This is a genomic window from Aureispira sp. CCB-E, assembly GCF_031326345.1.
Classification (GTDB): Bacteria; Bacteroidota; Bacteroidia; order Chitinophagales; family Saprospiraceae; genus Aureispira.
Genome location: NZ_CP133671.1, coordinates 1903156 through 1960826, shown reverse-complemented (window position 1 = coordinate 1960826; position 57671 = coordinate 1903156). Strand labels below are relative to the sequence as shown.

Sequence of the window (57671 nt, the reverse complement as noted above, 5' to 3'; positions counted from 1 at the left end):
GGGGATATTACTGCTGTTAATGCTGGTGCAGGGATTGTTGGAGGTGGAACGACAGGAACAGTTACTCTAACTGCTGCTGCTGACAACGGTCTTTATGTTAATGCTGGTGCCGATCGAATTCGCTTGGGAGGTACATTAGTTGAAAACACAACCATTACTAATCCTAATAGTCAATTCGTATTTAATTTATCCAATACTGGAGATTTTCACATTCAAGACAATGGCATCAATCACTTTTCTGCTTTTGATGATGGAAACACAGCATTCGGTGGAGATGTTTACTGGCGAGACGAAAATACAGGAGGTACTATCCTTGCTCAACTAATTGACGATGGCAATGATGGTCGTTTTATCATTCGAGAAAACGGGGTAACTTCTGTAGATTTAGATGCTAACAGCCAATTCATCTTCAATGAGCAAGGGCTAGATAGAAATTTCCGTATAGAATCGGATGGCAATGCCAACATGTTCTTTGTAGATGCAGGCATGAACAGAGTATCTGTTGGAACAGCAACCTCTGCTGGTACATTTAATGTTTTAGGCAACTCATACCACTCTGATGACATCTATCTAAGAGATGGCGCTGTAAACGGTGGCGATATACTTGTTCGTATTTTTGACTCTGCTGATGATGGAATCATTGATGTTTACGAAAACAATGCTATGAATCACCGCATTCATGGTAATGGTACTTCTGTATTTAATGAGCAAGGCAATAACAACGCTGATGTTCGTATGGAGTCCGACACAAGAACAAATATGTTTTGGTTAGATGCTGATGAGAACTTAGTTCGATTTGGTACGGCTTCTACTTTTTCTGATAATGGCAATGGAACTACAGTAGGTGGAACAACTGTTGATTATGTTGCTGACTTTGATCGTGGTATTGGTGCTACAGGAACCGCGATTGGGATAGGTTCGGTAGAGTATTTGTTGGATAACTCCTCAGAAACAACTATTAACAATGCCTTCTCTCCGACTACACACATCAATAGAGATTTAGGTTTTTCTACAACTGTACGTGGATGGGACGATGTTTATGCTGATAATTTTGTTAATATTTCTGATTTAAGAGAAAAGGAAGACATCAAAGAGTTAAGCTATGGCTTAGAAGAAGTACTAAAAATGCGTCCTGTCTCTTATGTATTAAAACAAGATCCTTTTGGAGATAGAAAATTAGGGTTGATTGCTCAAGAAGCATTGGTTTTGGTTCCTGAAGCAGTCAAAACGCACGACAACAAAATTTTGGATGAAGCAAAACCAGAAGAATACACAAGAATAGAATTGGAACGTATGGGTATGACTTACCAACAGTTAATCCCTGTTTTAATCAAAGCAACTCAAGAACAACAAGCTCAAATTGAAGCACTAAAAGCAGAAATTGAGGCACTTAAGTAATCCTTCAAAAAAAATAATTGTTCACTAATCCAACCATGATTAGCAAAAAATAGCCAACTATTAACATTAATAAGGTATTGAAAACATGAGTCATCCCGAATTTTCTAAAGCACATTGACAAAATAAAAATGTTAAGATAAAATGGATGGCTTTTCTAAGTCTGTAAATCGGCATCGAAGTCTTTCGGTGCCGATTTCCTGTTCTAGGACACCAAATATTAATGATAGTAGTCATAGTTGCTCTAAAGTTCCTCAACATCCGAAACAAAAAATCCATTACCAAAGTAACTAACATCAACATTTTAAGACGATTTTCAAAGAACCAAAGCCTAGGAGACTCCATACCCAACTCTGATTTTCCATATCTAAAAACCTGTTCAATATCCCATCGTTTCATATAAGAATAGAACATTTCCCATGCTTTGCCACAAGTGTCAATTACTTCATTGGTTAGCAAGTACATAGGAGAAGTGCCTTTGCGTTTATCACGAACAATAACGAGGTATAAATCTGTTTGGGGAAACCATGGATGAGCTACTTTTCGGTAGAGTATTTTGACGCTTCTCGTTTCTTTCCGAATATTATCCCATATTAGGCGATGATCCTTAGCTTTTTGTCCCAGAGAAAGACGATAGGTATTTTTCTTCACTCCATTTTCATCAATCAAATTATTAAGCTTTTTCCAACGAACTAGAAACTTTGCTTTAAAGTTGAGCATACGTTCTACAAAAACACCATTGGCATAACCTCTATCAAAGACATGAAGCACATCCGCTTGTGTAGATGCTACACGTTTATTTAGAGCATTAAACATCCGATAAAATATCTCCGAACTTTCCTCTTTATGTTTACCTCTTGTGGCAAACCAACGCATTTTAGATATTTGAGGAACTTCCTTCGCATGCAAGGAGGTTAAAACTGCACCCGACCACTCAAATCCAGGAACACAAATACGTTTATGCTTATCATAATAACCTGGTTTTATTCGTGTTAACCGTTGACTCTTCTTACTGTGTACTGGGCTTAGCCCTTCACTAAACCAACTTTCGGGCTTTTCTAGTACACTATCATCCCAGAGCATCAACCAACTTTTTCCTAATTCTTGCTTATCTTCCAATCTAGCAACAAACTCTTCTTCTAAATGTTGATCTATTATTTGGTAATCCCATTTCTTACTGCGAAATAAATTACTCACACGTTTTACTCCTGCTTTAGCTTTTTTAGGACCAAGAACTAAGGCGCCTAACTCGGTCAATAGCAAGGCATCTGAACGATTTCTTGACATTAAAACTGCTATAAATACATTATAAAATGTACGCACCAAACGTTTATCTAAATCTTCATCTAGTTTTAAGAGTAATTTAGACAAGTATTGATGTGAGCGATGTAAAATTGTCCATCCTGCTCCATTCTCTTTATTGATATTTTCTGTATCTTGTAGTTTATTATAATACATAGGAATCTCTAATTTTTTGTGGTAATTAAATCTAGTAGATTCCTATCTTTTTTCCAAAAAAAAAGTCATCGCCGAAAAATTCGGGATGACTCATGTTTTTTTATACTAGCTTTACAACATTACAACTAAGTCCCCTGCATTTTTATTTTCTCAATTATTATCAAGGATTCATAAATTTCAAATTATGGAAAAACACTATTTAGAAACTACTAAAAATGTCTATAAACAGGCGGCAGAAACACCTGATGTAGGGCTTTGTTGTACGACAACACCTATTTGGCAATTGCCTGGATTAGAAATTCCTTCAATTATGTTGGAAATGAACTATGGTTGTGGCAGTACCGTCAACCCAAGGGATTTGGTTAATAATCCCAAAGTTTTATATGTTGGTGTTGGTGGCGGGATGGAATTACTCCAATTTGCCTACTTTAACCGTCAACCTTCTGGTGTTATTGGCGTGGATGTAGTAGATGAAATGCTAACAGCCTCCCGTCAAAACTTCAAAGAAGCTGAAACGCTAAATCCGTGGTTCAAATCCGAATTCATTGATTTAAAAAAAGGAGATGCACTAAATCTGCCCGTAGAAGATGCTTCTATTGATGTTGCTGCTCAAAATTGCCTGTTCAACATCTTCAAACTAGATGACCTTAAGAAGGCTTTAGAAGAAATCTATCGTACATTGAAGCCTCATGGACGTTTAGTCATGTCAGATCCAATCTGCGAGCAGCATATGCCAGAAGAATTACGCCACGATGATCGACTACGTGCACTGTGTCTAAGTGGGTCAATTCCTTTACAATCTTATATTGATATGATTACCAGTGTGGGATTTGGAACCGTCGAAATACGCGCCAAGCGCCCCTATCGAATCTTAGACCCCAAGCACTATGCAACAGATCAATTGATCTACATCGAGAGTGTAGAGGTTTGTGCGATAAAAGACCCTATGCCCGCTGACGGTCCTTGTGTATTTACAGGGAAAACCGCCATTTATTACGGCAACGAAGCCTTTTTTGACGATCAAAAAGGGCATACCTTATTACAAAATCAACCCATTGCTATTTGTGACAAAACGGCTAAAGCCTTGTTAGATTTGGAGCGTGATGATATTTTCATTTCCGAATCTACTTACTTCTATGATGGAGGAGGTTGTTGTTAGTTTAGTTATTCTACATCCGTTAAGTAAGGCACTCCAATAGAAGTAGTGCCTTATTTTTCTATCGACTATACCGTAGGAATTACTTTTCCTTTCAGCTTATATCCCCCTACCCCCAAAAGTAAAATACTCAACATTATCCACAATCGCTGAAGCGTATCGCTTGTTTCTTTCAGAACTGAATTAATTCGCCCTGGTGTTCCCTGAACATTAACAGAGCAATTCCAATTGGCTGCTAGTGCATTGTCTGCTGTTGTATAAACCAGTTCCAAAGAGGTACATTCTTGGGTATTATCATTCCAATACGTCACATAATGCACACTATCAACCAATTCACCAAAAGCATTGTACAACATCAATCGCTCTCCTTTGTTAGACAGCTTCCCTTGATAACTACCATTGGCTTCAAACCCGTACTCTGATTTAAACAATTTTGAATTATTCGTCAACACACAATATTCTCCTCCCTTAATGAGGGCGGTATCAGAAAATTTAAAATGAATACCTGCCTTAAATTCAAACTGAGCCAAATGAATTGTTGTTGTACTAGGATTATGAATTTCTATAAACTCCAAACCATCTTTAGATTGCCACAATAATTCGTTAATAACTAAGGCTGTTCCATAGTTATCTGGCATTTTTTGAGGTATAAATTCGATGGGCTCCGACCAATGACTACAATACCCTATTGTATCTTGCACCCGAACTCGAATTCTATATCGATGCTTAGGCTGAACTGCTCCCAATGGAAGTGAAAGTAAAGTCTCAAAAGGTGTTCTATACTTCCCCTCCCATTTAGTCACAATTTCATAGATTTTAGGATCTGTTTCCGAATGTAATTTTTGATCTTTCTTATTAACTTCTGCAATACGCCATTCTACGGCTTGTATTGTTTCTCTATCAATGTTCCCTATCTTAAATTTCAAGGCATCAACCTCATATTGTGAACTACCATGGTAAGTAATGGTAGGTGTATCAGGAATACTATCGTGAAGTATCTCTTGAAGTATGAATTTACGTCTTCGCTGAACAAAACGCTTAAGTTGACCGATCTGGTTCTCAAAGCTCCCTTCATATTCATGCCCCCATCGCAACTTATCCAAATCAACAAACGAATAGTTCAAACTAGGTTGATAAATAAAAGCCGCTTGTTCATCAATTAGTTGGAACATTTGTTCTTCATTAAACAACAAATCCAAGACAGAACGCAATTCATTTTCATAAGCAATTTCTAGTGCTTGATGCTCAAATGCAGCCTTAAAAATTCCAGAAGAAATAGTGCTCTTAATTCTAGAACTAGTCCATGTTTTGTCAACGTCCCAAGGAAAAAATTGCCAACCTTTTTCTGGATGTCGATATTCTGTCCACCAATGCTGTTTCCGATAACCAGACTCTTTATTAGCAATAAGCTCATTTCCAATCAAAAACCCCAAATAGTTTTCCCAATCCAAGTTTTCTTTCCACCATTCTATCGAATGCTGTTGATAACAACTGCTATCCCAATCCACATATTTTTTTTGCTGCAATCCAATCTTCTGATTAGACTTATGTCTTACCTTAAAGGGCTTATAAGAATAAATATTGGCGTTGGGCAAGTCATGTGTTTTTAAAAAATCACCATCGTAATTTTCTAACATCAGATACAATCCCCAAAAATCACCTTCTACACTATCTTGTTCTTCTTGATGTTGCACAACTCTCAGGTGCAAATAATCGGCATGGCTAGCACTAGTTCCTTGCAAACGAAATAATCGATACAAAACCGATTCAGACAAACCATGTGTATTAGGATTATCCAACAACCAACCACCAGACAATACCAATTTATTCCGCCGAGTAGCGTAAGCTTTTCCTTGATTGTTAACAACTTCTATTTTAGCATTATTATGGAAATTAAACTTTAAATTCCGCTTTCTTCGACTATGCCGATTGTTATAACCTCGACTTCGATACCCTACATGATCATAGACGACTCCATTATAAACAACCGTTCCTGTTGCTTTATAAGTTCGAGCTTCGTGTTCATAAATCAAATATTGAACATCATTGGACTTGGCAATCAAGTGACAAACAGGTAATGTCCTTAAAGAGTCAAAACTATATCCACAAAAAGTAGGTACTTTATCATAGACAAAATAGGCAAAATTAGGTTGAGGGTGGCTTTGTCGTGGTGCAATACTGATACTATCTCCTTTTGCAATAATTTTATACCGAATCAAATGGCGATGTCGTTGCAAACTGGGTGGCATTTTGAGGGTATAGATTCGATCATTAGCTTCCCAATCCCCTTCCTTGCCATTATCTAACATAGTTAACATCATCCAATTGGTTTGATACGTAGAATCCTCCAATGCGATATACGATCCAGGGGCAACAACTTGATACCACAATTGTACTTCTTTGGCATTCCTAACATTGGCAACAATTGTTACTGCTTCGTTGGATTTTGGCACTTGAGGATACTGATCCACATGCTTAATAATTGGTAACAAATGGGGAGTAAACACAGGAGTGTTCGGCCGTGTAGGGCTAGGCGTAGCTACTTCCCAATACTGACCAATCCGATTATCAAATGCTGGGTTTATTAATTGTAATGAACAAGCTACTTTTTTCTTGCAATACGGCCATGTTGCTTTGTCTTTATAATTAACTCGATCTACTTCCTCTCCCAAATGGTTTTTCAAAACAAGACACTCTCCCTCTCCTTTCAAACGTCCCTTAAAAGGGCCTAAAACTTGCTGACGCTCTCCCAATTCGTATTCATCAAGCATTACTTTCACACGTTTAGCAACTACCAAATAAGCTCCACCTTCTAAAATTGTTCCTTCTGGAAAAGTGTACTCAATTCCTTTTGTGAATTTCCACTTAGAAAGGGTAACAGCAGATTGACTTTTATTGTGTAGTTCTAAAAATTCTCCTCCCAATATGTTGGGGCTGTGATGGATTTCTGTAATAACAATGGGATTGGCTACTATGGGGCTTGCTCCCAATAGTACCAGTAGTAGGTAAATTAAATTAGGCATAGTCTCGTTCTATAGGTGTTAATGTGTGCGACGAAACTACACGAAAAACCATATAAATAAAACAGCCTTAACGCTGCTTTATTATTTGGATTTCACTCTGATTATTTGGAAGTTATACATTATCTTAATCTTGAGTATTCGGTTATTTCCATGAGAATATGGAACAGCCTAATTTTTCTCCATAGAGAGTACTTCCGTTTGACCATCTATGGTTATCAAAAAATAATACGTTCCGACTGCTAAATTCAACCAATCAAAGGTATAATACTTTCCTTCTACCTCTAAATCTATCAACATCGTTTTTCCTTTTCCATCTATAACTTTTAAATGTATCGAAGAAAATTCTTTTTCAATAAAGAGGGTCACTTTTTGCTTGGTTGGATTCGGATAAGCAATGATTGCTGTTTGTGAGGCGGCTACTTTTGTATGATTGTTCCATACAGTTTGAATTGGTTTGGTCACTTCTAAAACTGCTTCGCTCTGTTGGTTATCAGAATAAGCAAAAGGCAATTGATCTTGTGCCCAAATCGTACTATAACTTAAAAAACAAAGTGTGAGTATATACATTTTCATAGCGTAGTTGACTTATTAACTGAATAAGCTCTAAACTAAATGTTCCACCTGATGATCGCAAGTACAAAATTCTAAGTTTCTCAAAATAATTATAGCCATTTCTCAAAAAAAATCAAGCATAGGCTAATAATTTCTCTTAACAATAAACATGGAAATGAGCGTTTCTTCTTCCTTAAAAAAATCACCTACTCAAGTCATCTAAGATAAACTTTCCTCAAATAATTTTCAATTATCCCTATAATAAAAATGGTGCATGACCTTTCAATCATGCACCATTTACAAACTAAATTTATTGTGATTAAAATCGAATGTTATCTTCTAGTAGATCAAAATCATAAGTTAAGTTTTCTTCAATATCGTTGACAGGAATATGGTCGCCAATAAAATCGCCATAATGTGCTGTTTCAATTACTTTAGCTTGGCTAATGACAAAATCCGCAGGAATAATAGGAGCTTGAACCTCTCTAAGTCCTCCATAATTGTTGTCATTTTCTTTGTACAAATCCTGTCCCTTCTTCATTGCTTCCAATGCCTTTTTTTCTTTCAAGGTACGCTTGTATTTTGCCACTGAGCGCTCTACTCCATACAATTTATACAATTCCTCATCAGGGTCCGCAATTACTGTAAATGGAATATTCATATCCTTTACATAGCCTTGCAGTTCTTCCTCAGAAGAAGGATAAATAGCAATAACCTCGATTCCCTTTTCTTTCATTTCTTGATAAGAATTAATCAATTCATGTGTGCGTGCATTGCAAATTGGACACCATGCTGGGCGCAAAAATGTAATCAGAACATTTTTATCTTTTAAAACCTTGTTCAATTTGATTTGATTTCCTAAAACATCTTTGGTCACAAAATTAGGAGCTTTGCTTCCTTCTTGCAAAAAGACATGCTTATCAGGAGTTGTATTGGCTATTTTTGTTGGAGTAGTAAACGAGCATAAAACAATAATTGATGTTATAATTAAGGTTGCTTGAAGTAATTTTTTCATGATTATAATGTGTGTATTTTATTTCGAAGAATTTTATACTATTGTAACATTTCGAGTCACAAATTGTTTATAAAAACACAAAAAACAAAGAATACTCAAAAACAAAACACCCCACAAACAAAACACTATCAACAACTTAACATATTTAAAAAATAACAAAATAAAAAAGCTACCTGTTTTCCACAGATAGCTCAATGCTTTATTTCCTTATATTTCTTTTAAGCTTTTGCCTTATTACTAGCATACTTTTGGTATTCTCCAGAAACAAATTTTTGTACTGCTTCTTCATCTTCAAATCGGTCAAAAAGTGCCTTTAACTGGTCATGGCGTTTCATTGTCGGCAACACAAAACTTTCAACATCTGCACGAGTAATTTTTTGTTCGCTAAGAATAATTAAACGCTCAATTACATTTCTTAATTCTCTAATATTTCCAGTCCAATCTACTTCTTGCAACAATTGAATTGCGCCAGCTTCAACTTCTTTTTTCGGGCGACCATACTCATTGCAAACAGACTCAATAAAATGATCCACCAACAAAGGGATGTCAGCTTTTCTATCATTCAAAGAAGGAACTTGAATAATAATCACCGCCAAACGATGGTATAAATCTTCTCTAAAACGTTTGGCTTCAATTTCCTTGCGCAAATCTTTGTTCGTTGCAGCAATAACTCGCACATCTACTTTTATGTCCTTGTCACCACCTACACGAGTAATTCTTCCCTCTTGCAAGGCGCGTAATACCTTAGCTTGGGCAGAAAGACTCATATCCCCAATTTCGTCTAGAAAAAGCGTTCCACCGTGCGCTTGCTCAAACTTTCCTATACGCTGTTTATGAGCAGAAGTAAACGAGCCTTTTTCATGACCAAACAACTCACTTTCAATCAATTCAGCAGGAATAGCAGCACAATTCACCTCAACAATTTGGTTTTGGGCACGCTCACTTTTTTCATGAATCCAACGAGCGACCAGTTCTTTCCCCGTTCCGTTGGGTCCTGTCACCAAAACACGGGCATCGGTAGGAGCTACACGATCTATAGTTGCTTTAATTTTATCAATTCCTTCCGACTCTCCAATAATCGTTTGTACTCCTCCGCTTTTCTTAATTTTTTTCTTCAAGACCTTCGTTTCTTGCACCAACGATGATTTATCGAGCGCATTTCGAATGGTAATCAATAAACGATTTAAATCTGGTGGTTTCGAGATATAATCAAAGGCACCTTTTTTAACGGCCTCTACAGCTGTTTCTATATTGCCATGTCCTGAAATCATAATAACAGGCGTGTCAGGACTTAGAATATTGATGCGTTCCAATAACTCCATCCCATCCATTTTTGGCATTTTGATATCACAAATTGCTGCATCAAACTTGGTTTTCTTTACCTTTGACAAAGCATCAATACCATCTTTCGCCTCTTCTACTTCATAATTTTCCATTTCCAAAATATCTCTCAAGACACTTCGGATACTTGGTTCATCATCTATAATTAGTATTTTTGCCATAATATTTATTATTTTTTCTATAGGTTTTTAATGCAGAATATCCATTTTGATCTCCTGACAATGAAGTTTTAAAAATAGTGTTTTTTTATGAATTTTCTAATTCAACCTATAAGTTTATCACTTCTATAAATTACGATTTTTTAGCTTTTGTAATTATCAATAGAAAGCAAAACCAAAGTGCAAGCTACCTCTATTGTAGTTTCTGGTAATTCTTGTCTCAAAAGACCGTACAATTCTGTGTTTTCTGTTCCTGGATTAAAAATGACTCGCTTAGGCTTTAGTTGTAGAATATAATCATAATATTCTTTTTGTACTGTTGGATTTAAGTAGAGTGTAATTGTGTGTACATCTTCTATGATTGGTCGATCATTCTGAATAGGTATCCCAGCAGTTTCTCCTTTGCGAATTCCAACAGGAATTACCTCTATATTATTGTCCAACAGTCGTTGTGTTGCAAGATAAGCATAACGGGTAGGATTCGTTGTTGCGCCTAAAACAAGCGTTTTGTAATCGCTCATAGTTGTGGTTTAAGTTTAATTTATGGATAATAATTATTCATACCAAACAATTATTCTCTATTAATACTATTCTATTGATTTTTTATGTTTTTACTTCATGTATCTTTGAGTTTTATAAAAACTAAAAAGGCAACAGAGTATTATACTAATAAAGACCAACTTTAATAGGAGATGTAATTGTTCAGAATTTAGTTCTAACAAATTATAAATTACAAATGTTCGCTCAAATCAAAATCATTGTCATGACTAGTTACTATTTTTAAGGGTTGCGGCGGTGCTTGCTTTTGTGTTAATCTAGAAACAAGGATGATACTCAACAAGCCCGATAACATAGCCAAGGTTCGAAAAGGAAATAAGACAGAAGTACGTATCCCATCCACAATTTCTACCGAAGCATCAGTAATAGGATAAGGTATAAAGGTAGGAATACCTAATGTTTCATCTCCCCCTCCAAATCGCAAGATGGAAGCAACAATTAGCCCCGCTAAAGCACCGTATTTATTTGCCTTTGGATCGAACAAAGCACAAACCAAAGCAGGAAATAGCAAACAGTATACAAAGTCACTACACAAATACCACAAATCATAAATACTCTCGACCCTTAACGCTATCAGCGTTGCTGCAATTCCAACAATCCAAATACAAGACTGAATAACTTTCGCTAACTTTTCGGAAGTTACTTCTGGATTTAAAATGGGACGATATACGTTCCAACTTGCCATAGAAGAAGAAGACAAAATAGAAGAATCGGCAGAAGACATAACCGCTGCCGCAACAGCCCCTAATCCAATTGTTGCCACCAAAGAAGGGGTCATGGCCTTCATCACACTAGGCAAAATTTGCAAGCTATCTTCGGGTACTCCTCCCAAGCTTGACCAGTCTGCAACATTGCCTACCACACCTATCATAATAGGCGGAATAGCAGCAATTAAGCAAACGACTCCAGCCAAAACAGACAAACTTCTTGCTGTATTCTCATCTTTTGCAGACAATACTCTTTGAAAATATACTTGCCAAGGTATTCCTCCAAACATCAACAACAGTGCATAATCCCACCAATTCCAGTAATATGCCCCCAAAGCCTCGTGCGATGGCAGCAAAGAAGCAGCTGCCCCAAATTTAACTTGATAAGCGGCCCAAGCTGTGTCCCATCCCCCTACATAATCTAGTGCGTAAGGAATGGTTATAAACAAACCAAGCAACAACAAAACCATCTGAATTACGTCTGTCAGCGCAACCGCCCAAAGCCCTCCTAAAGCAGTATAGGCAATGGCGATCATTGCAGAAAGTATAATAGAACTTTCAAGATCCAGTCCCAAAACAACTCCAAAAGTAGAGCCTAAAGCGGATAAAATGGCTGCTGTCCAAAAAATTTCTCCACTCAAAGCAGGTAAAAAGAAAAATGCAGCCGTTTTTTCGCCAAATCGTTGCGCCAAAGGATCTAGCATTGTCTTAAATTGATATCGACGCATTTTTTTAGCAAAAAACAGTCCACCAATAATCAAACTTAACGCATACCCCCAAGGAGCTTGTACCCAAACCAAACCACTCCCATAAGTCGCCTCTGCTGTTCCATTGATGTAACCTCCTCCTACCCATGTAGCACTCATGGTAAAAATGGCAATCCACAAAGGAATCGAACGCCCCGCCAACATTACTTCTTCCTCATTGCTATTGTCTCCTTTTTGCGAAGCAATATAGCTTCCCATAAAAAAAACTAAGCCATAAAAAAAAAGCATAGAAATAAATCCTCCCCAAAAAACTTCTTTATCTGTAAAAAAGTAAATATACAGCCCAACAAGTGACATAAAACCTGTCATGACTAAAGTGGGAACAAACGCTTTAACTGGAATTTTCATTGGTTTTTAATTTTAATTCATTGGGTTGTCAATGAATTGGTATTGATGTAGGATGTCTTATATTTAGGCAACGATCAACTAATTCTATAAAAGTAACAAAAAAATGTAATTCTAGATTTCTAATTCGCATTTTGCCAAATATTTGTATTTTACTCGCCTAAAACAATTAATACCAATGGAACAACAAACAGGTTATACTTGGGGGCAAAAAGCTGCCGCTTGGGGCGTTCACGCATTTACTGCATCGGGAATCGTTGCAGGTTTTTGGGGCATTGTCTCTGTTGCAAATGGCGACTTTTTTATGGCTTTTGCCATGCTTTTTGCAACGGTTATTATTGATGGTGTCGACGGTACCTTCGCAAGAATTTTTAAAGTAACAGAAGTTTTACCTGATGTATCGGGCAAGACAATGGACTATGTAATTGATTTTGCCACCTATGCCATCATCCCTGCCTTTATTATTTATGAAGCTACCCAAAAAGGCGTTCCAGTAGAGGAAGGAGGTGTTTATATGATTCCCGATGCTTTGAGAATTTGGGCTGCTGCCATTATTCTAATTATTTCTTCTCTTTATTATGGCAAGGAGGGCATGGTCTCTAGAGATATGTATTTCGTTGGGTTTCCTGTGTTGTGGAATTTAGTAGCATTTTATCTTTATTATGTAACTAATCTTCCTCCTATTGGTAATTTTATCATGGTACTGATCTTTGCTATCTTACACTTTGTACCAATAAAGTACCTCTACCCTAGTCGAACCAAAAAATTCATGAAGCTCAATATTTTAAATACAGTTGTATTCTTAATAAGCAATTTTGCATTGCTGGTTTTGATAGAATGGAATTACAATTTACCAACAGCACTTATCATTGCAAGAGTTGGGTCCGTTGCTTCTCTATTATACTTCGGAGTTTTGAGTGTCTACCACACTTGGTTTGATCCAGATACTAAAGATATTTAGTTCGGTTATCAAAAAAAACATTACTCCATTACACACACAGTAGTATCAACTAGTAGTTTCCGACGGTGCTACTTCTAAATTTCAACGAACTATTTGATCAACCAAATATAAAAAAGATATTACCACAAACAATCTGACTATCCAATGGCACAGGGTTGACCTTGGGTATCGTTTCGTTCGCAATAATATCTAAACTAAAAACAAATATTTTTTTTACGGACACATTAGAGCTTTACAAAAGCCCTAATATATCCAACACATCTTTCTCTTGGCTTCTACTTCTCATTACTTTCGGGATTTTCGTTAAAAAATGATTAGAACGCTACAACGTCTACACCCTTTAGTAGTTTGATAGAACCAATTCCCCTAAAATTCAAGATTTTTTTTCTAAAAATCTTTATTCAAAAAAAAGTAGCCCCAACAAAAGTTAAGGCTACTCAAACTCTGTTAATCAATTATTTCCCATATAGCGGGAATTAATCATCCACTAAAAACAGTAGATTGTCTAATGGAGTCATTTAGACCTTATTTTACAATAGGGTTTGTTAAATAAATAGCTCCATATTTAGATTCTCCCACAGTTGCCGTTAGGGTTACTTCGGTATCTTTTGCTATACTTTTAGCCTCTTCCTCTTTATCAGCAGGAAAAACAGCGACTACTTTTGCCTGTTTCATACCAGTCAAAGGTTCATCTCCCAAATTTAGATATATATCCCCTGTTGCCGTATTGCTTGTTCCCCAGCTAATGGCTTTAATAGTAATTTCCTTGCCTTCTTTTTCTTCATATTGACTGGTTAAATCACTACAAGACAATGCTTCTACTTTAGGAGTCGTCGTTGTATTGGCATCTCCGCCATCTGTAGAACTACCACAAGCAAATAAGGTTAAGCATAAAAACAGGCTAAATAGTAAGGTTGTTGATTTCATTGTTCTTTTTTTTGCGTTTTGTTTAAAGTTGTGCTTGAAAGATTAAAAAATAATTGCATAAACAATCATTTTCTCTCCTCCAAAGCATTTTCATTCATTATTCGATTACAAAGTTAACATTTAACGAATACAATAAAAGTCATTTTTTCGACTAAAATAATATATCCAAAAACAAAATAACAACATAAACACCTAATTAACAACTCCTAAAACTTAAAAAAACATATACTTTCAGCACAAAAATAGCATTAATTATTTTTTTGATTACAAATCACCAATAAAGTTACAATACTAATACTAATGAATTCCATATCTTTCATTAGTTGTTGAAAGATTGTAGTACTTTTATTGAATAGTTCGTTGATTAGCTTCGTGAGCGCTTTGCTTTTAGTTAGCAGTACAGCTAACTATTTTTTATTCAAATTGAAATATTTACCAAGCTACACAAAAGTCCATTATTTCAGTCTTTAACCAAACTTTTGAGAAGAAACAAACAAGCATTGGTAGATATGTTTTATATTTGTTTTCTTGAAGTTCAAAATAAAGTATTAGCCAACTACTTTTAAGAACACGTTATCAATCATGGTTTGTCCATTTCTATCTCAGAGAAGCGCAAACAATTAGACACATAATTATGAATTACCTAACCGTAGAGGGAGTTTCCAAATCTTTTGGAGAGCGAGTTTTATTTGAGGATATTACATTTTATATCAATCAAGGTGACCGAGTGGCGTTTATTGCCAAAAACGGAACAGGAAAAACATCTTTGATGGATATTATTATGAAAAAAGAGGAAGCTAGCTCTGGAAAGGTATGGCTGCATCATAAAATATCTATTGGCTATTTGAGTCAAGATCCTAATCTAGACTTAGAAGCAACTGTTTTTCAAGCTGTTTACAATTCTCCTAACCCCATCATGAAAGCTATTCTTGCTTATGAAAAAAGCCTCCTGAATCCCAGCGATATTGAGGCAATGCAAGAAGCTATGTCCGCTATGGATAGAATGCAAGCTTGGGATTACGAGTTTAAAATCAAGCAAATTCTATCCAAACTAAAGGTAGATTACATGGATCGTAAGATCAAAATGCTTTCTGGGGGACAAAAAAAACGTGTTGCTCTTGCAAAAGTATTAATTGATGCTCCTGAGTTCTTAATTTTAGATGAGCCGACCAACCACTTGGATTTAGATATGATTGAATGGCTAGAAGAGTATCTAAAACAAGGTAAACACACTATATTTATGGTGACGCATGATCGGTATTTTTTGGATAGTGTGTGCAATCAAATTTTAGAATTAGATCAACAACAAATCTTCAAATACACGGGAGACTATTCCTATTATCTAGAAAAAAAAGCAGACCGTGAAAGTAATTTTGCGGCTACTACCGAAAAAGCAAAAAACCTATACAGAAAGGAGCTCGACTGGATGCGCCGTCAGCCTAAGGCTAGAGGCACAAAGGCAAAGGCAAGAATTGATAAGTTTTTTGAGGTTGAAAAGAAAGCCAAACGCTCTTTGGATAATGAAGAAGTTATTTTGGACATCAAAATGACTCGTCTGGGTAGCAAAATCATAGAGCTCCACAACATCCATAAAAGTTATGGAGAGCACGTCATTCTCAAAGGATTTGATTATAAGTTCAAAAAAGGAGATCGTGTTGGCATTGTGGGTAAAAACGGTGCAGGAAAAACAACTTTGCTCAATATGATTGTTGGCAAAGAAAAAGTTGATGCTGGGAAAATTGTCATTGGAGATACGATTGTTATTGGCTATTACACTCAAAGCGGGATGAACTTAAAAGAAGATCATCGAGTTATTGATGTCATCCGCAATATTGCAGAATTCATTCCCATGCACAAAGGGCAAAAGTTGACTGCGGTGCAACTTTGTGAACGTTTTTTGTTTGATTCTAAAAAACAACAAACATATGTCTCTAAATTAAGTGGTGGTGAACGCAGACGGCTTTATTTGTTAACGATTATCATGCAAAATCCCAACTTCTTGATTTTGGATGAGCCGACCAATGATTTAGATATTATTACGCTACAAGTACTAGAAGAATTTTTACAAAGCTTTCCTGGTTGTATTGTAATTGTATCGCATGATCGTCACTTTATGGACAAAATTGTTGAACATACCTTTGTATTAGAAGGAGATGGTTTGGTTCGTGATTTTCCTGGTAATTATTCTGCTTATCGAGCAGTAGCTAAACAAGAAGCCATTGAAGCCAAAGCGGAAGAAAAAGAACTGGCATCAGAACAACCTACGGTCAAAACAGCTAGCAAAATTTCGCAAGAAGAACGTAAGGAAATCAAACGCCTAGAGCGCCAAATAAGCAAACTGGAAGAACAAAAAGCGAACATTACAGCGCAATTTAACGATACTAATTTGACTCCTGAAAAAATTACTGAATTGTCGAAAGAACTGAATGAATTGAACGAAAATTTGGAAGAAAAAGAGTTGCGTTGGATGGAACTAGTGGACGAACTCGGCTAGTTCTTTCTAAGGCAAAATGATCTGTTATTCCAATAAAAAAGACTAAAAAGTGCTCCAAAGGCACAATTTAGTCTCATTTTACAAAACGCTAATTTTAAACTAAAAAGGGTGGCTTTATCATAGATACAATCGCTTATACATCTATTTTAAAGCAGCTATAATCTTCAAATCTGTCGGAAGAGTTTCTCCTTCATCATTGTAATGTGTGTTCTCTATCTTAAAACAAACCCCATCTTTGCCTTTGAAGCTAAACGTATAAGCACCACTTTCTTCCACAAATTTATTCTTCCCATCTACTTCTGTCGTAAATTCATTTTTATAAACAACTCCATAAGCACCATTAGGATACTTCAACGTCTCTACAGGCGTTAATTTGTCAGGTGTTCTTCCTTTTCCTGCTGGAATATTTTTAGAATCAATATTGCTATTTTCTTTTTTCATATAGTCGGCAAATTCATCTACAGAAGTTTCTGTAAAGCAATCTGTTTCTGACTTTTCGATGCGAATACGATCTTTTTTCCCTTTGATAATGTAACCACGAAACTCATCTTCGTAATTAAGATCTTCTTCTAACTTCCAATCTCCAGGAATTTTAGCCGTTAAATTAAATTTTTCAAGAGAAACGTCTTGGGTCAATTCTAAATCTTTAGGGGCTGTATCCCCTCCACAAGAGATTAATAGAGATGAAAAGAATAGGCTCAATAACGCATTGGTTAATCTCATAATAAGTAATATTTTTAAGTTTATAATTGTTGGTAAAAACATTGAAAAAGCACACCTTTTAAATTTATGAATGCTTATCCATTTAGGGATTTGATAATTTTAGAGTTTTTGATTACCACAAAAATATTTCATTTCTTTGGCACTTAAAAAACACTTTTTACCCCATTTAAAGATTTTCACGACAAAAACCAAGTCATAAAAAACTAACAATCAACACAATACCATCAATACATATATATATCTAACTACAAAGAAGGGTTCTAATTTTATTTTCGGATAAAAAAAACATTTTGTCTCTTTGTATAAAAAAGCCGCCATGCGATCACTAGGCTCTATCAAACAATAAGCCCCTAAAACAATCAAGTTATTTTAGGGGCTTATTAATGTTAGTAGCAGCGTAGCTAACTATTGAATGTAAAATCACTTCTTTTGCCTACTCTTGCTCTTTTACAGCTTGGTATATGTGCTCTACTTCTTCTTTGCTAAAAGGCTGACGTCGCCCAGTTGTAGTACTAAAACTAAACGACTTGTTTCCTTTCACTGCAAAATAGTTAAAGTTAAAACACTTGGTACTATCTCCAGGTATTTGTACTTCATATATAAAGCCACAATCCTCTTCCAAAATAGTCTTTTGAAAAGTGGGGTTTGTTTTTTTTATGTCATCCAAAGCCTCCGTTGCCATAGCTGTACATTGAGGAGAACTTGCCCCTTGACTGTATATCTGCACATAGTAATCGGTTCCCTCAATAACAACATCCTGCATAAAATTATCAGAACGGTTGGTTACTTTAGCATCTTCAGGAGCCTGAATTTTGATTGGAATACCATGTTGTAATAAATCCAACTGTTTCGGAAAAACATCTTTGATTGTAGGTTCTTTTGGCGTTTCACAAGCCATTAGCCCCATTGCAATAAAAATACATACAATTAATACATTACTTAACTTCATTTCTATATCTATTTTTTTTATGATTTTAGTACACTATCAAATGTTAGTATCTAATTAACTAGCATTACTCCATTAAAAAATCGTATCAACTTGATTACTAAAAGGATACAACTCCATCTATTTTGAATCTAAAAAACTGATAATCAACGATGAAGCTCTCGAAAAGTGAACTACTATTAGATACTTTTTTAGTTTTTCATAGAAAAACGTAAAAAAGCAACGGAGTATTATAACTAGAATAAGCACAATATTTTTCACAAAGGTAAAAAACTTATTAAATTTGTGTTTTCATCAATCGTATAATTGATAAAAGAATAATGATATTTAATAAAAATTTTAATAAAAAAATTTAATCATGACCTTGCCAACGCAGTACAACGCAAAAGACGTAGAGTCGAAATGGTATCAGTATTGGATGGACAAAGGCTATTTTCGATCTACACCAGATGACCGAGAGCCTTATACCATCGTTATCCCTCCACCTAATGTAACGGGTGTCTTGCACATGGGACATATGCTTAATAATACCGTCCAAGACGTCTTGATTCGCAAAGCTCGATTAGAAGGCAAAAACGCTTGCTGGGTTCCTGGAACGGACCATGCATCTATTGCTACAGAGGCAAAGGTAGTTAAGTTATTGCGTGAAAAAGGCATTAAAAAAAGTGATATTTCTAGAGAAGAATTTCTAAAATATGCCTTTGAATGGAAAGATAAATACGGTGGGCTTATCCTTGAACAACTCAAAATGTTGGGTGCTTCTTGTGACTGGGAGCGCACACGTTTTACCATGGAACAAAAACTATCCAATGCTGTCATCAAAGCATTTGTTGATTTATATAAAAAAGGCTTGTTGTATCGTGGTTTGAGAATGACCAACTGGGACCCTTCCGCTCAAACCGTATTGTCTAACGAGGAAGTTATTCATAGTCAAGAGAATTCTAAACTATATCACGTTCGTTACAAAGTCGAAGGAACAGATGATGAATGGCTCACCATTGCAACTACTCGTCCAGAAACAATTTTGGCAGATGCTGCAGTAGCTATCCACCCTGACGATGAGCGTTACACACATTTAAAAGGGAAAAAAGTAATTATCCCTATGGTCAATCGTGTTGTTCCAATCATTTTTGACAAATATGTAAAAATGGATTTTGGAACAGGTGCTTTGAAAGTAACTCCAGCGCATGACATGAACGATTACGAAATCGGTCAACGTCATAATTTGGAAGTGATTGATATGTTGCATGACAATGGTCGCCTAAAAGGTCCTTTTTATGTAGGAATGGATCGAGAAGATGCCCGCAAACAAATTGCGAAAGATTTAAAAGCTCAAGGATACCTTGTAAAAACCGAAAATTACTCGAATAGTGTTGGACGATCAGAACGTACCAATGCAGTTGTTGAGCCTAAGTTAACTAAGCAATGGTTCTTAAAAATGGAGGGACTCTCTGCTACGGCATTGGATGCGGTAGAAAATGGTCCTGTCGATTTTTTACCAGAACATATGCTCAATACATACCGCAACTGGCTAAAACCAGAAAACGTTAGAGATTGGTGTATTTCTCGCCAATTGTGGTGGGGGCAACAAATTCCTGCTTGGTATTTAAAAGAAGATAAAGAGCAGTTCTTTGTTGCAGAAACAGCGGAAGAAGCTTTAAAACAAGCTCAAGAGAGCTTAGGTAACCAAAATCTTACTTTGGAGGATTTAGAACGCGAAGAGGATGTTGTTGATACGTGGTTTTCTTCTTGGCTATGGCCCTTATCTGTTTTTGATGCCTTTGAAGATCCTAAAGAATTGCAATACTACTACCCTACCAATGTTTTGGTAACAGGGTGGGATATTATGTATTTGTGGGTAGCTCGTATGATTATGGCTGGCTACGAATGGTCACCTGAGTTATTGGGTGAAGAATTGGCAGCAAAAAAAGGAGTACATCCATTTAAGCACGTTTACTTTACAGGAATGGTACGTGATAAATTGGGTCGCAAAATGAGTAAATCATTGGGCAACTCTCCTGATTCTTTGGAATTAATCAGAAAATATGGTGCTGATGGTGTTCGCTATGGTATTTTATCTGCTGCCGCTGCTGGAGGGGATGTTATTTTTGATGCTCCATTTGTAGATAAAACTAAGACATCTATTCACAACGAATCTGAACTATGTAGCACAGGTAGTAAATTTTCCAATAAACTCTGGAATGCCTTGCGAATGGTGAAAGGATTGGAAGTAGTAGACCAACCTGCCAACGATGAAATTGCTAAAATCAATGCTTTTGCCATCAAGTGGTTGGAAAACGAATACAATAGAACCTTAGAAAGTGTGGAGAAGAGTTTTGAAAGCTTGCGTTTGTCTGAAGCTGTTAAAACGCTTTATAACTTTATTTGGGGAGATTTCTGCTCTTGGTATTTAGAAATGATCAAACCGGATTATCAACAGCCAATTGATAAAGCGACACTTGAAACAACGATTGATTTCTTTGAAAAAATTATGACGTTGTTGCATCCATTCATGCCTTTTGTTACGGAAGAAATTTGGGCACACTTACGTGATAATCGTGCCGAAGGCGATGATTGTACGGTAAGTACTTGGCCTAAGGCTGGCGAATTTGATGCTGATTTTCTATATAAAATGAGCATTACAAAAGATTTAGTAAGCTCTATTCGAAATGCTCGTGACAAAGGTCAATTAGCTAAGAAAGAGTTATTAGAGCTATTGGTAAAAGATAGCGATACAGCACACCAATTTTTGGAAGAAGCGGGTATGAAAGAAACGATTGAAAAAATCGCTTACTTAAAAAGCTTTGAATTTACGAATGAAGACAAGCATGAAGGCGCCTCTTTTATTGCGGGTACCGAACAATATTACCTTTTGTTTGAGCAAAAAATTGATGTGGAAGCTGAACGCAAAAAGCTAGAAGCAGAACTCAAACAAAAACAAGGTTTTGTTAAAGGCATTGAGAAAAAATTAAGCAATGAAGGCTTTGTCAAAGGAGCTCCTGCTCAAGTTATTGAAAAAGAACGCAAGAAACTTGCAGATGGTAAAGCGAAGATTCAATTGCTGTTGGATAGCTTGGATAAGCTAAACTAATCTTTAGTAATTTTTAAAATAAAAAAGCACTTTCCCAAATAATCTGGAAAGTGCTTTTTATTTTGATGCTGTGTTCAATGCTTTACAACTTGTCGTCAATAAAGCAGATTATTGATTAGAAATTTTATATTTTTTATTGGGTTCTATGACTTCTAATTTTAAGCCAGATGCTAATGTCAAGGACTCCAATAAATCGTTTACATCCATCACAGGAAATTCTCCAGATGGCGTTCCTTCAGTTCCCTCTGCCACTTCAATTTCTACATCATAAAACGTTTGCAACAACAATGCAATTTTCTGTATAGAAGTCGCTTCAAATTTAAATGTACCTGTTTTCCAAGCTAAAAAATTTGGAGAAAACTCCTTGATTCGTTTAATACTTCCTTTGCTAGAAACAATCGCTTGTTCGCCTGCATTCACTTCAATTTCTATATTACTTCCAGGAGCAATCACTTCGACAACACCTTCTACAACGCGTATAATGGTTTCTTTCTTTTTGTTCGTTACTGTAAATTGTGTTCCAACCACTGCAACTTTGGCACTATGTGTATGGACAAAGAAAGAAGGGGCTTCGTTTCCTTTAGAATCTACATCAAAAAAAGCTTCTCCTTTGCGAACTTTAACAGCATATTGACCATCTTTTTCGCCCATATCCTCCACTACTGCACCTTTATTCAACCAAATTTTATCCCCATTTTTAAGAGTAGTTTCTACGACACTTGCTTCTGCCGTTAACTGCACTCCCCTCAAACCATTGTCAAACTCAGCATTAATATTGGCAAACAAATCGGTTTCTTCTGCCTGGCGATTGTTAAACTGATTGATTCCAAAAATAGAAACAAGAACAAATACAGCTGCCACTGCGATTTTTTTCCACATAGCAATTCCGATCACTTTGGTTTCAGGTTTTGCCGTAGAGGAAGCCGAATCATTCAACAAAGGCTGTAATTCGTTCCAAGATGCCTTAGAATCAAATTCAATATATTCTACATTTTTTGTTAAAGACCAAATGGCTTTATGTTCTTTAAATTCAGCTGGATGCTCTTTTCTCCAACGTTCTACAAGCGCATTTTCTTCAGCCGTAGATTGCTTGTTGAAGTATTTAGGTAATATTGCGTAAATATGTTCCATTTAATTTTCGATTTATATGTCTTTAAGATTTCTAGTAGAAATCTTCTTTTTCACGGTTAACAGATCATAGAATTTGTCAATTACTACATTTTTAGATATTTCTTTCAATGAAGAGTCGTTTCTAAAAAACATTCCCCCTAAAGATTTATAAGAAATTTAAAAAAAATATCAAAATCATTAGATCTGATAACTTTTGACGCAACAGTTTTAAGGCACGAGAAATTTGGTTTTCTACTGTTTTGGCAGAAATATCCATTTCTTCTGCAATTTCTTTGTAGGTATAACCGTTCACTCGGCTCAATAAAAAAACTTGTCGACACTTGGCTGGCAGTTGAGCAATAGCATATGACAACTGCTTTTTGCGATCCTCATTGCGCTCGTCTCCATCATCTGACTCGGTCTGTGGCACTCCAGAAGGTGTCATATTAGCAACATATTGTTGTTTGGTTTTATCCTTGCGAATAAAATCAATCGATTTAAATTTGACAGCCCGAATCAAATAAGCTTCCAAAGAAGTTTTGATAGATAGTGTTTCTCGTTTATTCCAAAGATCCAAGAAGACATCTTGAACCACATCTTTGGCCGCATCCTTATCTTTTAGAACCGAATAGGCATAGTTGGCCAAACCATTAAAATGTCGATGGTAAATCTCTTGGAATTCGCGTTGACTATTAATTTGTACAAGTTGACTCACGTTGATAGTATAAAGTGTGGTAAAAGAGGCACAAGGTACACCCTTAATGTCAGGTGTACCTTGTGCTAAAAAATGAAACAGGTTACTTTATTCTCTTTATTGATTAGAAATAAAAATCCAATACATTAAAGCCAAAACTAAACCAATTCCAATGACAGAGTAAAGTACTAAGTTCTTGATTTGCACTTCTTCTTCTTCTGTAACAACAACTTCCTCTTTTGGTAGTTGTGCACGTTGTTCTTTGGCTAGGCGTTGGCGCTCTTTTTTAGTAATTTTTTTCTCATGCGTACTACCTGCAACCTTAAATTGTTTTCTAGACATGCTATAAAGAGTATTTTATTCGAGTTTATCTAAAGATTGTAGTTTGTTGATTACCTCATGAGTGCTTTGCTTTTAGTTAGCTTCATTGCGACTGTGTGGTTCCAACAAACTATTGTAAAGATAAACTCTCAACTAATAGATAATTCAAAAATACATTTGAAAGTTTGTTCCAATAAGGCTTTCAAAATATTGTTTGATTCTGTTTCATGAGCAACAACTAGTTAAGTAATCGTTCAGAAAAAACTATATAAAAAACAACTTTCTTTTTGCGCTACTCTTCATCGAAACATCTTGCTTTAGCCCGCTAAAGCTGCACTGTTCCCCTTCGATTAGCACTAAAAACAAGCCTATTTTTAGCTATATTTTTTTCTGCCACTTACTTATTAATAAAAAAGTATAAAGAATTACTTCTTGTTCTATACTACTTTGCCTTTGAATAACTCACCTTCTACATTGGCAAATTTATTTTTATTAGTTGTTTAATTTGTAGATACAAAACATTTACAACCACACTCATTTAGACAGAATTACTTACAAATATAATCGTTTACCCATACAATGAAGAAGATTTTTGTCAATTTCTCTTTTATAAAAAACAGTTCTCAATAAAATTTTATTTCGATCCAATATTTTTTATTTAAATTGTAGTGTTATATATATTTAATGGGTACGGTGCAAAAAATACTGATTCTGTTGACATAAAATCCTTGTTGCTTATTCGGTTAACGATGAGAAGAGTTGATGTTTTTTTTGAATTCAATTCTTTTTCCTTGCTCAACACAGTATTGCCCCTCTTTTAACCAAACCTATTCACTAAAGTAAATATTACTTTTTAAAAGTATATTGTGAACCTCCTATCCTATCCAATAAGCCACTTTCTGCGAGGGTGCTTACTCTTGATTTTGATATTTTCATCCAATTCCTCTTATGGGCAAAACCAAGCTATATCTAACTTGTATCAACACTTAAAAAATCCCACTATTAGCATTGACAGCACCGCACAGATTTATCGACAGTTAACACGATTGCAAGCCAAACAACACAATTACACTGCTGCTTTAGATGCCGCACAAAAAGAAGCCAATATTCAGAGAAGAACTCAGAATCAAAAAAAGCTAGCTGAAGTATATTTTAATATTGCCAGTTTGCACAGAACACTAGCCGCCTATTCCAAGGCATTGATATGGGGAAAAAAGGCGTTGGATATTTGCCTCAAGGTATTTGGTAAAAACCATACAGAAAGCCTTAGCATTTATCGCTTTTTGGCACAAACCTACTATTTGCAAGAAGATTATGTTGCGGCAACAACACTTGCACTTAACACCATTAAAGCTTATCAAAGTGCACCCAAGCGACAAATTGATGCAGAGATTAATTTGCACATTTTATTGGGCAGTATTTATGTTCAACTAGGACAATACAAAGAAGCTCAACACAAATTTTTATTGACCCAACAACTTTATCATCAATTTGAGTCGAAAATTGACAAAGAATTGTTGGCTCGAATATATAATAATTTAGCTGCCTTAAAATTTCAACAACATGCCATTCTTGAGTCATTAGCCTATTATCAAAAAATTGCCGTTCTTCGACAAAAAATGCATTCCCAGCAACACCTGTCTTTGCATACTACATATACCAATATTGGCAACTGTTACTATCAATTAGGGAATTATCAAAAGGCATTAAGTTATCATTATAAAACCCTTCATATTTTACAAAAAACGTATCCCAAACTCCACCCTCTTATCGCTTCATCTCACAACTATATTGGGGGAACATTTCAGCGTTTGGAACAAACGGATTCTGCGTTTGCTCATTTGCATCAATCGGCTACTATTTACCAACATCTCTTTGGGACAGAACACCCTAAAAATATCGCGCCTCTTTGGCGACTAGCTAAATTATATCGTCAGCAAGAATCTTATCAAGAATCGGAACGAATTCTAAAAAAAATTACAACATTACAAGAAAAGCATTTTGGAACCAAGCATCCTGACTTAGCCAAAATGTACCTAGACATGGCTTATCTTTTTCAAGCTCAAAAAATGTTGGTTAAGGCTAATTATTATACCCAAAAAGCCTATCAATGTAATCTCTTGAAAGAGCACCCTTTGGATCGATTACTTTTATTAGGCATCATTGAAAATCAATTGCATATTAGTCTTGATTTAGCCCCCAAAGAGCAGCAAAATGCTTTTTTGCTCCTAGACAAAATTCCGCACATCATTGCTTTAACTCAGAGTAATGTTCGTTACTTAACTGATAAACAAAACCTAATTCAGCAACTTAGAAAAGTTTGCGAAAGGGGAATTGAGCTCTGTTATCAGTTGTACCAACGGCAACCAAATGCTGCTTATTTGAACAAAGCTTTTGAATTGATGGAATACAATAAAGCTGTCTTATTATCCATACAGATTAAGCAGAATTACTGGCAAAACAATCATACCAACAGTAATTATCAACAGCAAGAGCAGGCATTGGCACAAATTCATCTTTTGGAGCAAAAATGGAAAAAGGCAGAACAAGATCAAAACACATCATTAGCCATCCAACTCCAAGAACAATTATTTAAAGCGCACAGAACGTATGAACAGATCAGTAATCAACAAGAGCAGCAATTTCAACACCATCGCCCAATTCAATTAAGTTTGCTACAAGCAAAACTTTCGGACAATCAAACCGTGATCAATTATTTCTACGGCGAACACTACATTTATATTTTAAATATCCAATCACGGCAAGTTCAATTACAGCAAGTTGATCTAGATCTCAAAAAAGACATTGATCAATTTTCTAAATATTTACTTGCCCTAGAAGAAAGCAAACTAAAACTAGCTCATTCTTGCCAACAATTTGATCAAGCAGCTTTTATGCTTTATCAAACGCTAATTCCTCCCCTCTGTACCAAAGAGTTGCTAATTATTCCCGATGGGCAATTAAATTATATTCCTTTTGAAACCTTAACGACTCGCTTTTCTCCTAATGCCAATGGTTACCATCAATTAAAGTATGCATTGCATCAACACATCATTAGTTACGCCTACTCTGCTACTTCTTACTATTATCAACAATACAAACATACCAATCAGAAAAATTGTCAAGTGCTTGGTTTCGCCCCAAGTTACAACCGTCATTTTAAATTGGCTTCCCTTAAAGCGAATGTTCAAGAAGTCGAATTTTTGGAACAGCAATTCTTAGGCACCTATTATTATCATCAAAATGCCTCTAAAAAAAACTTTCAAAAACAAAGCAATCGTTTTGGTGTTTTACATCTAGCCTCTCATGCTTATGCTGATAACCACGAGTTGCAACAAGCAAAATTGTTTTTTGCAGCAACAACAGCGGATAGCAACGCTATGGCACTGTATCCTCATGAAATCATGCAATTGCCCTTGCATGCAGATTTTGTAGTTTTATCAGCTTGTCAAACAGCTATTGGGTATTGGCAAGAGGGAGAAGGCATTATGAGCTTGGCTAGGGATTTCATGTATGCAGGGGTGCCTAGTATTTTAACTACGCTTTGGCAGATTAACGATCAATCCAGTAGCCAAGTCATTCAAAAATTTTATCAAAACTTGCAAACCATGCCTAAAAATCAAGCATTGCAATATGCCAAGCAAACTTATCTAACACAAGCGTCTGCTTTTGGTGCTCATCCTTACTTTTGGTCAGGGTATATTTTGATTGGAAACACCAATAGATTGGATATAGGTCGCCCATTTTATCGAAAAATATGGTACATTTGCGGCTTGACTTTATCTTTGTTGATAATTTCCCTACTATTTTTAAGAAGAAAGTAATCTTAGAGATATTTTATAAGATAAACAAGCCGCTCAACAGGTAATGGATATAAGTATGTTGTATCTCTTCATGTTGTTTACTATATAATACTCCGTTGGTTACTAATTTAAATAAAACTAATTATGAATTTTAATCTAGATAGAGACTTAGTCTTTTTCGATATAGAAGCTACAGGTGCAGATGTAGTGAGAGACAGAATCATGCAAATTGCAATGATTAAGTATCCCAAAGATGGTGGCACACCAATTGAAAAAAACATCTTAATGAACCCTCAGTATCCTATCAAACCTGACGCATTTAAAGTGCATGGAATTACGATTGATATGGTTCGCAACAAACCTACGTTCAAAGAATATGCAGTCGAACTAATGGAATTCTTAGAACATGCGGATTTGGCTGGATACAATTCCAAACGTTTTGATATCCCAATGCTGATAGAAGAATTTGGTCGTGTTGGAATGGAGTTTTCTATGAAAGGTCGCCGTCTAATTGACGCCATGCAGATTTTTTATAAAATGGAACCAAGAACGCTAAAAGCTGCTCTTAAGTTTTATTGTGGCAAAGAATTAGAAGATGCTCACGATGCAATGGCAGATACCAAAGCAACAGCAGATGTTTTTTGGGGACAAATTCAACGCTATGAAGGTGTCGATTATGTAGATAATGATGATAATGTTATTGCTGCGCCTATTAAAAATGACATGCAAGCCATTCACGATTTTATTTCAGATAACAGAAACGTAGATTTTACAGGTCGTTTTAGTAGAAATTCCGAAGGCATTATTATTTTTAACTTTGGAACCAACAAAGGGCAAGAAGCTTATAAAAATCCCCAAACTCTAAAGTGGATTATTAGCAAGGATTTTCCTGCTCAAGTAAAAAATATTGCTAAAGCCATTTTGAATGGTACGATGAAATAAATTGATAACAAACCTAGTTTACTAACAATCAAAGTAAGTAATACTGTTAAACATTATTCTTTTGAGCGACTCTCCATGAGGCGTTCAAAAACTATTTTATTTAGATACTAACATGACAGATCAGATACACAAATCCGTTCCCGCTCTTTGGTTTTCTTTTGTAGCCGACAATATAGAAGAGCACAGCCACACCACTATGCCTGATTCTTTTTATTTAGGAATTAATAAAGAGCATGCAGATACTTGTGCTATGTTGATTAAAGCGGGTCTTAAAACAGCTTCTTCTGGAGCTTTAGCTTCTTACTTGCATTATCAAGTGCCGGTACCATCAGAGGGGGATTTGGCTATTATTACCAATTGGGACGGAGAAGCGCAATGCATTATTCGTACAACAGAGGTCAATATTGTCCCTTTTGATGAGATTACCGAAGACTATGCTGTCAAAGAAGGAGAAGGCGATCAAAGCTTGTCTTATTGGAAAAAAACACACTGGGATTTCTTTAGCAAAGATTTAGCTTCTTTTGGAGAAATTCCAGAAGAGGATATGATGGTTATTTGTGAAGAATTTGAAGTAATTTACCAATTGTAGTGATTCGTGGATTTTTTAGTTTTTGACAAATAACTAAAAAATCCACGAAGTTTGTTACTTCTTGCCTCCTCTACGCTTAGAATTGTATTTTTCCTGTTTTCGTGCAAAGCGTTTTTCTTGAGCACGGTTTACTTTGGTATTTTTAAGTTTTTTCTCGTGAAAAGCACCTTGAGATTGCTCTAAGATATTTGTTTCTGGAGCAGCATTTTTTTGTTTATAGGTCAAAATCTCGTCATCGATCAACTCTTCGGAAACGTCTACCTCATCAGGAAAAGGTAGGCATTCGATCTCTTGTCCCATTAAACTCTCAATCGCTTTTAAATAATCAGGTTCTTGAGTTAATTCAATTTTATTTACAAAGGTAATCGCCATTCCTTCTGCGTTTCCTCTAGCTGTCCGTCCTACTCGATGGATGTAATTTTCGGCTTCGTCTGGTGTGTCAAAGTTAATCACATGACTAATTTCTTGGAAATCGAGTCCACGAGCAATCAAATCAGTTGCAATTAGAATTCGGTGGGTGCCATTATCAAATTTTTCTACTGTTCGAAGACGGTAATTTTGAGACTTATTGGAATGAATGACGCCTATTTGCTCTGGAAAATCAACATCCAAGATATCAAACAAAGCATCCGCTACTTTCTTTGTCGGGGCAAAAAGAAGTACCTTAACCCAAGATTTTTCTGTTGCCAACAAATGCTTTAATAAGTTCGTTTTAGTATTAAAATTCGGAACCCAATACATCTTTTGGACAATACCATCAGCCGAAGTTCCCGAAGCCGCAATTTCGATCTTCTGTGGATTTTCAAAAGCTGATTGAATCAACTTCTCCACCTCTTGAGTCAAAGTCGCTGAAAACAAAATATTTTGACGACGCTCTGGCAACAAATCCAAGATATCGTTCAATTGCTTTCTAAACCCCAAATTTAACATCTCATCGACCTCATCAATCACCAATTGTTTGATTGTTTTAAGTTTAACGGCTCGACTCAGCGCCAAATCGACCAAACGACCAGGAGTTGCCACTAAAATATCCATTCCTGTTGCCAATTCATCCTTCTGCGTGTTCATATTCACTCCTCCATAGGCACCTTTCGTACGCACAGACATGTATTGGGTTAACTTTTCAATTTCACCAACTACCTGCACCACCAACTCTCTAGTTGGCACAACAATCAATACCCTTGGATGTTTTTGCTTTGAAAATTTTAGCTGCCTAAGAATTGGCAATAAATAAGCAAATGTTTTTCCTGTTCCTGTTTGGGCAATTCCAACAACATCCCTTCCAGACATAACAACTGGTAAAGCTTCCACTTGAATAGGCGTTGGTTCTACCAATTTTAGGTCCTCCAATGCATTGCGAAGTGGCGTATTTAGATTTAAATCATTAAAAGTCATCTTATTGTTTTGTTGAGTTACTTTCTGCAAAGATACAGTTCGAGAAGGCTATTAACAACCTAATGGCATAAAAAAGGAAATAATTTTCCATTCTCCTTTTATTTTTGCAACTGTCAACTCTCGACTCTCTATATTAGAACCATATTTTGCGGCAATATAACCAACCTTGCCATTTTTAAGTTTTATTTCCATCCATCCAATCCCATCAACCTCTTGGTAGGTTGTTTTTTTATGGGTATTACTATTACAATCACAAGCAAATACCTCGTAAGAAGCTTGACGGATGACCTTTGCATTAAGGCTAGGTTCCTCTCGGATATTCACTCGCTCTCCCAAAACAATCAGTTCGTTTTCTTCATCAATCTTTGTTTTAAAGGAGGGTGCTTGAAACCTTGGGATTCCATTTTTAATAATTCTGCTATCTATATGCCTGCTTTTGGTCATTCGTTTAAAACCAAACCGAAGTATCCATCGCAGTGCATTCCATGATTCAGCTGCATTGGCATCGTTCTCGAAATAAGATTTCATTACTTCTTCTTTGGAGCAACTTGAGGCATCATTATCACAAGCATATCCCCTAATATAATATTATCCGCTAAGCATTTTTTGAAAGCTTCTTTATCTTCGGTCAAAATAGAAGCTTCTAACTTGTTTTTAAATATCCAGAAACTTTCATCCAAATAAGATTCGTCCTGAATAAGTTGTGCTTGAATTGAAAAGCTCCCAAAAAATAAGTATAGAAATAAGACTCTCATGTGATTATTCATTATCTAATATAACTAATCCTACTTACTTACCTTCTATTCTTTATAGATGTCAACTAGGATGTACCAACACCTTAAAATCTAACTTGGCGCATACAACGATTGATAAATAAGCAATTATAAAAAATGGTTCTTCTCAAAGATATTAAGAAGAACCATTTTTAAGTAATTATTATAAACTACTATCTAATTTTTTATAAGTTTATTTAGGCTGCTTTATCTCCAAAAAATATTCGTTTAATACCAACAAACATTCCGACAATCCCCAAAGCAATAAATTTCCAAAACTTAACCAACAATGCAAAGAAGCCAGCTTTTGCCAGTACTTTTCCAGCAATTAAACCACCTACTCCATAAGCCGCCACCTTATCTATGCTCGGATTAAAATCTGCATAAGTTTGTCCTTTTATAAAATTAACACTTGCTAAAATTTGATCTACATCGTTCTGAACAATTGGCAACACATCCATATCACCAATTACATTTAAATTTAAAAAGCCACCTCTACCCAAAATTCGAATGTTATAATTCAACGTGTTGATACCGCCTTCTTCCCTTCCAAATTTCAGTTCTTTTGCCCAGTGCAATTTTTTATTTTGTGCATCATAAAATGGCTCAGCAGCCCAGCCAACTAACTCAATTGCTTCATAGCCACGATTAACGCGACTTTGGCTTGCGATTCTTGTATCTTTTTGCATTTCCACCAACAAATCGTCATAATCTAAGTTTTTGGCTTCAGAATCCTCAATATACCCTTCGTCCGAATAGTCGATTTCAACACCGTAAGTCAAATTTAAACTCACGGGAGACATTGAGTCAGGAAACAGCATTCCCATATTGGGTTCTCCTGTAGATGGGTTCCCCCACAATTCTGTCAAAACATATTCTGTCTGCTCAGGATCCAAATACTTGTATCCATCAGGTACGTTTAAGACGGCTAAGTCTACTCCATTTTTAGATAAGGCAATTGTACCATATTGGTAAGTAAATGTTTGTGCAATGCTATCCATCATTTCAAGATAGGCTAAAATTTCTGCTTCTGTTACTTCATCCGAAGTCGTGGTATCATTGGTTTGTGCAATACCTGTGTTTAGGCATAGAGCTGCCCAAAAGAAAAGAATTAACTTTTTCATGGTTGTTGTTTTAAGGTTGGTTGAATTAATGGTTGTTATTCTAATATAGTAGCAACGCAGCTAACTATTGCTAATATTGATCGCAACATTTGTTATTGATGCTTTGCAATTCATCCAATATACGCAAATTAAAACGTTAAAGTTCCTTTTTAAAGCAACTTGTTCAACAATTCATTCAAAAGATAAAAGATAGAAAATAAAATTATGACGAATAAAAGACAAAAAAGATAAACCTTTGTACGTTAATAGCATTATAATAACTAAATAAAGAATTAGCGTTTTTTATAGTGCAAAGCATAATCATTCTGTTGGTTATGCTTTTTTTTGAGCGTTTTTTTTCATATTCGCCAGAACATTCAACATTTCTTTTATTTTAATACTAGGTATTCATTTTTTTGATAAAACTATCTCCAACTAATTACCATCCATAAAATACAACACAATCACAGTGTACCAAGCTGTGTGAGCTTACGTAATACAGCAAGTAACAAAGGAAGTAACCTAACTAACTACCAAATTATTATACGATGCTTAGTAAAGACTATTGGCAAAATCGCTACCAAGAAGACCGTACAGGCTGGGACGCTGGTCAAATCACCACACCGATTAAAGAATATTTTGACAACGTAGACCATAAGCAACTCAAGCTGTTGATTCCTGGGTGTGGCAATGCTCACGAAGCAGCTTATTTGTTTCAGCAAGGTTTTAAAAATATATATTTATGTGACTGGGCACAGGCTCCACTCGATTCCTTTGCAGCAGAACATCCAAACTTTCCCAAAGAACAATTGATTTGCGCCAATTTTTTTGATTTAGAATTAGGTGCGTTTGATGTTATAATAGAACAAACGTTTTTTTGTGCTATTGATCCTTCCTTACGTTCTAATTATGCCAAAAAAGCAGCCAGTTTGCTCAAGGATAGTGGCATTCTAGTTGGACTACTTTTTGGTAAAGAATTGGATTTGGAAGGACCACCCTTTGGAGGAACAAAAGCAGAGTACCTCACTTATTTTACACCTTACTTCTCCTCCATCCAAATGGAACCTTGTACAAATTCTATCCGCCCTCGTTTGGGTTCTGAACTATTTATTGAGTTGCGAAAGTAAACGTTTTTTTATCTATGGGTAATTATACCAATGTCCTAAAAAAATTTTGGAATCAAATACATCCCTTAAATAAGGAAGAAGAGCTGGCTTTTTTGACGGCTTGGAAAGAAGTACACTTTAAACGCAAGGAAATTATTACACAAGCAGGAGGAATAGAACGCTATGTCTATTTTGTGGTAAAAGGAGTGCAACACGCTTATTTTCTAAAAGATGGGAAAGCACACACCACCGCCTTTACTTATGCGCCTTCCTTTTCTGGAGTAGTTGATTCATTTTTAGCCCAACGACCAGCCAAAGTTAGCTTGGAATGTATTACGGATAGTGTGCTGCTTCGTATTCCTCATTACAAAGTGCAAGAATTGGTCGAAAAACACCGAGGTATCGAGACATTTTTCCGCAAAGGAACAGAAGGGCTTTTGATCGGTTTGATGGAACGGCATTATGAATTACTAGCCTTGGATATTGAAGAGCGTTTTAGAGTTTTTGTGCAGCGCAGCCCACATTTATTAAATATGATTCCACAAAAATACTTGGCATCTTATTTAAATATTCATCCCACTAATTTTAGCAAATTGATGGGGCGGATTAAGATATAAGATGCTCTAATCCTCCATCCAACTGCACCAATTCAGCCAACGCATCATCTGGCAAATCCCCCAACCATTGTTCCCCAAAATAAACCGAACGATCTGCCAATGCTTTTTTACTCTGAATCATAGCATCAATTTTTTCTTCCAATGTTCCTTTGGTAATAAAACGATATACCTGTACATTTTTTTTCTGACCAATGCGATAAGCTCGATCGGTTGCTTGTGCTTCTACCGCAGGATTCCACCACAAATCGTAATGAATTACATGATTTGCAGCGGTCAAATTTAAGCCTGTCCCTGCCGCCTTCAAGGACAAGACAAAAATAGTTTGTTGTTTGTCCTGTTGAAATGCCTCCACCATTTGATCTCGCTGTGTCCGAGAACATCCCCCATGCAAATACATTGGCTCTTTCCCAAAACGCTCTTTTATCCATTTCAACATCAAGTTCCCCATTTTCCGATACTGTGTAAAAATAAGTGTCTTTTCTTGTTGGTATTGGATTCTAGACAACAAGTCCATTAAAACTTGCCCTTTGCCCGACTGTTCAGGACCACTCCCCCCTGTATTCATATATTGATAGGGGTGGTTGCACACCTGTTTTAAGCCCCCCATTAATTTTAAAATCAATCCTTGACGCTTCTTTTTATCGTCTTTAAACTTAGCTAAATCTCGTAACGTATCTTGAACAATTTTTTGATAAATTTCCGCTTGGATCCCTTGTAATTTTGCTTCATAATTTTGTTCCACTTTATCTGGCAAATCTTGAATAATAGACTGATCAGATTTGAGTCGACGCAAAATAAATGGAGCTGTTATTTTCCGAAAAGCATCCAAACGGTTTTGGTCGTTGTCTTTTTCGATTGGATCACTATAAGCAGTTGTAAATTCAGCAATAGAGCCTAAATAATTGGGATTTACAAAATCCATAATCGACCAATATTCTGACAAGCGGTTCTCTACAGGAGTTCCACTCATGGCAATATTCAAATCTGCTTCAATCGATTTAACCGCCTCCGTTTGTGCTGTGTTGACATTCTTGATATTTTGTGCTTCATCAATAACTGTACAATACAAATTCAACTGATTGAACAGGGACAAATCTATTCGAGCGACACCATAAGTTGTAATAATAACATCTGCCTCTAAAGTCAGCCTTCGTTTTGCGCCATGGTAGGTTACTGCATTTAACAAGGGCGCAAATTTTTGAATTTCCTTCATCCAATTGGTCAACAAGGACGTTGGAACGATAACCAATGCCTGCTTTTCATTCAAATACCCTTCCTCTTTAAATTTTAACAACAAAGTAATCACTTGCAACGTCTTGCCCAAGCCCATATCATCGGCAATCAAAGAGCCTAAATTTAGTTGTGCATTTTTATACATCCACGAATAGCCAACTTGCTGATAAGGGCGTAAGGTTGCTTGCAAGGTTTTAGGAGGTTCAATAATAGGATTATCTCGCAACACTTCAAACAAAGCACGCACCTCATCACTAACCTTGACAGGGTACTCTTGCATAGATTGGCTTAAAACAGCTTGTACAATTTGATTGGCTGTAGCAACTGGAGGCAGTTCTAGTTGCTTTAAAATTTTTTGAAGTTCCTCCTTGTTTAAATGAATGTACTGTTCTTTGTGTTTGACCAAGCCCTCTTTTCCCTTCATTTTGTTGAGAAACTCCAAAGCATCCATCATTTCATCCCCTATGATAACTTTCCACTCTATTTCTAGCAATGTTTTAACATTCATAAAAGATTTCCCCTTTGTTTTTTTCCCCCCTTGCTTTCCGATATGAATGCCCAATCTAGGACGTGTCAACTGTTGCAATGCTTTGGGTAAAATCACGGCAATATTTAGCATTTTTAAAATCGGCAGAACATCGAAAAAGATTCCTGTAAACTCAGCAGTAGTATAGCTATCGGTACGGGTCTTTTGTTGTGATAACACCTGTTCTAAATCAGGATAATATGTCGCCAAGCGTTGCAATGATTTCAAAACCACAAAATGATATTCCTTAAACTTCTTGTGTTTTAAGAAATGCTCTAAATTGAATGCAGGAGCTGTCTTATCACCACGATTTTCGACTTGCAATTGAATATAAAAACTCCGTTCCTCTGCCTCTTGGTGCTCAAATACCTTCAAGACAGGCGCATACTGTTCTTGTCCTAAATAAAATGGCTGCAACCAATTTTGGATACTGGAAGGAATATTCTGTTCATTGGCAGCTTGAAAAGCTACGGGCATTCCACTAAAAAAGCAATACTCAATTTTTTTATCCAAAGAAGAAAATTCTGGAATCACTTCTGTAGCCGTCTGGATAAAATGAGATAAAAACAAGTGGCAAAGACTCAATATTTGACTCGTTGGTTTTAATGTTTTTAATTCGCCTTTTTCGACCAACAACAAATCAGATGGGCAAAGCTGTACTAACTGTTGTACTAAATTATAAATAGGCTTATTAATCGTATAAGCAGGAATCCATTGCACAAAACATCCTGATGCACAAGCTCTAAGCCTAGGAATAAAATTTTGCTCTTTTAATAATTTTAAACAAAAGCGATACACACTATGCAAGGCAATAAACGTATCCGCATACAAGGGCAATTCTGACAACGCTACTGTTTCTAAAACCCCAATACATTGCTCTAGTGCCTTATCTTGCACAAACAAAGGTTTATTCCCCTTGTCTTGCATCGCAAATAAGTTTATCAGTTGATGATTTTCATCAACAATTAATGCCAAGTCTTTTGTTTGCTTTAATTCTTGATGCCATCCCTCAAAGTCCTCCTTTTGATATTGTTTCTTTTTATAAGAACGATATGCCTTTTTCGTGCTATGACTTAATTTTTTCTTCCAATCATCTTGATAAAATAAAACTTGAGTGGGCAATAATTGGAGGTATTGTTTCCATTGGTGCTGAATGATAGAAAAATCAATAGACTCTACAACTTCCAAATTTGTTGTTTTAGATTTGTTTGTTGTGCTACAAGTCTTTGTCCAATCCTCTATTAAGGTAGGGTTTAGTCCTTTTTCTTGAAATGCTTGGGTCAAATCTAGACCTTGTAATTCAAACAGCAATAAAGGGTTTTGCTCTATCCTTCCTTTTAATCCCCATAATACCGCCAACAAATGCTTACAAGGTACTTTATCAGCAGTACAAGAACAAGCCATATTTACTTTTTTCAAGTCCTTGGGTAGAAAAGCAATTGGAGCCATTTCATCAAACTCAATTAGTTCTATTGGAAGTTGTTGATTTAGCAAGGAGGTTAAGACATGAATATTCGACTCGAAATAATCCAACCAAGCTTTTTTTTGAGTAGAAGAGAATGAAATAAATTGAATTTGTTGGTCATAATTTTTGGTCCCAAAACCTTCTACTGTCGCCTCGACAATCCCTTTGGAATTAAGATCTAAAGAGCGTAGACCTCCATTTTCGGCATAAGCTATTCCCTGCTGTAAGAGCTTAGTATCAACCGCTTTTAATAGTTCTTTTAACCAAGTATTACTCCATTCCGTATTACCATATTCTATATCATTCATCATAAAACAAATATAGTGTATTTCTCCTTATTTTGCTATTGCTACAAAGTAGACAACATATAAATCTTGGTATAGACCAATTATTACCATTTCAACATCAGCGACCTTTGAATTATCAATATTAATTCATTTCATTTAGAATAAGTCTAAGGCGCACATTCACCACACTCAGCCTTAGTCAATTTCTATCAAAACTAATACTATGTCTATTGCCAATCAAATAAAAAAAGAAACCTGGTTTGATTCTAAAGCCTATCCTTTTAAAAGTCATTACCTAACTGTTAATGGACGAGCGATGCACTATGTTGACGAAGGACAAGGCCCCGTTCTTTTGATGGTACATGGTACACCCGTTTGGTCTTTTTTGTACCGCAAAATGATTCAACATTTTTCTAAAACACATCGCTGTATTGTTCCCGATCATTTAGGCTTTGGCTTGTCCGAAAAATCAGAAGCTATTGATGGCAGTGCTCCTCAATTAGCGCAAAATTTAGTTGAATTTATCCAGCAATTGAAACTAAAAAACATTACGTTGGTAGTGCATGATTTTGGTGGTCCAATTGGGTTGTCTTATGCAATAAAGCACCCCGAAAATGTTCAAAATATAGTCTTGATGAATACTTGGTTTTGGAAAACCAAAGATCAAGAAGCGGCTCAAAAAGTAGACAAAATACTACATAGTAGGCTTGGAAAGTTTTTGTATTTGAGACTCAATTTTTCGCCCAAGTTTTTAATTCCAAAATCCTTTTTTGATAAAACCAAACTATCCAAAGCAACACACCGACATTACACGCATTTATTTCGCAATAAAGCTGAACGTTGGGGCTTGCTAAAAATTGGCTATTCTCTTGTCGGAGCTTCGGATTGGTATGAAGCTCAATGGCAACAAATTGACCGCATCAAAGACAAACCATTCTTAGTGCTTTGGGGAACAAAAGATGCGTTCATTAGCACTCAATATTTAGATATTTGGAAAAAAACGCTCACCAATGCAACGGTAAAAACCTATGCCTGTGGTCATTTTTTGCAGGAAGAAAAGCCTCAAGAACTCATACAAGAGATGGAGCATTTTTTGGAGTAAAAAACGATAAAGAGCGGGTTAGTACGCACTCGCTCTTATTTTTCACTAAAGCTATTGGTATTAAAGGGCTTTGATGTCAAATTTTTCTGAAAGCAAATACTATTCTTTATCCCCATATACTGCCCGTAATTAGGTGTAACTTGATATTCATTTTTTAAATAAAACTGAACCGCCTCTAGTTGTCGTTTCCCTGTTTCCAATACACAAGTGGGGTAATTGAGCTCTTGCGCCCATTTTTCCAACTCTTCAAGCACTTGGCTAGCAATTCCTTTTCCTCTCTGTGCCTTTTTGGTAAACATTCGTTTAATCTCCATTCGATCTTTATCAATCTCTTTCAAAGCACCGCAAGCTACCGGCTCTTTGTCAAGATAAGCAACGACTACTTGTCGTAGTGCATCTATTGTATTAAACTGTGCATAAAATGAATGTTCCTTCCCATCTTTTTCGGCTAAATATTCATCCAATAAATACACCAAATCTATAAAATCTTGGTTATCCGATTTTGTCCGTATCAGTTGAATCATCCTCTTCTGTTTTCTTAAAATTTTTTGTATTTATTGTTTCAACAGGTTTGTTTTTATTGTTGTATTGAATTAAGAAATAAGCTGCTAATAAACAAATTATTCCAACAATGATAAAGACAATAATCTTCATAATGGTATCCGCGTCTTTCATATCAACAAAAAACAGCTTCAGCATTGCAATTCCAAACAAAGGAATATAAACTTTATTTAGGTGCGCAAAATTGGATTGTAAACCATTAAACACCAAAGCAATTCCGTGTACAAATAAAACGATTGTTAAAGCAAGGCTTGCTGGGTTTCCTGTTATAAAACACAAAAAAGTAGTATAAGAAAGTACATTTAACAAATGCAACACAACGGCTTCCATTCTCCAAACTGCACTTTGCTGATCGCCATTGTAAGGAATCTCTGCTTTGTAAATCATTCTATGTGACCATGCTAAAACACCTCCTAATAATACAAACCCAATCAAAAATTTAGATGAAAAACTTTCTCCATTACTTGTATATAAAAACAATACGATAGATGCTATAAAAGAAATGCCCCATGCCAATCGATAAGCAACAGATAGCGTTCTTTTAATTGGTGCTAGTTGGTGCCCTAAATTCACCATTGTCAATAGAACCAATGCCGTCAATTGCATCGCTGAAAAAGCATCATCACCAGTATCATTAAAAGCTATATAGTAAATCAATCCTGTTGATACAGCAAAAAAGTAAGGCAAAACTAAATAGAGCCCTAAATAATCTAGCTTTTCAAAAGCCGCTTCTTTCCATGCTTTTTTATAGAACCCAATTCCTAATAACAATACATTTCCTAACAACAAAGGACCAATTTCAAATGCCCCAAAGGATAAAAACATGGAAACGGCTACCAAGCCCAAAAATTCTACTAAAACCAGTTTGCTCTTTGTAAATTCTGCCAATACAAAAGCAAGCCCAGTTGCTACCCAAAAGCCATATAAAATATAGCTAGGCAATCCATGATGAATGCTATCTATTAAAGCAATCGGCAGGATTAAATAAAAAACTTCTCTTGCTCTTTTTGCCAAGGCATGTTTGTAAGTAGCAGCTTCTGTAAGCACTTTTTCATAAAATAATTGCAAAAACCATAGTACAAATAGAATTTCTACCATTGCCAACTGACCATACAAAAGCTGATCTGAAAAATGACGAGATCCTACGGCATCCATAGAGTGTAAAGCAGTAAACGCTAATACAAGGACTTGCAATATTCCTAACACTTCTGCCAAGTAGAGTTTGCGATAATTATTCCAAATCAACAATGCAAACATTGGAATTAGTGCTAGATTATAAGCATAGTTTTCAAAGTAAAAATAACTTGTAATATAAAATACAAATAGCCCCCACACTGATAAAACCTCATTGAGTACTAAGGGTACCTTTTGTTCGTCATTTTCTAGTACCGCTTCTTGTTTTTTGAGCAAAACAGAAACAACAATTAAGACAATGCCAATACTCCATAGGTTGATGTATCCTGATGTAAATAATATTCCAACTTCTCGTTGCGGCATTGAATACCAATCTAAGTTGAAAAACATATTCGCTAGACCGCCTAACAAGGTAAAATAAGCCAAACGGCGAACACTGGTCAGTTTAAGTATCAACCCTCCTCCCAGAAGTACAATCCCTTGTAGTGCCCACAGTAAACCTCTGTATTGCACTCCAAAGTAAGCAGGAATTGCAGCTGCTACAAAAGCACTGGAAACACCAACTAGAATAGATTTTTGTTGCTCGGTCCATTTTTCATAAAAGACAACTGTTATCAATACAAATGGCAACATATTGAGCAAATAAGCTATACTTAAAGTAGCATATGCTTCTTGTTGCTGTCCATAAACAAAATACAAACTCATCATCATGGCTGCTTGTGCTCCAATCAATATGATAAGATCAATAGCACTTTGTTCTTTTTTGGGGGCGAAGCCATCGAACAAACTAATATAGGCATACATATATGCAAAAGCATGAAATAGCAACAAGTACATGATATCTGACAAGCCCTTGGCATCTGCATAATTAAAATAAGTAGAGCTTCCTAAAATTAAGGTTACCAATAAAAAAGATATAAAATTAAGCGTTTCCCATCCCAATCGTTTGGCGGAATAGGCAGAAGCGGCACAAAGCAACCACAAATACGCAAAATAAATGTGTGTATTTTCTCCTGTTGATTGTAAATAACTTGGTGCCAGTGCTCCTCCTGACAAGGCTAGTAAGGCTATAATTTTGGATTCATATCGCAACGACAATACGATAGAAACGGATGTGTTTAAAAAGATGAGCAAAAAGCCAATGGTTGAACTAATTAAAGGAGGATCGGCTGATAGAAAGTAGATAAATAAATAATTTAGAGACAAACCTAACCCCATCAGGGCTTGTCCAAACTCTACAAATTTTTTGTCTTTCTTTATTAATCGCCCTCCAATCCCAATTGCCGCGCAAGAACAAATTAAACCAAAGCCAACTTTAATTTGGGTTAGATAATCCCCAAAATAAGTCACCGCAGAATATTGAGCCAAAAAGCCAAAACCAAACAATAAAGTTACAATTCCCGCCACTGTCAAAAAAAACAGAGAAAGTTTGCCTTCCGTTTTGTATTCGTCGTATTTTTCCTCAATGAATGCAATTCCACTAATGAGTGGCGCAAAGAACTGTTCCATAGCAGTTGGACCTTCCTTTTTTGGGGCAACCGTTTTCACAGCAATAGGCGATTGTTGTTGAACAGTCTTAGCAGTAGAGGTAATAGAAAAACTACTGGTTGCGACTTCTTTTTCTTTTGTTTCTTCAACAGTCTCAATATCCAAACGAGCTGTTATTATCCCCCGTTTTAGCATGGTTAATTCTTTCTTCAAGTGCACCTCTTTTTCAGCCAAATACTTAAATCGGATGCTATCTTGGGTAATTTGTGCTCGCTGCTTAGCGCTCCAAATTGAGGCCAGCTCTTGTTCGACCTCAAAAATCAAGTTTTTATTCACAACAAGCTCCTCTTCCCTTGGCGACTCTACTTGGGGAGTCTTTTTTTCTTCCTGCTCTTTTCTGCCATAAGTCTCTTGCAACTGTAAATTTTTAAGCCGTTGCTCAAAATCTTTTTCGGCTGCCAGCAAAGCTTCCAGTTTTTTTAAGTCGCGATTGAGATTAGCTAGTTCTTTCTGAATAGCTATTTGATTCAATGCCTTTTGCACACCATCTATTGTGTTGGGGTAAGACTGTAAGAAAGGCATTTGAGTAGGCTTAGGCTCTACGATAGGGGTTGTTTTGGTTTGAGGTTCTAGATTGCTTTCTGGAGATTGCTCCAAACGTTGTATTCGTTTTTCGATCTTTTTTGCTACAAAGTTCAAATCTGCCAAACGTGCGCTATCCGATTTTTCCTGAGCAATTTTTTGGGCGCTAACTACTTCTTTTAGCAATCCTTTTAAAGCATCTAAATCATTCGGTAACACTTTAGGAACCTCAAAAATATTATTGGACTTTTCATCTAATATTTTCTTTTCTGCAACTTGTTTAGCGCTTGCACTATAGTTTTCTTCAACATATACCAAACGTTTTTCAAGTTGTTGTACTTTCTCCAATAAAGCAACAATTGATAAGGTCAGACCATTTTCTAACTGGAATGTGCTAGTCAGATTTAAAGTTAGTTCTTTAGTACACGAGGTGCAATTTTCATTGGTAGTATCATTTATAGTACTACAAGTAGGGCAAACAATTTTCATTGGCATAGTTTATCTATCCGCAATAGTCGATCAATCTTACCCGATTAACAATACTCAATTAAAGTTAGTGTTATTAAGTAATTCATCAACTGTTGCATAAAATATAGCAAGGTTATTCTCACTCTTACAAAGTAGCTATTTTTTCATAAACTATAGATACTTAAGTACTAGTATTTTAAATAGATGTTTAAATTAAAAAGTCGTTATTTGAAATTTAGACGATTAAAAACCATCTAAATAGGCAGTAATTATTGCAATATTTTTTCATAAAAAAATGTTTTTTTTCATAAACCATTTAGAGCTTTTTTAGTTATAAAAATAGAAGCACTTTACTTTGAATAACAAATAAGTATACCTTCAAAAAGTAAAATATTATTAAAAATTCAAATAAACATATTTAATCTAGAGTAGTTAGTTGCACGCTTATTGTATGATTGTTGATTCGCTTTGCTACGCTCTGCGGTCATAAACTCACACAGCTCAGTTCATTGCTACTGCGTGATAGTTCCCAGTGCTACTACATCGTTTCAACAAACGATTGTGTTTATTTTTCCTATTTAAAATCCAAAAATTATGAAATTATTAATGCTGATTCCCCTAGCCCTAAGCATTTTATTAATGAGCAATAGTCCTAAATCCGAATCCGTCTATGACTTTGAAGTACACGATATTATTGGAAATGAAGTTTCTATGTCTAGGTACAAAGGCAAGGTACTACTAATTGTCAATGTAGCTTCTAAATGTGGTTTTACCAATCAATATAAAGATTTGCAAGCTCTGTACGAAGAATATCAAGACGATGACTTTGTTGTTTTGGGGTTTCCTGCCAACAATTTTATGAATCAAGAACCAGGCACTAACGAAGAGATCAACCGCTTTTGTACGAGCAAATTTGGAGTTACTTTTCCGATGTTCTCTAAAATTTCGGTCAAAGGAAAAGAAATGCATCCATTGTATGAATACTTGACCAACAAAAAGAAGAATGGACGTGCTCAAGATCCCGTTCGTTGGAATTTTCAAAAATTCTTAGTAGGTCGTAATGGAAAAGTAATCCGTTCTTTTCGACCAGCAGAACGTGTAAACGACAAGTTGATAAAAAAGGCTATTAGAAAACATGTCAAGGGAATCTAATTTTTTTCATAAAATGCACAGGGTGAGTCATAAAAGTAAAATTTAATCATTAAGTTTAAGAATCATATTTCGTGGATTTATTTGCGTTGCTATTTCAAAACAAAAAAATCTATATAAAATCCTGATTGTCAACATTTAAAAAACTTTAACACATAGAATCATTCTATTGACAATCAACCATATAGTTCTCATAAAGCAGTACATAGTAGCAACGTAGTTCGATTGATACGATTTTATCTCGAAATATTGAGAACAATTATTGATTAAGAAAGGTTATTACCGCACAGTAACCTTAAAACAGTCCTACTTTTTACAAAAAAAAATACAATATGAAAGTTTTATTTGCAGCCTTATTCGTTAGCTTATTATTTAGTAGTAGTGCGCCGAAGCCAAACGACATTTATGATATCAAAGTAAAGGATATTATTGGAAATAATGTATCAATGGACCGATACAAAGGTAAAGTTCTACTGATCGTTAATGTTGCCTCCAAATGCAGCAACACTTACCAATATGAAGACTTACAAGCATTATATGAAGAATACCAAGATGATGACTTTGTTGTTTTAGGTTTTCCTGCTAATAATTTTATGAATCAAGAACCTGGCAGCAACGAGGAAATCAATCGTTTTTGTACAAGCAAATATGGGGTAACATTTCCGATGTTTTCGAAAATTTCGGTCAAAGGCAAGAACATGCACCCACTTTATAAATACTTAACTAATAAGAAAGAAAATGGTCGTATAGATGCACCTATTAAATGGAATTTTCAAAAATTCTTGATTGGTAAAGATGGTAAAGTAATCAAATCGTTCAAACCAACCGATCGAGTCAATGATAAACTCATCAAACGTGCTATTCGCAAGCAAGTAAAAGGCGAATAAAATTTATTAAGTAAGAGGTCAGAAAAAATAAGGCTGTTTTAGCTGCGCTGCTACTGCGTGGCACTTGCTATTTTTTTTGAACGATACTTATTCTCAAAAATTGATACGCACTGTCTATTCAATTATATTTGCATTTGCAAAGTTCTTTTAATAGACAGTGTTTGTCAATTATACACTCCTTATTCTTATTATTTTCTACTCCATCCATGATACCAAAACAATTTCAAAGTATAGATCCGTTTGTTTTAAATCACTTGATTAACGATTTTAGGAGCATTACTACTATAAAGTCCTTCCCAAAACATTTCTTACTACATGAAGAAGGAACTATTTGTAATGAATTGTTTTTTATCGAAAAAGGAATTGCTCGTTCTTATTACCACAAAGATGGAAAAGACATTACAGCACATTTTGCGCTCGAAAACGAAGCAATTACAGCTATAGACAGCTTTATTCAACGCAAAAAAAGCCGTTATAATATTGAAATTTTAGAAGAAGCTGTCATCTATTCTATGACCCACCAAGCTATTGATCAATTGTTAGCTCTAAACCCTCAATATGAAAAATTTATTCGATTGTTTTTAGAACATATTTACATCGATCTTGCCGAACGAATAGAGGACTTATTGTTCTATAATGCCAAAGAACGTTACGATAATCTAATGCAAAAAAATCCTAGTCTTGATCAACGAGTTAACCTTGGGCACATTGCTTCTTATATTGGTGTCACGCAAGAAACACTCAGCAGAATACGGGCTTCTAAATAATATTATGCCGTGCAACAACAAACCATCTTTCCTTTTTTGACATTTGTCAAATAGATTTTCTTACACATCTTGTTTCTTTGTTGAAAGACAATTAAGTAACGCATCCATTATAGCAAGTAAATAAGTTTTTTAATCTCATAACTTTCTCTTCCTACAAAGATGCTTTTGCAAATGGTTGCCTCACAACCACTAATTCTTTTCAGATGAACAAAGAAATTTTATCTTGGTCGACTCAACAACTTGCATTCAATATTAGACAACAACAAGTCTCTATTCTTGATGTTGTTACGTGTTATTTGAATCAAATCGAGCAGCTCAACCCAAACATCAATGCCATTTGCCACTTACGAAGTAGGGCAAGTATCCTAAAAGAAGCACAAAAAAAGGATGCACAACTCAAAAATGGCACAGCCAAAGGGTTGCTTTTTGGCATCCCAATTGCCATTAAAGAAAGCTTTCTAACCAAAGGTTTTCGGGTAAGTAATGGCGACCCTTTATTACGAAACTACGTTGCCACAGAAGATGCCGAGTTAGTAAAACGTATCAAAGATGCGGGTGCTATTATTCTAGGAATGACCAATGTCCCTCTATTTTGTATCGATTGGCAAAGCACCAATTTTTGGAATGGAACAACCAATAACCCTCATGATTTAACTAGAGTAGCAGGAGGAAGCTCTGGGGGTTCTTCGGCGGCTGTTGCTGCTCATTTTTGCCCTATCTCTATTGGCTCAGATGCGGGAGGTTCTATTCGTGTTCCTGCTCATTTTTGCGGCATTTGTGGATTGCGACCAACGGAGGGATTGCTCTCAAATAAAGGGCATCTTAAAAACCCCAATAAACCACAAGGTAGAAGACATATTGTTGTCCCTGGTCCTTTTGCGCGACAAGTAGAAGATTTAAAATTGTTTATGCAAGTACTCAGCAATCACAAAGAATATCCCTTGCCTGACATTCCACCAGTAGATCTCCATCAAAGTGCTTGGCAAGGGCAAACATTAAATATTGCCATTTCAGAGTCTATTAATGACATACCTATAGATGAGGAATATTTGAGTATTTTTAGACTATTTGTACAGCAGCTACAAAACACCCAACATCACATCCACTACGATCAGCCTATTTATAATGAACAATCAGCCTACCTAAACTGTAGCAAAATTATTGGTTTTGAAATGGGTATGAACAGCCCTCAAATTCCTTTTATGAGTGTATGTATGTATTTATTTATTCTGCTAAAATATCGAGACCACCTTTGGGCAAAAGGAATGCGTCAAGGCTTGAAGTTGTCTAACTTAGAGTATGCCAAAGCCATGGACCAAAAAGACACTTTTTCTAGCATTTACCATAATTTTTTAACAAAGTATGATATATGGATTACACCTGTTTGTGCCATAGAAGCATACCAACACCAACGGGCTGGCATTCCCTTCTCTGTCAATGGACAAAAAGTACCGTACACAAAGGCGATTGCTTCTTATACCTTTACAACTGCTTATTCAGGGCATCCTATTTTAGTTATCCCCATTGGAAAAAAGAAAAATGGCTTGCCTGTTGGCATTCAAATTCATGCAAAAAAGTGGTCTGATCAACGCTTGTTAGACATCGGTCAACATTTGGAAAAGTTAATTGAATAGGCTCCTTTCTAACAAAACATAGTTTGATATAACTTTGAAAGAAAGAAGATATTAAAAAAATCTCAACTTGGTCTAAACATTTTATGGTTCTAAAAGTTATGGTTTGGAATATTGATTGTACTTACTCTGTCAACAATTATTTCATATTATTGATATTCGTAGTTCGTTGATTAGCTTCGCTGCTACTGCGTGGTACTTCGTGAGTGCTGCGCAGTTGATTATCAAAATTTTAACACAAAATACAATAAGTTCGCAACGCATTGATCATCAAACTAATAAAGTTTTTCAACGACCACGTAGTAGCAGTGCAGCTAACTATTGTGATATAAAACTTATGTGAATAACCGTTATTATTGCAATAATAATTGCTACTGGGATAACTTACTATCTATTTTAGACATTCAAACTTCACTTAATTCATAACTAAATTAACATGAAATTTTTATTAATTAGCCTCTTAACAAGTATATTTTGTTGGACAACAACCCCTACTTCTGTACATGACTTTACGATGAATGACATTGATGATCAGCCTGTAGAGTTATCTAAATACAAAGGCAAAGTCTTACTCATTGTCAACACAGCAAGCAAATGTGGTTTGACACCGCAATACGAAGGACTCCAAGCTACTTATGAAAAATATAGAGAGCAAGACCTCGTCGTTCTTGGGTTTCCTGCCAATAACTTTATGGGGCAAGAGCCTGGCAAAAACAGTCAAATAAAACAGTTTTGTACCAATAAATTTAATGTGACATTTCCAATGTTCTCAAAGATTTCGGTCAAAGGAAAAAATATACACCCATTATATCAGTATTTGACCTCCAAAGAACAAAATGGCAAATTTGATGCGCCTGTTACATGGAACTTTCAAAAATTCTTAGTTGATAGAGAAGGGAAAGTGATTAAATCATTCGCCCCTAACGAAAAAGTAACCGATGCCAAAGTAATTAAAGCCATTGAAAAAGTATTAAAGCAAAAATAGCTATTCTTTAGGAATTATTACTCAGATTTTAGGCCCTAAGAGTGTCTCGTCTAAAATCTGAGTCTTTTCTCTAAAAGGCATAATACAGCCCCAAACGATATTGCCAAGGAGAATTGTAAACCGTTGGTTGCAATGCTTTTCGCTGCCCAAACCAAAGAGCATTGACTAAAAGTTCTGCGGTAAATGAGAATCCTTTGTCAAAAGATGTATTGTATCCCAATCCTACATTAATGGCAGGCACAAAAGCACGAATTAATCGCCCCCCATTGTATTGAGTATGGTTTAAATACTCCCCTTCTACATGTGCATATAGGCCTTTCACTCCTCTCACTTCTGGAAAAGGACGAATATTAGCAAACACCCTTCCTCCATAAACATTGTCGCCAATATACTGCACCCCATTAAAATAAGCACTATAGATATATGTTCCTCCTATTCCTAAACCAACATATTTTCCCAAAAGATACCCTGCATAAGGTGAGACATCTACAAAAACGTATTGACCAAAGGAGAGACTAAATGTCATTCCAATAAACAAGTTCTCTACCTTAAACTTGTTCTTAGGTTCTTTGTATTTTCTATCTTTTACATTATCATTTATAATAACTGTATTATCAATTACCTCATCATCAGGAAGTGTATCAACTTGTGCAAAAGAAATTTGTGCACCCAATAAGATAATCAATAGGAAGAATAATTTGTATTGCATTTTTATTAATTGTGATAAGTAAATGATGAAAAAAATTATCGAAAATTGGTACCGATCGTTTGCTTTTTTAGGCTAATCTGACAAATCCCAAACAACAGCTTGCTAAAAAACTTTATTCATTTGATATACTATAATATCCATTTTGGATTGTTATGACAGAATACTCAAGTCCTTTTTTTATTAATTCAATAATCTATAAAAAGTTCATACAATTGGTCAACTTCTTAAAACCTCCTCCTCCCCACCAAGTTCTAACACATTATTAACCAACAAAGTAAAACTTTTAACAAACTATTTTTGTTACGATCAAAAAAAAAGAGCCACATTACATAATACGTTTTAGGCATTCTTTAAGGTTGGTCAATTATTTTTTTTTAACAAAAAAAACAAAAATCACCAACGCTTTTATTTTTTACTGCGTTTTCTAGGTAGAATTGAGTTTTTATCACCACAATTCATACCAAAAGTAAGCTTTATAGCGTTAAATCATCAAATGCAAATAGGCTTATTTTTCTAAAAGGAATGTGGCATTGAATAAGTTTATAGCAAAAAGGTTATTATTAATACAAACTTACAATAGTATCTAAATGAAATAGTGCCATTTTAAGTTTTAGATTATAGAGGCTCAAACAATTGGCGCTTCTATTTAGACGATGTACAACTTGGTTGAATGAGATATTCTGCAAAAAATACTGATAAAGAATTAGTTGCTGGCTGCCGCAAAGGCGAGCGTCTAGCCCAAAAAGTCTTGTATGAAAGATATTTTGGTAAGATGCTCGGTATAGCTATGAGGTATACCAAACAGCAAGAAGAGGCCGTTGAAATTCTAAATGCAGCATTTCTAAAGGTTTTTACTGCTTTAGACAAATACCAAGACAACAACAACTTGGCTGGTTGGATTGCCAAAATTGTCTTCAACTGTTCTATTGATCATGTTCGCAGGCACACCAAGTACCGTCAAGTAATGAATTTTGAAGTAGAGCGTGATGCGCCTGTTCTCAATGATAGTATTAATAACCTCCACGCTGAAGATTTATTTAAACTCATTCAAAAATTACCCACTGCTTCTCGAACAGTTTTTTGTTTGTATGTTGTTGATGGCTACAAACATAAAGAAGTTGCTGAAATGCTAGATATAACGGTAGGGACGTCAAAATGGCATTTAGCAAACGCTCGAAAAGAATTGCAACGCTTGATTCGCCAACAAGACCAAGAAGAACTTTTGGTAAGAGGCTGTTAATTGATGGTAATTTGAATAAAAAAAAATATTCTAACTAGAAGAAAGACCGAATGAAATGACCGATTTTTACAAAAAAAATGACAACTTACTACGTGACAAACTCACACAACATGAGTTTGCACAAACCCCCAACGCCTGGGAAAATATGTCGGCACTACTTGACCAACATCCTGTAGTTCCTAAACGGGCAGTAGGTTATTGGTGGTCGGTACCTTTTGTTACTGCTGCTGCACTAGCAGGTGTTATTGGATTAGGAATGTATTTTACCCCTACTTCCGCTCCTATCACCAACTCAAGTGCACCTGTCGCTGAACAGACGAATGTCAAAGAATCCTTTGTCGCAATTGCTCCAAATGTTTCTAATGCTAATCCGTCAGTAAATAGAAGTATAAATACGACTGAAAAAACAACATCCGAACAAGTTCAGGTGGCCGAAGAAAAAGCACCTAAAACGCTTGATCAACCAACTAAAAAGGTTGTCGTTAAATCGGCTGTAGTAGCTTCAACAAGCCCTGCAACAAGTACTAAAAAAACGACAACAGCACCAACTGTTGCCAATGTTTCTACTCCTAATACAACTTCACAACAAGAGAAGAAAAATGAAACGCCTCTTGCAACTGATCTTTTAGAGACTAATCAAACAACAGTAGCAACAAATAAGAAACGAAAAGTAAAAACAACTCGTACAGAGGTTATTTACCAATATTCAACCACTCCATTACGCGCCCTTCAAGAAAAGCGTAAGATGATGGAAAAGCAAAATACGATTGGTAATTTTGGTATTGGAGATGAATTAAACACTAAAAAATCGCCTTTAAAAGCAGCTGTATTTGGTGGTGCTAGTGCCAAACTATATGGTGCTACAAAAGATTTTTCTGTCATGCCTTTTGCTGGAGTTAGCGCTTCTTATCGCATTGCCAAACACCACGGAATACAAACAGGTGTTCAATACAAAAGCATGGGGAATTTAACTCAAAATTCTAGCAAAAAAGTAACCGATCCAACAACATATATGCCCTACGCAAAACCAGAACCATCTATTCAAAGAATTGATCTTTTAGAAGTACCTTTGGTTTATCAATTTCATCCACACCCTAAGTACAATCTACAAGCAGGTGTCAAAGGAGCATGGCTGATGAATGTTGAAACAGGTAATCCTGACCTAAACAATTTGTCGAATGCAGAAATGGGAATTAGTGAATTTGACTTTAGTCTTTTGTTGGGTATGGAATATTGTTTTAATGAGCACTGGTCTATGGGCATACAATACAGCCTTGGCTTAATCAACTTAACTCAAAAAGCATCAAGCATGCATAATGAAGAAGTTAGCGCAACAATAGATGCAGGGAACGATCCTCAATACAATATCAATGCATTGACAAATGATGGAGAATTGATCGTACCAGTTCATTCTGAAGCGACAGGTGCGAGTCATCAAGCATTGAAAGTTCCCAATCAATTGCGCAACAATGATGTCCAAGTACTACTAAAATATACGTTTTAAAAGGTAATCGTTTGCTTTTGGTACCTTAACTAAGAAAATACAACTTTTACCTCACAGAAGGTAGCATTCTTGTTTTTAGAATGCTACCTTTTTTTATCTTTGCCTTTGAGCCTGTTTAAATTCTGTCTTCAAGCTTTTTGCCCCTATCAACTGTTTTGTTAGGCACTAAAATCAACTCATGTGCATCCAAATTGAAAAACATGAATTTTAACCTGCTCTTATCTTTCTTGTCAAAAAAAATGAAATGAGACAGCAATTTGTAGCCAATTCTATTGACCAATTAGATGCTATTGTAAAGGCATTGACTCCTATTATAAAAACTAGAAAAAAAGTAGCCTTTTTAGGGCAAATAGGAGCTGGAAAAACAACATTTATCAAACAACTTTGTCGTAATTTGGGTGTCAAAGATTTAACTTCTAGCCCTACATTTTCGATCATCAATCAATATGAAGCTCCACAAGCGACCATTTATCATGTCGATTTGTATCGACTAAAGTCAGAAGAAGAAGCATTTTCTATTGGGTTGATGGAACTTTTAGATGATAATAGTTATTGTTTTATTGAGTGGCCAAGCATCATAGAAAACTATTTTCCTGAATCAGCTCTATGGATTAAAATATCTGTTGACGAATCCGAAAATAGAATCTTTGATATTTATTATGAATAAGGAACCACTCTAAAGTATTCGTTCTTAGACAGAAAAGTTTTGCCACGTATTTTTTTTCTAAAAAAAAGCAAAATTTTTTGTTCAAAAGTTTGTTTGTTCAGCAAACAACAATTATATTTGCATTCGCATTTAAGGAAGTAATGGCCCATGGTGTAATGGTAACACAGCAGATTTTGATTCTGTCATTCTAGGTTCGAGCCCTAGTGGGCCAACTAACTTTCCTAAAAGCGTTATATAAGAATGTCTTGTTCTACAAACATTCATTTTTGGCCCATGGTGTAATGGTAACACAGCAGATTTTGATTCTGTCATTCTAGGTTCGAGCCCTAGTGGGCCAACTAAAAAGTCTTTAGCAAATATTTTGTTAAAGATTTTTTTTTGCGTATTTTTTAATTTTTGAAACATTAAGAGTCTTTCAAAGAGCAGAAAACAAAGCGTTTATAGCGTTTTTTTAAGACAAAAATTGTAAAATACAGCAAAAGAGTATACATTTGTAAGTACTTAATTTTTAAGCATTAATTAAAAACATCCTAATTTTTGCTTGTCATCCAAATTATAAATCATTTACTATTATGAACAAAGGAGATTTGATCGACAAAATTGCACAGAAAGCTGGCTTGAAAAAAGCAGATGCTGCTGCTGCATTAGATGCTACTCTAGATTCAATTCAAGATGCACTAAAAGAAGGTGACAAAGTTACTTTGGTCGGTTTCTGCACATTGAGCACTTCTTATCGTGCAGCTAGAACAGGTGTAAATCCTAGTACGGGTAAACCTGTGCCGATTGATGAAAAAGTTACTGTTAAATTCAAAGCAGGTAAACTTCTTTCTGATTCTGTTAACACAGCGAAGTTAAGAAAGGCTTTAAAGCCTAAGAAAAAGTAAGCTTTTGTTTGCCCTGATAGATAAGATATAAAAGCACATACTCAAACAGTATGTGCTTTACTTTTATCTCTATAACTCATCTATCTTCACAAAAGAGACATATTGAGGATTGGTCTCCTAGCCTTCGTGTACCGCAGCAGCCAACTCTAAAATCAACTGCGGATCCTTCTCAATAGCATTTCCGACCACAATAATATCTGCCCCTGCCTTTACATTCGCACTTGCTTTTTCGGGTGTTTTAATTCCTCCTCCTATAATCAAGGGGATCTCTGTTGCCATCGAAACCGACTCTATCATAGAAGTGCTAATTGGGTTTTGAGCACCACTCCCTGCATCCATATAAATCAATTTTAGCCCCAGCATCTCTCCTGCCATAGCCGTACAAACAGCAATACTATCTTTATTGGCTGGAATGGGTTGAGTATTGGACATATAAGAAACGGAAGTAGGCACCCCACCATCTACCAAGATATAACCTGTTGAAATAATTTCCACTGGGCTTATTTTCAGAAAAGGAGCTGTCTCTACGTGTTTGCCAATTAACAGTTCTGGGTTTCTACCCGATATTAACGACAAGAATAACAGACCATCCGCTTTGTAGCTCAATTGCCTAGAACTCCCTGGAAACAAAACAACAGGAATGTTGCAATTTTTTTTGATATTCATAATAATATCATCCAAAGCATCATTTACAACCAAACTACCACCTATAAAAAAACTATCCACAGCAGCTTGTTCTGCCAATTCAACAATTTTATCAATATCTTTTAAACGCAATTTGTCAGGATCAATCAAAACTGCAAATTCTTTAGATTGTTTTTCTTTTGCTTTTCGCCAGTTGGTATAAATTTGATTTGTATTCATTACTTTTTGTTGATATTGATTACTTAAGCAGTAATTTTACGATTAACTTCGTCAAAAGGTCTCGTGACAGCGTTCCCATCGCTACTTCTTTTGCTTTTTTTATCAAAATTTCTAGCAATTCTATGGATCATCCATTATGTTTCTTTACATAGATACCTCTTAATTATAGCATATCAAGGTGTCATAATACAGTAAATTTAGTAACATTCAAAAGATAAACTGTTTTAACTATTTTTTTTTGAAACCAAGGCATAAAAATTGTGCCTATTAAAACGCTAATTTCCTTTATCCCAAATCAACAGAAATGACTTTCATTTCGTTTTAATGAATAGACTTTCTCCTAACTATTAATAACTTTCGTTCTTTGATTAGCGGTACTGGTAGTCATTATGTTACTCGTATTCTATCCTGCTAAAAAATTTATCAAATTTTGCTCGTTTTACTAGCTAGTGTCATCAATTGTATACTACCACTCTTTTTTAGAAAAGGATTGGTGTTTTAAAAAGCAAAATTGTAAGTTTGTTATCATAGGTACATTGTAAACAGATATGGTCATTTGATCTACTAGATAATTTATCCAAGAACTCACTTTTCATTACTCCGTTAAAAAACTGTATTACTTTGATTATCAACAACATACACCTTTACGAATATTTTACACTAAAATCTGATAATCAAACTAATACAAGGTGTTTTTTTATATTTTTACTTCCTGAGCCTACGGGTTCATAGAGAAACTAAAAAATCAACGGAGTATTAACTTTTAACAATTAAAAATAAAATTATGCGCACGATTATCCTCCTTTTGCTATCCATCACAATGTGGTCTAGCTCCTGCGAAACACCTCCCAAAAAAGAGGACAAAATAACTGGCAATTTAGCCATTACATTCAAAGCTCGATATGGCGCTGATCCATTGATCTTATTTCAACAAACAGCAACAGGTCAAAGCAACCCTACCAATATTTTATTCAAAAAATTAGATTTTTTTATTTCGGATATCAAAGGAGTTAATGCTGGTACTAAAACAGATTTTGCCGATGTTGGCTATATTTCTATGGTTAATAGTATTACACAACAAGCTGCTGAAGAAGGTACTACTTTTACAATCAACGACCTTCCTGTAGGAAGTTATACCGCTCTAGATTTAGGTATTGGTTTATCCGATGCTATCAACAATACAACTCCTGGCGACTATAATTCTGATTCTCCACTTGGTCTCAATGGCAATCACTGGGCAAGTTGGAATAGTTATATCTTATGTAAATTAGAAGGTGATATTACTCAGTCCAACGGTACGACTTCTGGTTTTTTATACCACTCTGGCGTAAATGGCATGCATCAACTACTTTCTTTTGCTAAAAATTATGACATCGAAGCCAATCAAACAACAGAAATTACAGTGTATGTTGATGCCAAGGATATTTTCTTTAAAACAGGCAGAGAAATTGATATGGTCACTGACAAACAAACGCATTCTGGTGCGGTAGGTTCTGCTGATTATAATTTAGCTAAAAAAGTAATCGAAAATTTAGCGGCTGCTATGACAATTCAGTCTTAAGTCCATTTTAGTACATCCTTGATTGGAAAATAATTTTTTATCCAATCAACTAAAAATGTACTTTAACCCCAAAGCGTATAAAACTATCTGATACAATGCATTATAAATCAATTTTTGTTTTTACGGTTATAATAATTGGTATTATTGCCTGTAAAGAAACCGAATATATTGGACCTCTTAGTCCTTGTGATTTAACCAGTATTCCTTACAATCCAACTAGTTATACCGTTGAGTCTCCTAATGGTTTTCCACCAATGGAACATCCTGATGATAATCCCATCACTGTACAAGGTATTGAGTTAGGGCGTCATCTATTTTATGATCCTATTTTGTCTCGAGATTCTACCATTTCCTGTAGCTCTTGCCATGATATTAACAAGGCTTTTACGGATGGTTTGGCAAAATCGAAAGGTATTGACAACCGAATTGCAAGACGTAGTTCTATGTCTTTGATCAATATAGGATATAGTTGGGTAAAGGGGCGAAAACACAACTTTATGTGGGATGGTCGTTTCTCGACCTTAGAAGAGCAAATTTTAAAAGGTCCCGTTGAAGATCCTTTAGAAATGGATAATACTTGGGAAAAGGTAGAGGCGGATTTGCGCAAGCACCCCACCTACCCAAAAATGTTCCGAGAAGCTTTTGGTGTTGATTGTTATGATGGCATCAATAGAGAATTAGTCGCCAAAGCCATTGCACAATTTGAACGAACACTCAATTCTGCCAACTCTAGGTATGATGAAGATGTTTGGGTTCCTTTTGTTTATTTGAATAGCCAAGAACTTCGTGGCATGACCTTATTTATTGGTGATGCTGCTGGAGCACCAAGTTCTAAAGACGCAGAATGTGCCCATTGTCATAGTTTCTCTAGAAACAAAGCTTTGTTTGCTAGAAATGAATTTTCTAACAATGGTTTAGATTCAGCACAAACTCTTTTTGACTTTGCAGACAATGGCTATGGAGAAGCAACAGGAAATGCACCTGAAAATGGTCAATTTAGAGAGGTTTCCTTGCGAAATATTGCACTAACAGCTCCATATATGCACGATGGGCGTTTCCAAACCTTAGAGGAGGTTGTTGATCACTATGCTACAGGCGGACATTACGCTCCTAATCTAGCATCTGAATTGACAACGGCTCCTACTATAAAAACCTTGACAGCAAGTGACAAAGCTGATATTGTTGCCTTTTTGCACGCACTGACAGACAGTAGCTATTTTAACAAACCAGAATGGAGTAGCCCTTTCTAAAAATCTATTTTGCTTGCCTATCAATCTATGACTCAAGAATAGTGGTGTCGTCGAGTAATCGTTTAGAAAAAATAAAAAGGAAAGATTTTTGTAAACTTTTAAGAAGGAGTATTATGTCGATTCGTAGATTAATGCGGATTCTGTATATTTGTACTTCTACAAAACTCCTAACTTATACGGAATTGAATTAATTTATGTCGCAATAAAAGTATCTATTCTTTCTACTTATCGTCATAATATGCTCTAAATAGCTTGCTATTTTGCTGCTTTTTGTCTCAATTAGAAAAAATATTTATCTTTCATTTTGTATGACATTCTTGATTCAATTCCGTATTAATTATAAAAAATCTTAGTGTGCTTAAAAACAATTTTATTTTTCTTGCTTCAATAGGTTCTCTATTTTTATTAATGGTTGCTTGTGTGACTTCTACAACAACAACTTCTTCTAACACATCTACGGGTGACAAAACAACCACCAAAGATGGTCGACAAGTAGTCGTTCGAAAGGCAGGTAACTTACAAGTTGTAGAACCTGATACGATAAAATTAGAACCGAATCCTTATTCTGCCTTAGTTGAGATGGAAACTAAGTTTGGCACTATGAAAATTGAATTGTTTTTTGATGCTGAAAACCATCGTACCAATTTTATCAAATTA

The 57671-nt window shown here is 35.6% G+C and carries 45 protein-coding genes and 2 tRNA genes (2 of these 47 only partly in view); 25 read left to right on the top strand and 22 right to left on the bottom strand.

Annotated elements, in window-relative coordinates; all coding sequences use genetic code 11:
• On the top strand, positions 1-1398 hold the 3' portion of the coding sequence (locus tag QP953_RS07410; protein WP_309554485.1) for a tail fiber domain-containing protein. The gene continues 1323 nt to the left of window position 1, outside the view; 1398 of the gene's 2721 nt are visible here — the last part of the coding sequence; the start codon falls outside the window, past its left edge; the stop codon is at positions 1396-1398.
• 90 nt (positions 1399-1488) lie between these two features.
• Here the strand turns inward: QP953_RS07410 and QP953_RS07405 are convergent, their stop codons facing one another.
• Positions 1489-2853 carry a hypothetical protein gene (locus tag QP953_RS07405; RefSeq protein ID WP_052600389.1) on the bottom strand — a complete coding sequence of 455 codons (1365 nt, stop codon included), beginning with the start codon at positions 2851-2853 and terminating at the stop codon, positions 1489-1491.
• 184 nt (positions 2854-3037) lie between these two features.
• Here QP953_RS07405 and arsM point away from each other — a divergent pair, with 184 nt between their 5' ends.
• Positions 3038-4012: an arsenosugar biosynthesis arsenite methyltransferase ArsM gene (gene arsM / locus QP953_RS07400; protein ID WP_309554484.1), complete on the top strand. Its 975-nt coding sequence runs from the start codon at positions 3038-3040 to the stop codon at positions 4010-4012.
• 65 nt (positions 4013-4077) lie between these two features.
• On the opposite strand, the gene QP953_RS07395 is transcribed toward arsM, so the two are convergent.
• The 6 genes from QP953_RS07395 to QP953_RS07370 form a co-directional block, all read right to left on the bottom strand.
• On the bottom strand, positions 4078-7032 hold the full coding sequence (locus QP953_RS07395; protein WP_309554482.1) for a lamin tail domain-containing protein: 2955 nt from the start codon (positions 7030-7032) through the stop codon (positions 4078-4080).
• A gap of 168 nt (positions 7033-7200) precedes the next feature.
• Positions 7201-7605 carry a T9SS type A sorting domain-containing protein gene (locus QP953_RS07390; RefSeq protein ID WP_156039747.1) on the bottom strand — a complete coding sequence of 135 codons (405 nt, stop codon included), beginning with the start codon at positions 7603-7605 and terminating at the stop codon, positions 7201-7203.
• Between the two features lie 298 nt (positions 7606-7903).
• Positions 7904-8599, bottom strand: coding sequence for a peroxiredoxin-like family protein (locus QP953_RS07385; RefSeq protein ID WP_309554481.1), 696 nt, complete (start codon positions 8597-8599; stop codon positions 7904-7906).
• 218 nt (positions 8600-8817) lie between these two features.
• Positions 8818-10101: a sigma-54 dependent transcriptional regulator gene (locus QP953_RS07380; protein ID WP_052596203.1), complete on the bottom strand. Its 1284-nt coding sequence runs from the start codon at positions 10099-10101 to the stop codon at positions 8818-8820.
• A 140-nt stretch (positions 10102-10241) separates the two neighbouring features.
• Positions 10242-10619: a CoA-binding protein gene (locus tag QP953_RS07375; RefSeq protein WP_052596201.1), complete on the bottom strand. Its 378-nt coding sequence runs from the start codon at positions 10617-10619 to the stop codon at positions 10242-10244.
• A 209-nt stretch (positions 10620-10828) separates the two neighbouring features.
• Positions 10829-12478, bottom strand: a complete 1650-nt coding sequence (locus QP953_RS07370) for a sodium:solute symporter family protein (protein ID WP_309554480.1) — start codon at positions 12476-12478, stop codon at positions 10829-10831.
• Positions 12479-12653: 175 nt separating this feature from the next.
• Here QP953_RS07370 and QP953_RS07365 point away from each other — a divergent pair, with 175 nt between their 5' ends.
• Positions 12654-13436 (top strand): phosphatidylcholine/phosphatidylserine synthase, encoded by a 783-nt coding sequence (locus QP953_RS07365; protein WP_052596197.1) that lies wholly within the window; start codon positions 12654-12656, stop codon positions 13434-13436.
• A gap of 525 nt (positions 13437-13961) precedes the next feature.
• Here the strand turns inward: QP953_RS07365 and QP953_RS07360 are convergent.
• The gene (locus QP953_RS07360) at positions 13962-14363 is read right to left on the bottom strand and encodes a hypothetical protein (protein WP_052596195.1); all 402 of its coding nucleotides are present in this window, start codon (positions 14361-14363) and stop codon (positions 13962-13964) included.
• Between the two features lie 634 nt (positions 14364-14997).
• Between QP953_RS07360 and QP953_RS07355 the strand changes: the two genes are divergently transcribed.
• Entirely contained in the window at positions 14998-16857 is a 1860-nt protein-coding gene (locus QP953_RS07355; RefSeq protein WP_052596193.1) for an ABC-F family ATP-binding cassette domain-containing protein, read from the top strand.
• Between the two features lie 141 nt (positions 16858-16998).
• On the opposite strand, the gene QP953_RS07350 is transcribed toward QP953_RS07355, so the two are convergent.
• Together QP953_RS07350 and QP953_RS07345 are read right to left on the bottom strand one after the other, a co-directional pair.
• Complete coding sequence (locus QP953_RS07350; protein ID WP_052596190.1) at positions 16999-17580, bottom strand: hypothetical protein; 582 nt, start codon at positions 17578-17580, stop codon at positions 16999-17001.
• 433 nt (positions 17581-18013) lie between these two features.
• A complete protein-coding gene (locus QP953_RS07345; protein WP_052596188.1) occupies positions 18014-18529 on the bottom strand; it encodes a hypothetical protein in 516 nt (171 codons plus the stop codon).
• A gap of 355 nt (positions 18530-18884) precedes the next feature.
• Here QP953_RS07345 and QP953_RS07340 point away from each other — a divergent pair, with 355 nt between their 5' ends.
• Positions 18885-21617: a valine--tRNA ligase gene (locus tag QP953_RS07340; protein ID WP_052596186.1), complete on the top strand. Its 2733-nt coding sequence runs from the start codon at positions 18885-18887 to the stop codon at positions 21615-21617.
• Positions 21618-21725: 108 nt separating this feature from the next.
• On the opposite strand, the gene QP953_RS07335 is transcribed toward QP953_RS07340, so the two are convergent.
• From QP953_RS07335 to QP953_RS07325, 3 genes are all read right to left on the bottom strand, one after another.
• A complete protein-coding gene (locus QP953_RS07335; RefSeq protein ID WP_052596184.1) occupies positions 21726-22748 on the bottom strand; it encodes a FecR family protein in 1023 nt (340 codons plus the stop codon).
• Between the two features lie 145 nt (positions 22749-22893).
• Positions 22894-23442 (bottom strand): RNA polymerase sigma-70 factor, encoded by a 549-nt coding sequence (locus QP953_RS07330; RefSeq protein WP_052596182.1) that lies wholly within the window; start codon positions 23440-23442, stop codon positions 22894-22896.
• Between the two features lie 96 nt (positions 23443-23538).
• Positions 23539-23763, bottom strand: a complete 225-nt coding sequence (locus QP953_RS07325) for a hypothetical protein (protein ID WP_052596180.1) — start codon at positions 23761-23763, stop codon at positions 23539-23541.
• A 953-nt stretch (positions 23764-24716) separates the two neighbouring features.
• Here QP953_RS07325 and QP953_RS07320 point away from each other — a divergent pair.
• The 3 genes from QP953_RS07320 (at position 24717) to QP953_RS07310 (ending at position 29076) form a co-directional block, all read left to right on the top strand.
• Complete coding sequence (locus QP953_RS07320) at positions 24717-27566, top strand: CHAT domain-containing tetratricopeptide repeat protein (RefSeq protein WP_309554479.1); 2850 nt, start codon at positions 24717-24719, stop codon at positions 27564-27566.
• A gap of 123 nt (positions 27567-27689) precedes the next feature.
• Positions 27690-28487 carry a 3'-5' exonuclease gene (locus tag QP953_RS07315; RefSeq protein ID WP_052596177.1) on the top strand — a complete coding sequence of 266 codons (798 nt, stop codon included), beginning with the start codon at positions 27690-27692 and terminating at the stop codon, positions 28485-28487.
• A 112-nt stretch (positions 28488-28599) separates the two neighbouring features.
• Positions 28600-29076 carry an ASCH domain-containing protein gene (locus QP953_RS07310; protein ID WP_052596175.1) on the top strand — a complete coding sequence of 159 codons (477 nt, stop codon included), beginning with the start codon at positions 28600-28602 and terminating at the stop codon, positions 29074-29076.
• Positions 29077-29130: 54 nt separating this feature from the next.
• Here the strand turns inward: QP953_RS07310 and QP953_RS07305 are convergent, their stop codons facing one another.
• From QP953_RS07305 to QP953_RS07290, 4 genes are all read right to left on the bottom strand, one after another.
• The gene (locus QP953_RS07305; RefSeq protein WP_309554477.1) at positions 29131-30471 is read right to left on the bottom strand and encodes a DEAD/DEAH box helicase; all 1341 of its coding nucleotides are present in this window, start codon (positions 30469-30471) and stop codon (positions 29131-29133) included.
• 51 nt (positions 30472-30522) lie between these two features.
• Positions 30523-30999: an SH3 domain-containing protein gene (locus tag QP953_RS07300; protein ID WP_309554476.1), complete on the bottom strand. Its 477-nt coding sequence runs from the start codon at positions 30997-30999 to the stop codon at positions 30523-30525.
• The gene (locus tag QP953_RS07295; protein ID WP_309554475.1) at positions 30999-31226 is read right to left on the bottom strand and encodes a hypothetical protein; all 228 of its coding nucleotides are present in this window, start codon (positions 31224-31226) and stop codon (positions 30999-31001) included. Before QP953_RS07295 ends, QP953_RS07300 begins: the two co-directional genes overlap by 1 nt.
• A 215-nt stretch (positions 31227-31441) precedes the next feature.
• Positions 31442-32368, bottom strand: coding sequence for a DUF2167 domain-containing protein (locus QP953_RS07290; RefSeq protein WP_052596170.1), 927 nt, complete (start codon positions 32366-32368; stop codon positions 31442-31444).
• A 527-nt stretch (positions 32369-32895) separates the two neighbouring features.
• On the opposite strand from QP953_RS07290, the gene QP953_RS07285 reads away from it, so the two are divergent.
• Both QP953_RS07285 and QP953_RS07280 read left to right on the top strand, forming a co-directional pair.
• Entirely contained in the window at positions 32896-33474 is a 579-nt protein-coding gene (locus QP953_RS07285; protein ID WP_309554474.1) for a methyltransferase domain-containing protein, read from the top strand.
• Positions 33475-33488: 14 nt separating this feature from the next.
• Positions 33489-34070 carry a Crp/Fnr family transcriptional regulator gene (locus QP953_RS07280; protein ID WP_052596167.1) on the top strand — a complete coding sequence of 194 codons (582 nt, stop codon included), beginning with the start codon at positions 33489-33491 and terminating at the stop codon, positions 34068-34070.
• Here QP953_RS07280 and QP953_RS07275 read toward each other — a convergent pair.
• Positions 34060-37605 carry an SNF2-related protein gene (locus tag QP953_RS07275; RefSeq protein WP_309554473.1) on the bottom strand — a complete coding sequence of 1182 codons (3546 nt, stop codon included), beginning with the start codon at positions 37603-37605 and terminating at the stop codon, positions 34060-34062. The genes QP953_RS07280 and QP953_RS07275 overlap by 11 nt on opposite strands.
• 199 nt (positions 37606-37804) lie before the next feature.
• Between QP953_RS07275 and QP953_RS07270 the strand changes: the two genes are divergently transcribed.
• A complete protein-coding gene (locus QP953_RS07270) occupies positions 37805-38683 on the top strand; it encodes an alpha/beta fold hydrolase (RefSeq protein ID WP_052596163.1) in 879 nt (292 codons plus the stop codon).
• Positions 38684-38718: 35 nt separating this feature from the next.
• Here QP953_RS07270 and QP953_RS07265 read toward each other — a convergent pair whose 3' ends face one another.
• Positions 38719-39207, bottom strand: coding sequence for a GNAT family N-acetyltransferase (locus QP953_RS07265; protein ID WP_309554471.1), 489 nt, complete (start codon positions 39205-39207; stop codon positions 38719-38721).
• Positions 39176-42937 (bottom strand): DUF2339 domain-containing protein, encoded by a 3762-nt coding sequence (locus QP953_RS07260; RefSeq protein WP_309554470.1) that lies wholly within the window; start codon positions 42935-42937, stop codon positions 39176-39178. Before QP953_RS07260 ends, QP953_RS07265 begins: the two co-directional genes overlap by 32 nt.
• Before the next feature lie 573 nt (positions 42938-43510).
• Between QP953_RS07260 and QP953_RS07255 the strand changes: the two genes are divergently transcribed.
• From QP953_RS07255 to QP953_RS07235, 5 genes are all read left to right on the top strand, one after another.
• Complete coding sequence (locus QP953_RS07255) at positions 43511-44068, top strand: glutathione peroxidase (protein ID WP_052596157.1); 558 nt, start codon at positions 43511-43513, stop codon at positions 44066-44068.
• A 329-nt stretch (positions 44069-44397) separates the two neighbouring features.
• Complete coding sequence (locus tag QP953_RS07250; protein ID WP_052596155.1) at positions 44398-44952, top strand: glutathione peroxidase; 555 nt, start codon at positions 44398-44400, stop codon at positions 44950-44952.
• A gap of 206 nt (positions 44953-45158) precedes the next feature.
• Complete coding sequence (locus QP953_RS07245; RefSeq protein ID WP_052596153.1) at positions 45159-45719, top strand: Crp/Fnr family transcriptional regulator; 561 nt, start codon at positions 45159-45161, stop codon at positions 45717-45719.
• A 203-nt stretch (positions 45720-45922) separates the two neighbouring features.
• Positions 45923-47353 carry an amidase gene (locus QP953_RS07240; protein ID WP_309554469.1) on the top strand — a complete coding sequence of 477 codons (1431 nt, stop codon included), beginning with the start codon at positions 45923-45925 and terminating at the stop codon, positions 47351-47353.
• Between the two features lie 433 nt (positions 47354-47786).
• Entirely contained in the window at positions 47787-48335 is a 549-nt protein-coding gene (locus QP953_RS07235; protein WP_052596149.1) for a glutathione peroxidase, read from the top strand.
• Positions 48336-48405: 70 nt separating this feature from the next.
• On the opposite strand, the gene QP953_RS07230 is transcribed toward QP953_RS07235, so the two are convergent.
• Complete coding sequence (locus tag QP953_RS07230; RefSeq protein ID WP_052596147.1) at positions 48406-49044, bottom strand: hypothetical protein; 639 nt, start codon at positions 49042-49044, stop codon at positions 48406-48408.
• A gap of 670 nt (positions 49045-49714) precedes the next feature.
• Here QP953_RS07230 and QP953_RS07225 point away from each other — a divergent pair.
• The 6 genes from QP953_RS07225 to QP953_RS07200 all read left to right on the top strand — a co-directional run bounded on the left by QP953_RS07225 (position 49715) and on the right by QP953_RS07200 (position 53339).
• Positions 49715-50284 carry an RNA polymerase sigma factor gene (locus QP953_RS07225; protein ID WP_052596145.1) on the top strand — a complete coding sequence of 190 codons (570 nt, stop codon included), beginning with the start codon at positions 49715-49717 and terminating at the stop codon, positions 50282-50284.
• Positions 50285-50339: 55 nt separating this feature from the next.
• Positions 50340-51788 carry a porin family protein gene (locus QP953_RS07220; RefSeq protein WP_052596143.1) on the top strand — a complete coding sequence of 483 codons (1449 nt, stop codon included), beginning with the start codon at positions 50340-50342 and terminating at the stop codon, positions 51786-51788.
• Between the two features lie 244 nt (positions 51789-52032).
• Positions 52033-52455, top strand: a complete 423-nt coding sequence (gene tsaE / locus QP953_RS07215) for a tRNA (adenosine(37)-N6)-threonylcarbamoyltransferase complex ATPase subunit type 1 TsaE (RefSeq protein WP_052596141.1) — start codon at positions 52033-52035, stop codon at positions 52453-52455.
• Between the two features lie 141 nt (positions 52456-52596).
• Positions 52597-52667 (top strand) — tRNA-Gln (locus QP953_RS07210).
• A 55-nt stretch (positions 52668-52722) separates the two neighbouring features.
• Positions 52723-52793: transfer RNA gene (locus tag QP953_RS07205), tRNA-Gln, on the top strand.
• A gap of 234 nt (positions 52794-53027) precedes the next feature.
• The gene (locus QP953_RS07200; RefSeq protein ID WP_052596140.1) at positions 53028-53339 is read left to right on the top strand and encodes an HU family DNA-binding protein; all 312 of its coding nucleotides are present in this window, start codon (positions 53028-53030) and stop codon (positions 53337-53339) included.
• Between the two features lie 117 nt (positions 53340-53456).
• Here QP953_RS07200 and QP953_RS07195 read toward each other — a convergent pair whose 3' ends face one another.
• Entirely contained in the window at positions 53457-54203 is a 747-nt protein-coding gene (locus QP953_RS07195) for a geranylgeranylglyceryl/heptaprenylglyceryl phosphate synthase (RefSeq protein WP_052596138.1), read from the bottom strand.
• A gap of 784 nt (positions 54204-54987) precedes the next feature.
• Here QP953_RS07195 and QP953_RS07190 point away from each other — a divergent pair.
• From QP953_RS07190 to QP953_RS07180, 3 genes are all read left to right on the top strand, one after another.
• Positions 54988-55764: an MbnP family protein gene (locus QP953_RS07190; protein WP_309554467.1), complete on the top strand. Its 777-nt coding sequence runs from the start codon at positions 54988-54990 to the stop codon at positions 55762-55764.
• 95 nt (positions 55765-55859) lie between these two features.
• The gene (locus QP953_RS07185) at positions 55860-57014 is read left to right on the top strand and encodes a cytochrome-c peroxidase (protein ID WP_052596133.1); all 1155 of its coding nucleotides are present in this window, start codon (positions 55860-55862) and stop codon (positions 57012-57014) included.
• A gap of 354 nt (positions 57015-57368) precedes the next feature.
• Positions 57369-57671, top strand: partial view of a peptidylprolyl isomerase gene (locus QP953_RS07180; protein WP_052596130.1) — the start only. The gene runs 498 nt beyond the window's last position; only the first 303 of its 801 coding nucleotides appear in the window; it begins with the start codon at positions 57369-57371; the stop codon falls past the right edge of the window.

Coding starts and splice junctions, on each gene's coding strand:
- QP953_RS07405 (WP_052600389.1), bottom strand. CDS start 2,853: ATGTATTATAATAAACTACAAGATACAGAAAATATCAATAAAGAGAAT.
- arsM (WP_309554484.1), top strand. CDS start 3,038: ATGGAAAAACACTATTTAGAAACTACTAAAAATGTCTATAAACAGGCG.
- QP953_RS07395 (WP_309554482.1), bottom strand. CDS start 7,032: ATGCCTAATTTAATTTACCTACTACTGGTACTATTGGGAGCAAGCCCC.
- QP953_RS07390 (WP_156039747.1), bottom strand. CDS start 7,605: ATGAAAATGTATATACTCACACTTTGTTTTTTAAGTTATAGTACGATT.
- QP953_RS07385 (WP_309554481.1), bottom strand. CDS start 8,599: ATGAAAAAATTACTTCAAGCAACCTTAATTATAACATCAATTATTGTT.
- QP953_RS07380 (WP_052596203.1), bottom strand. CDS start 10,101: ATGGCAAAAATACTAATTATAGATGATGAACCAAGTATCCGAAGTGTC.
- QP953_RS07375 (WP_052596201.1), bottom strand. CDS start 10,619: ATGAGCGATTACAAAACGCTTGTTTTAGGCGCAACAACGAATCCTACC.
- QP953_RS07370 (WP_309554480.1), bottom strand. CDS start 12,478: ATGAAAATTCCAGTTAAAGCGTTTGTTCCCACTTTAGTCATGACAGGT.
- QP953_RS07365 (WP_052596197.1), top strand. CDS start 12,654: ATGGAACAACAAACAGGTTATACTTGGGGGCAAAAAGCTGCCGCTTGG.
- QP953_RS07360 (WP_052596195.1), bottom strand. CDS start 14,363: ATGAAATCAACAACCTTACTATTTAGCCTGTTTTTATGCTTAACCTTA.
- QP953_RS07355 (WP_052596193.1), top strand. CDS start 14,998: ATGAATTACCTAACCGTAGAGGGAGTTTCCAAATCTTTTGGAGAGCGA.
- QP953_RS07350 (WP_052596190.1), bottom strand. CDS start 17,580: ATGAGATTAACCAATGCGTTATTGAGCCTATTCTTTTCATCTCTATTA.
- QP953_RS07345 (WP_052596188.1), bottom strand. CDS start 18,529: ATGAAGTTAAGTAATGTATTAATTGTATGTATTTTTATTGCAATGGGG.
- QP953_RS07340 (WP_052596186.1), top strand. CDS start 18,885: ATGACCTTGCCAACGCAGTACAACGCAAAAGACGTAGAGTCGAAATGG.
- QP953_RS07335 (WP_052596184.1), bottom strand. CDS start 22,748: ATGGAACATATTTACGCAATATTACCTAAATACTTCAACAAGCAATCT.
- QP953_RS07325 (WP_052596180.1), bottom strand. CDS start 23,763: ATGTCTAGAAAACAATTTAAGGTTGCAGGTAGTACGCATGAGAAAAAA.
- QP953_RS07315 (WP_052596177.1), top strand. CDS start 27,690: ATGAATTTTAATCTAGATAGAGACTTAGTCTTTTTCGATATAGAAGCT.
- QP953_RS07310 (WP_052596175.1), top strand. CDS start 28,600: ATGACAGATCAGATACACAAATCCGTTCCCGCTCTTTGGTTTTCTTTT.
- QP953_RS07305 (WP_309554477.1), bottom strand. CDS start 30,471: ATGACTTTTAATGATTTAAATCTAAATACGCCACTTCGCAATGCATTG.
- QP953_RS07300 (WP_309554476.1), bottom strand. CDS start 30,999: ATGAAATCTTATTTCGAGAACGATGCCAATGCAGCTGAATCATGGAAT.
- QP953_RS07295 (WP_309554475.1), bottom strand. CDS start 31,226: ATGAGAGTCTTATTTCTATACTTATTTTTTGGGAGCTTTTCAATTCAA.
- QP953_RS07290 (WP_052596170.1), bottom strand. CDS start 32,368: ATGAAAAAGTTAATTCTTTTCTTTTGGGCAGCTCTATGCCTAAACACA.
- QP953_RS07285 (WP_309554474.1), top strand. CDS start 32,896: ATGCTTAGTAAAGACTATTGGCAAAATCGCTACCAAGAAGACCGTACA.
- QP953_RS07280 (WP_052596167.1), top strand. CDS start 33,489: ATGGGTAATTATACCAATGTCCTAAAAAAATTTTGGAATCAAATACAT.
- QP953_RS07275 (WP_309554473.1), bottom strand. CDS start 37,605: ATGATGAATGATATAGAATATGGTAATACGGAATGGAGTAATACTTGG.
- QP953_RS07270 (WP_052596163.1), top strand. CDS start 37,805: ATGTCTATTGCCAATCAAATAAAAAAAGAAACCTGGTTTGATTCTAAA.
- QP953_RS07265 (WP_309554471.1), bottom strand. CDS start 39,207: ATGATTCAACTGATACGGACAAAATCGGATAACCAAGATTTTATAGAT.
- QP953_RS07260 (WP_309554470.1), bottom strand. CDS start 42,937: ATGAAAATTGTTTGCCCTACTTGTAGTACTATAAATGATACTACCAAT.
- QP953_RS07255 (WP_052596157.1), top strand. CDS start 43,511: ATGAAATTATTAATGCTGATTCCCCTAGCCCTAAGCATTTTATTAATG.
- QP953_RS07250 (WP_052596155.1), top strand. CDS start 44,398: ATGAAAGTTTTATTTGCAGCCTTATTCGTTAGCTTATTATTTAGTAGT.
- QP953_RS07245 (WP_052596153.1), top strand. CDS start 45,159: ATGATACCAAAACAATTTCAAAGTATAGATCCGTTTGTTTTAAATCAC.
- QP953_RS07240 (WP_309554469.1), top strand. CDS start 45,923: ATGAACAAAGAAATTTTATCTTGGTCGACTCAACAACTTGCATTCAAT.
- QP953_RS07235 (WP_052596149.1), top strand. CDS start 47,787: ATGAAATTTTTATTAATTAGCCTCTTAACAAGTATATTTTGTTGGACA.
- QP953_RS07230 (WP_052596147.1), bottom strand. CDS start 49,044: ATGCAATACAAATTATTCTTCCTATTGATTATCTTATTGGGTGCACAA.
- QP953_RS07225 (WP_052596145.1), top strand. CDS start 49,715: ATGAGATATTCTGCAAAAAATACTGATAAAGAATTAGTTGCTGGCTGC.
- QP953_RS07220 (WP_052596143.1), top strand. CDS start 50,340: ATGACCGATTTTTACAAAAAAAATGACAACTTACTACGTGACAAACTC.
- tsaE (WP_052596141.1), top strand. CDS start 52,033: ATGAGACAGCAATTTGTAGCCAATTCTATTGACCAATTAGATGCTATT.
- QP953_RS07200 (WP_052596140.1), top strand. CDS start 53,028: ATGAACAAAGGAGATTTGATCGACAAAATTGCACAGAAAGCTGGCTTG.
- QP953_RS07195 (WP_052596138.1), bottom strand. CDS start 54,203: ATGAATACAAATCAAATTTATACCAACTGGCGAAAAGCAAAAGAAAAA.
- QP953_RS07190 (WP_309554467.1), top strand. CDS start 54,988: ATGCGCACGATTATCCTCCTTTTGCTATCCATCACAATGTGGTCTAGC.
- QP953_RS07185 (WP_052596133.1), top strand. CDS start 55,860: ATGCATTATAAATCAATTTTTGTTTTTACGGTTATAATAATTGGTATT.